Here is a 57,671-nt window from a genome sequence, read left to right on the forward strand (position 1 = left end):
TGGCCCTGGGGCTGGCTCTGCGCGCCGACCCCGACTACACATTCGCCCAGTTGCTCCACCAGGCGTGCAACGCGGGTCTGAATCCGGAGACCTTGCGCCGCTGCCTGCGGGGCGAGCGCGCCGCCGCCGATGGGGGAGAGGACGGTCGTGGCGGCCACGAGGTCCACGGAGGCCGGGAGCAGCGGCATACAGGGAGGCGGCCGGCACCTCGCACGGTTCCCCCGCAGGCGACGAAGCGGCGCGGGAGCGCGCCGGGTGGCGCAGGTCCCGGAGCCGTTGTGGTCCGGCGCCGGGCGCGGGATTCCAAGCGTCAGGGCCGGCGCGGGAGCAGGAGCGGTCGATGACGACCGTGACCGGGTGGCCCATGGAGCCGTTCACGGGGGTGGCGGAGTCGCACGACCCGTGGCGTCGCAGACACAGCTGCTGTCCGGAGCGCACGGACGGCGCAGAAAGACCACCATGGCCCTCACCCTCCCTGCCGGAGCCCCCGAGCCCGAAGTCTCCTCTCCTGCTCCACGCGTCGGACCTCCAGGACTACCCGGACCTCCAGGACTACCCGGACCTCCCGGACCTCCCGGACCCGGGCCGCGTGCGGAGCGCCGCATGCGGGAGCTGCCTTCTGCGCACCTCGCGGTCATCTGCGTGGCGCTGCCGTCGATGGCCGTCTCGGCGGACCACGGCCAGCTCACCGGACAGGGCCTGGACGGCTTCTACCGGTCGGGTCGCAGACTGCTCTCACGGTGCCATCTGCGGGTGGGCGGACGGGAACCCATCGCTGTCCAGGGCGGTCTGGTCTCCTCGGACGGTGCTCGGTTCCTGGGCGTCGTGCGTACGGCGGCCGACACCGGGCCCGACCCCGAGATCACCGTCGAGCGAAGGCGCGGGGCCGAGGGCGTCGAGCGGATCACCCTGCACAGCGCCTCCGCCCGCACCCGCCGGCTTCCCGTCGAGATCTCCCTGGCGACCGATCTGGTGGAGCTGGGCGCCATCGCGATGGGCCGTCCGGGACCCGAGCGGGCCGCCAGCGTGCATGCCTCGGGACTGCGCTGGACAGCCGCCGACGGCCTCGGCTGCGCCGTCACGGCCGACCCGCCGCCCCAGGACGCGGTGGCCGCCGCAGGACTGCTGCGCTGGGAGGTGGTCCTCGCCCCCGGAGCCTCGTACGGCATCGAGCTGAGCATTCGCGCCGAGCGCCGCGGACGGACTCCGGGGCGGCCCGCGAACCGGCTGTCCGCCGACGTGCGGGTGGAAGCGGACGACCCGCGGGTCGAACCGCTCGTGCGGACCGGGCTCGGCGACCTCCGGGCGCTGCTGGTCGGCAGCGAGCGGAACCCGGCCGACGGCTGGCTGGCAGCCGGGGTTCCCTGGCGCTGCGGCCCCGCTCCGGCCGAGGCGCTGTGGGCCGCGCGGATGGTGCTCCCGCTCGGAACGGGACTCGCGGCGTCCACCCTGCGCACGCTCGCCCGCTCCCAGCTACGGGGTTCCGGTTCCGACCACGGGCGTATCCCGGGGCCGCTCCGGGACGCGGGTCCCCGGCTCCCGCCCAGCTGCACGGGCATCGAGGCGACCCTCGCGTATCCGACCGTGCTCGCGGAGGCGCGCCGCTGGGGGCTGCCCGAGCAGGAGGTGGCCGAGCTCCTTCCTGCGGCGGAGCGGTGCCTGCGATGGCTGCGCACCGCGGCGGAGGAAGACGGGCTGGTCCCGGACGGAGGTCCCGAGGGATTCCGGCGCACGGAGATCCAGGCCCATGCCCATCGGGCCGCGATGCTCGGTGCCGAACTGCTCGACGAGTGCGGCCCCGGCGGCGGCGACGCGTGGCGGGAGTGGGCCAGGGGGCTGAGGAGCCGGTTCAGAGCCGAGTTCTGGATCGACGACCGCGCGGGCGGCTGCCCCGCCGCGGCGCGCAGTGGTACGGGGCGGGCCGTGCCGTATCCGGGCGGTGGCCTGGCACATCTGCTGGACACCGGACTGCTGGGCGGAGGGCGGCTCGCCCCCGGCCTGCTGGACGCGGAGCGGACGGGCCGGCTGGCCAGACTCCTCGGCGGACCGGCCCTGGACTCGGGGTGGGGCCTGCGCACGCTCGGGGCGAAGGAGCCCGGCCACAACCCGTTCGGCCACCGCTCCGGTGCGGTGCGGGTGCACGAGACGGCGGTCGCCTGCGCGGGACTGGCCGCCGCCGGATACGAGAAGGAAGCGAGTAGCCTGCTGCGCGGGGTCCTCGGCGCCGCCGAGACCTTCGGCTACCGCCTTCCCGAGATGTACGCGGGGGAGCAGCGCCGTGCGGGCAGCGTTCCCGCGGCCCACCCGACGGCCTGCCGCCCGGCAGGTGCCGCGGCGGCAGCCGGGATCCACCTGGTCACCATGCTCGCGGGCATCCGCCCCGACGTACCGGCCGCGACGGTTTCGCTGAGCCCGGTCCGTTGCGCCCCGCTGGGGGCCGTCCAGCTCTCCGGGCTGCGGCTGGCCGGCGAGCCGTTCGCCCTGCGGGTCAGCCGTCTCGGACTCGGAATGATCGAGGAAGCAGCCGCCGGGCTCCAGCTCGGCGTCTGACGCCGACGGAGTCCGGGACCGGCCCGTGGGGCCCACACGCGAAGGGAGCCGCCACCGAGTGCGGGACGGAGAATCCGGTGACGACGAGCACGCCGAAGGGACTGTTTATCGTCAGGAAGACGACTATGATCACGGCATGCCGCCCTACGACCCGTCGACCTTCCCGCCCTTCGCTGTCACCGTCGATCTGGTCGTGCTCACCGTGCGCCGTCACGCGCTCTGCGCGCTGGTCGTACGCCGTGGTGAGACACCGTTCCAGGGCCGATGGGCGCTGCCCGGCGGATTCGTCCGAGCCGATGAGGATCTCGGTGCGGCGGCAGCCCGTGAGCTCGTCGAGGAGACCGGGCTCTGCGCCCACGATCCGGCGTCCCCGACGGTGGGAAACGGTGCGCATCTCGAGCAGCTCGCGACGTACGGGGATCCCCGGCGCGATCCCCGTATGCGGGTCGTCAGCGTGGCCCATCTCGCGCTGGCGCCGGACCTGCCCGCGCCCCGTGCGGGCGGTGACGCCCACAGCGCCCGCTGGGCGCCCGTCGAGGACCTGCTCGGCCCGGAAGGCGGCTTCGCCGGTGAGGACGAACAGCCCGCGCCGCTGGCCTTCGATCACGCCCAGATCCTCGCGGACGGAGTCGAGCGGGCCCGCTCGAAGATCGAATACTCCTCGCTGGCCACGGCGTTCTGCCCGCCGGAGTTCACGGTCGGCGAGCTGCGCAGGGTCTACGAGGCCGTGTGGGGCGTGGTCCTCGACCCCCGTAACTTCCACCGCAAGGTCACCGGCACCCCCGGCTTCCTGGTCCCGTCCGGGGGTACGACCACGCGACAGGGCGGCCGTCCCGCCCAGTTGTTCAGGGCGGGCGCGGCCACCGTGCTCAATCCGCCGATGCTGAGGCCCGAAGTCTGAGGCCCGAAGTCTGACGCCGCGGACGTCTCGCGGACGTCCGGAGCCCGAAGTTGCGGAACGCCCGTACGTCCAGGCTGCGCAAAAAGTCGGAATTGTCGCGTTATGTTGCTGCGGTACCCACCCAGCCGCCGAGCGGTCTCACCTCCCGCGAGAGAAGCGATGCTCCAGGCCATCGGACTCACCAGCAGCCCCCGCCGCGACCTTCCGCCCGCCGTCGCCGATCTGACCTTCGAAGCCGGTCCCGGCCTTGTCACCGCCCTGCTCGGCGCCCCGGGTTCCGGCAAGACCACCGCCCTGCGCCTGATGCTCGAACTCGAACCGGGGCGCGGCGTCACCTACTTCCGGGGCCGGCCGCTGCACCGCATCGGTCACCCGCCCCGCGAGGTGGGAGTGCTGCTCGGAGACGTACCGGGCCACCCTTCCCGTACGGCCCGCGGTCAGCTCCGGATGCTCTGTGCCGCCGCCGGGGTGCCCGCGTCGCGAGCGGACGAGGTGCTCGAAGTCGTCGGCCTGGCCGGGCTGGGGGACCAGCGCATCGGGACCCTCTCGGTCGGTATGGACCGCAGGCTGGGCCTCGCGTCGGCTCTGCTCGGCGACCCCCACACCCTCATTCTCGACGAGCCCGCGGAAGGACTTTCGCCGCGCGAGATCAGCTGGTTGTACGGGCTGCTGCGCGCGCACGCCGCCCAAGGCGGAACGGTCCTGCACGCCACCAGCGACCCGAAGGAGGCGGCCCGCGCGGCCGACCGTGTCGTCACCATCGACGAGGGGCGCCTCGTCGCGGACCAGGACGTCGCGGACTTCTCCCGTACGCGCCTGCGGCCACGTGTGGCCGTCCGTACCCCGCACGCGGCCCGGCTCGCCGCCGTGGTCACCCGCGAGGCGCGCGCCGCGCAGCGCTCCGTCGAGGTGGTCGCCGAGGAGAGCACCCGGCTTTCGGTGTACGGCAGCAGCTGTGCGGAGATCGGGGACACGGCCTTCCGGCACGGTGTCCCGGTCCACCAACTCGCCGACGAGATCGGTGACGCGGGACCCGCCGCCGTGTCCGAAGCGAAGACCGGGCAGCGGCCGGGTTCGTCCGTGGCCCTCTCCGAACTCCCCCCTCCGATCCCGGCACGTCCGGCCCGCGGCCCGCTCCGTCCGCTCCGCTACGAGCTGCGCCGCCTGCTCGGCGTGCGGACAACGACCGTGATCGTCGCCGCCGTTCTGGTGGTCTCGGCGGGGCTGTCCGTCCTGCTCGCCCGCTCCGGCGGAACGCCGCTGCCGAAGCTGCTGGCGGCCTGGCCGGGCCTGCTGCCGCTCCCGCCCGCCGCTCTCGGCGCCGGCCTGCTCGGCGCGCTCTCCTTCGGGGACGAGTTCCGCTATCCGGCACTCGCCGCCGGCCGGGGGACCGTTCCGCGCCGGATCGGCCTGCTCCTCGCCAAACTCACGGTGTCCGCCGGGGTCGGGATCCTGCTGGCGGTTCTGGTGGTGCTGGCCGACGCTCAGGTCCTTCGACTCGTGTTCGGCGGAGACTTGATCAAGGTCCCGGCGAATGTCATTCCGCTTGCCGCGAGTTGGGCGGGCCTCACCGTCGGCTGCGCCTGGGCGGGGCTGCTGGCCGCAGGAGTCTTCCGCGTGACCGGGGCCGGGATCGCCGCGGTGCTGGCCGTTCCCGTTCTCGTCGTCCCGCTCGTTCAGAAGGTGCTCGCCGGTCCGTCCGCCCGTTCGATCGCCGGACTTCCCGGCAGACTGCGCGAGCTGACCTGGCTGCAGTGGCCGTACGAAGCGGACCGCTGGGTGCTCGGTGTCGTGAGAGTGGTGGCGCAGCCCGTAGGGGCGGCGCTTTCCCTGTCGTTGTCGGCCCTGATCTGCGCGTATGTGATCACGAGCCTTCGAGGAAGGGCCCGTTGGTGATCATGGGCGCTTCGGATGGCGGCGGGCCCTCCGCAACTCCTTGGGAAATGCCCGATTGATGCATATATGGCGTCAATTGTGGGGTAGGCGCCGATCACCCTTTCGTGTGCTTTTCACCAAAGACCTCAAGGGGCGAGCGGACCGCGCCGACAAAGGATGGGTGAGTACCCTTGCGCACACCATGATGACCGCCGCCCGCTCCGTCGAATCCGGCCTCGCCGGTTCGGGCGAACTCGACCGCTACCCCTACGCGGAGGCGCCGGCCGGCGAACGCGCCGCGCTGCGTTCCTGGGGCGGTACCGATTCCGAGTTGGGACGAGCGAGCCGGCGGGGGGCCGCCAGTCGCGGCCGAGGACTCCACGGCCAACTTGTTCAGCAGCTTGGCCAGATGATCGTTTCCGGGGACCTGGGCGCCGATCGCCCGCTCGTTCCGGAGGAGATCGGTCAGCGCTTCGAGGTCTCCCGCACCGTCGTGCGCGAGTCGCTGCGCGTTCTTGAGGCCAAGGGCCTGGTCAGTGCCCGTCCGAATGTGGGTACCAGGGTCCGCCCGGTCAGCGACTGGAACCTCCTGGACCCCGACATCATCGAATGGCGTGCCTTCGGGCCGTCGCGCGACGACCAGCGCAGGGAGCTCGGTGAGCTCCGCTGGACGATCGAGCCGCTCGCCGCGCGGCTCGCCGCGGGCCACGGGCGTGAGGACATCCAGCAGCGCCTCGGCGACATGGTCGAGATCATGGGGCACGCGATGGCGCAGGGTGACGGGATCACCTTCTCGCGTGCCGACGCGGAGTTCCACGCCCTTCTGATCCAGGCCGCGGGCAACCGCATGCTGGAGCACCTCTCCGGCATCGTCTCGGCGGCGCTCCAGGTCTCCGGCGCACCCGTCACCGGCTGTGACCGTCCGACCGAGTCGTCGCTCGGCCATCACGCGCGGATCGTCGAGGCCCTCGCGACAGGTGACTCTGTCGGCGCCGAAGCGGCGATGCGCCAGTTGCTCATGGTTCACCCGGAAGTGGAGCGAGTGGTTCCCGCGCCGCGCGAGCACTGAGCGCGGCACGGCCGGGGTGTACGGACCATGTGTCGCCGGATCCTCGCGATCCGGCGGCACAATTGTGGAGAGATGTCACCTCTGGCACTGTTCGTCGCATATGAGGTGTGACTCGGGCCACGCGGATTGGGCGTAACACTCCTCGAAACAGTGCGATGACTTAAGAGGTGACCGTCGCGGAAGGAATACAGCAGCTATCCAGTGCGCTGTGCAGTTCTGAGGCCAAACCCGCGCCGTCGGCAACATTCCCAGCCGACGGTCGTCGGTTCCAGCCCTCTCAGGGGCCGGGCCGGAAGCCGTTTCCATCGTTCCGAGAGGTTGTTCGTGTCGGCCAGCACATCCCGTACGCTCCCGCCGGAGATCGCCGAGTCCGAGTCTGTGATGGCGCTCATCGAGCGGGGAAAGGCTGATGGGCAGATCGCCGGCGATGACGTGCGTCGGGCCTTCGAGGCTGACCAGATTCCGCCAACCCAGTGGAAGAATGTTCTGCGCAGCCTCAACCAGATCCTCGAGGAAGAGGGTGTGACGCTGATGGTCAGTGCCGCGGAGTCGCCGAAGCGCGCCCGCAAGAGCGTCGCAGCGAAGAGCCCGGTCAAGCGCACCGCCACCAAGACTGTCGCGGCCAAGACGACCGTGACGAGGACCGTCGCGGCCACGGCCGCCCCGGCGGCCGAGAGTGGTGATGCGGCGGCCGACGACGCCACCGCGACCGCTCCCGCGAAGAAGGCGGCAGCCAAGAAGACGGTTGCCAAGAAGACTGCCGTGAAGAAGACGGCAGCCAAGAAGACAGCAGCGAAGAAGTCCGGCAAGCAGGACGACGAGCTCCTCGACGGCGACGAGTCGGCCGAGGACGTCAAGGCCGGCAAGGGCGAGGAAGAGGAGGGCGAGGGCGAGAACAAGGGCTTCGTCCTCTCCGACGACGACGAGGACGACGCACCTGCGCAGCAGGTCGCCGTCGCCGGCGCCACGGCCGACCCCGTCAAGGACTATCTGAAGCAGATCGGCAAGGTCCCGCTCCTCAACGCCGAGCAGGAGGTCGAGCTCGCCAAGCGCATCGAGGCGGGCCTGTTCGCCGAGGACAAGCTGGCGAATTCCGACAAGCTCGCGCCGAAGCTCAAGCGCGAGCTGGAGATCATCGCCGAGGACGGCCGCCGCGCCAAGAACCACCTGCTGGAGGCCAACCTCCGACTCGTGGTCTCCCTGGCCAAGCGCTACACCGGCCGCGGCATGCTCTTCCTGGACCTGATCCAGGAAGGCAACCTGGGTCTGATCCGCGCGGTCGAGAAGTTCGACTACACCAAGGGCTACAAGTTCTCCACGTACGCCACCTGGTGGATCCGTCAGGCGATCACCCGCGCCATGGCCGACCAGGCCCGCACCATCCGTATCCCGGTGCACATGGTCGAGGTCATCAACAAGCTCGCGCGTGTGCAGCGCCAGATGCTCCAGGACCTGGGCCGTGAGCCCACCCCGGAGGAGCTGGCCAAGGAGCTCGACATGACCCCTGAAAAGGTCATCGAGGTCCAGAAGTACGGCCGTGAGCCGATCTCCCTCCACACCCCGCTGGGTGAGGACGGCGACAGCGAGTTCGGAGACCTGATCGAGGACTCCGAGGCGGTCGTGCCGGCCGACGCGGTCAGCTTCACGCTGCTCCAGGAGCAGTTGCACTCGGTGCTCGACACGCTCTCCGAGCGTGAGGCCGGCGTGGTCTCGATGCGCTTCGGTCTCACCGACGGTCAGCCGAAGACGCTCGACGAGATCGGCAAGGTCTACGGCGTGACGCGTGAGCGCATCCGTCAGATCGAGTCGAAGACCATGTCGAAGCTGCGTCACCCGTCGCGTTCGCAGGTGCTGCGCGACTACCTCGACTAGGTCGCAGGCGTACGCAGGCCGAGGGCCCGGACCCCATGGGGGATGCCGGGCCCTCGGCCTTTTTCGCGCGTGCGGCCCGGGGCGGGCTGGATGACTCTGAGTGGACATCGTTCACCCAGAGTCAGGAGTCCCCATGCCCCGTACCGCCCTCCGTGCCGTGACCGGGGCTCTCGCCCTGGCCGCTTCCGCCGCCGTGCTGCCCCTGGGATCGCCCGTCCAGGCGGCTGCGGACAGCATCGTCATCGGTGGGGAACCGGCGCACGTCGCGGACAGTCCCTGGGCCGTGGCACTGTCCAGCCGTGACCGGTTCGGAGGAACCCGGGCCGGTCAGTTCTGCGGCGCCGTGGTGATCGCGCCGTCCAAGGTCCTCACGGCGGCGCACTGCCTCGGGCGCGAGGTCCTCGGCGCCGAGGTGAGCGAGATCCGCGACCTCCGGGTCATCGCCGGACGGGACGAGCTGCTCGGGTCCGGAGGGCGGGAGATCGCCGTGCGTCACGCCTGGATCAATCCCGGTTACGACCCCGACCTGAACGCCGGCGACCTCGCGGTGCTCACCCTCGCCGAGAAGCTGCCCACGAGCAGCGTGATCGGGATGGCGAAGGAGGGCGACGCGGCCTACGAGGCGGGCACGCGCGCGGCGGTCTACGGGTGGGGCGACACGACCGGGAGCGGGACCTACGCCTTCGCCCTGCGTGCGGCCCCGGTGCAGGTGCTGCCGGACGCCAGGTGCGAGCAGGCGTACCCGGGCGGCCTGGACGGCACGTACGACGCCACAACGATGCTCTGTGCGGGCGATCCCGAGGGCGGGCACGATGCGTGCCAGGGGGACAGTGGAGGGCCGCTGGTGGCCCGTGGGCGGCTTGTCGGCCTGGTCTCCTGGGGCAGCGGGTGCGGGCAGGCGGGAAGCCCGGGTGTCTACACGCGGATCTCCGCGGCGATCGGCTGGATGGCCGGCCAGGCCTGACGGGCATCACTCACAGGGCATGAGAACGGGCGGCGTCCCCCTGGCAGGGGAAGCCGCCCGTCGGCCGATTCAGGAACCGGACCCTGGCTCGTCGTGGATGCGAGGTGTCAGTGTTGTTCCTCGTCGGCGGCACTTGCCTGCACGGCAGTGAGCCGATCCGTCTCATCCTGTATTTCCGCGGCGATCTTCTTGAGTTCCGGCTCGAACTTGCGACCGTGGTGGGCGCAGAAGAGCAGTTCACCGCCGCTGATCAGGACGACGCGCAGGTATGCCTGGGCGCCGCAACGGTCACAGCGGTCTGCTGCGGTCAGCGGGCTCGCGGGGGTCAGAACAGTAGTCACGTCGCCTCTTCTCTAGCTCGACGAGCTGTCGTACCAGGGTCAACATCCAACCAGGCCGAAAACGTTCCCGCTCGTGGCTTTTCTTCGAAACTTCTTCTCGAGATGGCTGTCTGTTGCCGGTTGGCGGCGAATGTGCCGTATTGCGTAGCGCTACGGTTTCGCGTTGCTTGTCTTGGTGGGTCCGTCCGCCCGGCCGGCTTGCCGGGTTGTTCATGAGGACGTGCCCGGAGCCTAAATGGTTCATGCCTCGAAGGGAACGTGATGTGCACGTCACTCCAACGAATGATCGAACGTGTATGCGACGCTGCACTAGCATGAGGATTCCCCGTGGGTGGCGTTACAACCGCTCTACCAGGGCTCTGTAGGCTCTCAGCGGCTACCGAAGTCGAGCCCGTTACCCAGTGGGCCCCAAATGAAATTCAGCGAGGAGCGAACCGCGTGACCGCCGATACGTCCGTGCCGTCCACTGCGCTGCTGACCGGAGCAGGCGGCGTCGTAGACAGGGACAGCTCCAACTACACCGCGCGGCACCTTCTGGTCCTTGAGGGGCTTGAGGCGGTTCGCAAGCGCCCGGGGATGTACATCGGGTCCACCGACAGCCGCGGTCTCATGCACTGCGTGTGGGAAATCATCGACAACTCGGTCGACGAGGCCCTCGGTGGCTACTGCGACGCCATCGAGGTCATCCTCCACGACGACGGTTCCGTCGAGGTCCGGGACAACGGCCGCGGCATCCCGGTCGACGTCGAGCCCAAGACGGGGCTCTCCGGCATCGAGGTCGTCATGACCAAGCTGCACGCCGGCGGAAAGTTCGGCGGCGGCTCGTACGCGGCCTCCGGCGGCCTGCACGGCGTGGGCGCCTCCGTGGTCAACGCCCTCTCCGCCCGGCTGGACGTCGAGGTCGACAGGAACAGCTCGACCCACTCGATCAGCTTCCGGCGCGGCGTCCCCGGGATGTTCACCGAGCAGGGCCCGGACAGCCCGTTCGATCCGGCCAACGGGCTGCGCAAGGGGAAGCGGGTCCCGAAGAACCGCACCGGTACCCGGGTGCGGTACTGGGCGGACCGGCAGATCTTCCTCAAGGACGCCAAGCTCAACCTGGAGACGCTCCACCAGCGGGCCCGCCAGACCGCCTTCCTCGTCCCGGGGCTCACCATCGTCGTCCGCGACGAGCGGGGCATCGACGGCGAGGGAAAGACGGAAGAGACGTTCCGCTTCGACGGTGGAATCAGCGAATTCTGTGAGTACCTGGCGCAGGACAAGGCCGTCTGCGACATCCAGCGCCTGACGGGCACCGGCACCTTCAAGGAGACCGTGCCGGTTCTCGACGAGCGCGGTCACATGACGCCCACCGAGGTGACCCGGGAGCTCGGTGTGGACATCGCGCTGCGCTGGGGCACCGGGTACGACACCAACGTCAAGTCCTTCGTCAACATCATCGCCACCCCCAAGGGCGGCACGCACGTGTCCGGATTCGAACGCTCCGTGACCAAGACGGTCAACGAGGTGCTCCGCTCCGCCAAGCTGCTGCGCGTCGCCGAGGACGACATCGTCAAGGACGACGCCCTGGAGGGCCTCACGGCGGTCGTCACCGTACGACTGGCGGAGCCGCAGTTCGAGGGGCAGACCAAGGAGGTGCTCGGCACCTCCGCGGCCAACCGGATCGTCTCCACCGTGGTGGCCAGGGAGCTCAAGGCGTTCCTGACCTCCACCAAGCGTGACGCCAAGGCGCAGGCCAGGGCCGTGCTGGACAAGGCGGTGGCCGCGGCCCGCACCCGCATCGCAGCCCGTCAGCACAAGGACGCGCAGCGTCGCAAGACCGCGCTCGAGTCCTCCTCGCTGCCCGCGAAGCTCGCCGACTGCCGCAGCGACGACGTGGGCCGCAGCGAGCTCTTCATCGTGGAGGGCGACTCGGCGCTCGGTACGGCCAAGCTGGCCCGGAACAGCGAGTTCCAGGCCCTGCTGCCGATCCGGGGCAAGATTCTCAACGTTCAGAAGTCGTCCGTCTCGGACATGCTCAAGAACGCCGAGTGCGGCGCCATCATCCAGGTCATAGGGGCCGGGTCCGGGCGGACCTTCGACATCGACGCCGCCCGCTACGGCAAGATCGTCCTGCTGGTGGACGCCGACGTCGACGGCGCCCACATCCGGTGTCTGCTGCTCACGCTCTTCCAGCGGTACATGCGGCCCATGGTCGAGGCGGGGCGGGTCTTCGCCGCCGTGCCGCCGCTGCACCGGATCGAGCTCGTCCAGCCCAAGAAGGGCCAGGACAAGTACGTCTACACGTACTCCGACGGCGAGCTGCGCCAGACGCTGCTGGAGCTCCAGCGGAAGAACGTCCGGATCAAGGACTCGATCCAGCGCTACAAGGGTCTCGGCGAGATGGACGCGGACCAGCTGGCGGAGACCACGATGGACCCGCGGCACCGCACCCTGCGGCGGATCAACATCGGCGACCTCGAATCCTCCGAGCAGGTGTTCGATCTCCTGATGGGCAACGAGGTGGCGCCCCGCAAGGAGTTCATCACCAGCTCGGCCGCCACGCTCGACCGGTCGCGCATCGACGCCTGACCGCTCACCGCTCACCGCGACAGGGGTCCTCCCGCACCAGGGAGGGCCCCTGACGCATGCGGTACACGCACCATCGGGTCATCGCACAACCGACCAGGCGGTACGTCACCTGAAGAGGTGAAGCCCGGCGAATGAAGTGCCCGGGATCTTCCCGATCTGCCCATTCTTGGCTACGCGGCCGAAAAGGTCCGTGGACAAGGGAGTAGTTCGGTGGAGAAGGAAGCAGGGTTCGAGGCCGCAGCGGTGCGGCTGGACGACCCGTGGTACGACGAGCCGCCCCCGGGCTGGGGCGAGCTGGACGGTACGGGCAGCGGTGTGCCCGAGGGGCCGTCCGGGCCCGCACTGCCGCAGCAGGGCCACAGCGCGGCGGACATCTACCTGGAAGTGCAGCGCAGCGAGGCGTTCCGCGAAGTGCGCCGCAGGTACCGGCGCTTCGTGGTCCCGGCGGCGGTGGCCTTCCTCCTCTGGTACGTCGCCTACGTCGTCGCGGCCACGACGGCACACGAACTGATGGCCCGTCCGGTGGCCGGCGCCGTCAACGTCGCGATGGTCGCCGGGCTCGGGCAGTTCCTCACCACCTTCCTCCTGACCTGGGCGTACGCGCGCCACGCGCGGCTGCGCAGGGACCGGGCGGCGCTCGATCTGCGGTGGGACACCCAGGAGATGACGAGAGGGATCGGGCGTTGAGCGCGGACGAGTGGGGCGGGGACCACCAGACGCTGGCGCTCCTGCTGTTCAGCGCGTTCATCGCGGTGACGCTCGGCATCACCACCTGGGTGGGCCGGAACCGGCAGGGCTCGCCGGAGGAGTTCTACGCGGGCGGGCGGCTGTTCTCGCCCATGGAGAACGGATTCGCCATCGCGGGCGACTACATGTCGGCGGCGTCCTTCCTCGGTATCTCCGGGCTGATCGCCCTCTTCGGCTACGACGGCATGCTCTACTCGGTCGGCTTCCTCGTGGCCTGGCTGGTCGTCCTGCTCCTCGTTGCCGAACTCGTGCGCAACTGCGGCCGGTTCACCCTCGCCGATGTGGTCGCCGCACGCATGGCGGAGCGGCCCGTACGCACGGCGGTGGGTGCCTCGTCCGTCACCGTCTCCGTGCTCTACCTGGTGGCGCAGATGGTGGGCGCCGGCAGTCTCGTGGCGCTGCTCCTCGGCGGTACGAGCGATGCCGCACGCTCCTGGACCGTCGTGGGGGTCGGGGCGCTGATGGTGATCTACGTGTCGCTGGGCGGCATGCGGGCCACCACCTGGATCCAGATCGTCAAGGCCGTCCTGCTCATGGCGGGTGCGGTCGCGCTCACGGTGCTCGTCCTGGTGCACTTCCACGGCAACGTCAACGCGCTGCTCAACTCCGCCGCCGAACGCAGCGGCCACGGCAAGGACTTCCTCGCCCCCGGACTCCGGTACGGCGGCAGCTGGACGGCCCGGTTCGACTTCATCAGCCTGGGCCTGGCCCTGGTGCTGGGTACGGCCGGGCTGCCGCACATCCTCTCGCGCTTCTACACCGTGCCCACGGCCCGGGCAGCCCGCCGCTCCGTCGTCTGGTCCATCGGGCTCATCGGCAGCTTCTATCTGATGACGATCGTGCTCGGGTTCGGCGCGGCGGCGCTGGTCGGCCCGGCGGACGTACGGGCGTCGAACGCCTCGGGGAACACGGCCGTCCCGTTGCTGGCCCTGGTGCTCGGCGGCGGTGAGGGCTCCACCGGCGGAACGGTTCTCTTCGCCGTGGTCGCAGCCATCGCCTTCGCGACCATCCTGGCGGTCGTCGCCGGGATCACGCTGGCCTCGTCGGCGTCCGTGGCGCACGACCTCTACGCCTCGCTCAGGCGTCCCGGCGCCCGGCAGCACAGCGAGGTCGCGGTCGCACGGGTCGCCGCCGCGGGGGTCGGGGTGGTCGCCATCGCGCTGGGGCTCCTCGCCCAGGACCTGAACGTCGCGTTCCTGGTCGGACTCGCCTTCGCCGTGGCGGCTTCGGCCAATCTGCCGGCCCTGCTCTACTCGCTGTTCTGGCGGAACTTCACCACCCGCGGAGCCGTCTGGGCGGTCTACGGCGGGCTGATCCCCGCCATCCTGCTCGTCCTGCTCTCACCGGTCGTCTCGGGCAGCCCCGCCTCGCTGTTCCCGGGCGTGGACTTCCAGCTCTTCCCCCTGGAGAATCCCGGACTCGTCTCCATTCCGCTGGGGTTCCTGGCCGGCTGGCTGGGCACGGTGACCTCGCCGGAACCGCCCGACGAGGCGAAGCACGCGGAGACCGAGGTCCGCTCGCTGACCGGGGCGGGAGCGGTGTGAACGAGAGGCCGGGTCAGCTGCCCGTGGCCCAGGTGTAGCGGTGTTCCGGGCGGCCCGTCTCGCCGTACCGCAGGGACAGGCGGACCCGCCCGGTGCGCTCCAGCAGCTTCAGATAGCGCTGTGCGGTCTGCCTGCTCATCCCGGCGCTCTCCGCGATCTCCTGCGCGGAGAGCGGCCGGTCGGCGGTGCGCAGCGCCTGCCGTACGAGTTCCGCGGTGGTCGGTGAATGTCCCTTGGGGAGGTCGGGCTCGCCGACGGTCCACAGGGCGCCGAAAAGCCGGTCCACCTCGGCCTGTTCGGCCTCGCCGCCGCTTTCCAGCGTGTGGTGCAGGGCCGCGTACGCCTCCAGTTTGGTGCGCAGGCCCGCGTAGGTGAACGGCTTCACCAGGTACTGGAGCGCGCCGTGCCGCATGGCGGCCTGCACGGTGGCCACATCGCGGGCCGCGGTCACCATGATCACGTCCGTGTGGTGGCCGAGCGCGCGGAGTTCCCGGACCACGGAGAGGCCGTTGCGGTCGGGGAGGTAGTGGTCGAGCAGGACGAGGTCGACGGGCGTCTCCGCGAGCCTGGCGAGTGCCTCGGCCGCGGTGTGGGCCTGCGCGGCCACCCGGAAGCCGGGCACCTTGGAGACGTACGCCGCGTTGATCTGCGCGACGCGGACGTCGTCGTCGACGATCAGCACCTCGATCACGGGGCCTCTTCCGTCGCAGCGAGGGGGGTGACCGGAGCGTCCGGGGCCCCGGGCTCGTGCAGGGCCTCGGGGAGGACCACGGTGAACACCGCCCCGCCTTCCGCGGCCGTGGCGACGGCCGCGCTTCCGCCCTGGCGCTCCGCCAGCCGTCGTACCAGCGCGAGCCCGAGTCCGCGTTTTCCGTGCGCCGGGAGCTCCTTGGTGGACCAGCCCTCCGTGAAGATCGATTCACGCTGGTCTGCCGGTACGCCGGCGCCGCTGTCCCGCACCCGGAGAATCACCGTAGGCCCCTCCGCCCACAGCCCCACCTCGACGAGGGCGTCCGCCGACCCGGCCGCCGCGTCCAGCGCGTTGTCGACGAGGTTGCCGACGACCGTGACCAGGCCGCGCGGGTCCACGAGCCGGTCCGGGAGCAGGGTGCCGGGGGCCATGCGCAGCGAGACCCCGCGTTCGGCGGACACCGTGGCCTTGCCGACCAGGAGTGCGGCCAGCAGCGGGTCGTGGACCCGCTCGGTGACCTGTTCCGCGGTCGCGCGGTGGACGCCGACGACCTCGGTGACGAACTCCATCGCGTCGTCGTGCATCTCCAGCTCCAGCAGACCCAGGAGGGTGTGCAGCCGGTTGGCGTGCTCGTGGTCCTGGGCGCGGAGCGCGTCGATCAGACCGCGGGTGGAGTCGAGCTCGCGGCCCAGGTGTTCCAGTTCCGTGCGGTCGCGGAGGGTGGCCACGGCGCCGCCGTCGTCGGTCGGCATCCGGTTGGCCAGCAGGACCCGGTTGCCGCGGACGGTCAGCAGGTCGTCGCCGACCACCCGTCCGGCCAGCACGTCCGCCGTCCGGCCCTCGCCCAGTGCCTCGTCCAGCGGGCGGCCCGCGGCGTCCGGGCCGAGGCCGAGCAGGCGCTGGGCCTCGTCGTTCAGCAGCCGGATGCGTCCGGTCCTGTCGAGGGCGACGACGCCTTCGCGAATGCTGTGGAGCATCGCCTCGCGCTCGGTGAGCAGCGCCGAGATGTCGGAGAAGGCCAGGTCGTGGGTCTGCCGCTGGAGTCGGCGGGAGATCAGATACGCGGCGAGGGCACCGACGGCCAGCGCTCCGCCCGCATAGGCGAGCAGCCCGGGAATCGTCGCCAGCAGCCGGGCGCGGACGCTGTCGTAGGCGATACCGACGGAGACCGCCCCCACGATCCGGTCGGACGCGTCGTGGAGCGGAACCTTGCCGCGGGCCGAGCGGCCGAGCGTACCGCTGTCGATCTCCATCACGTTCCGGCCCGCGAGTGCCTCGCTGGGGTCCGTGGACACGACCCTGCCGATCTGCCGGCTGTCCGTGTGCGACCAGCGCACCCCCCGCCGGTCCATCACCACGACGTACTCCGCGCCGGTGGCCTTCCTGATCCGTTCGGCCGCTGTCTGCACGGGGCCGCCCGGGGTCGGCTCCGTGGCCAGCAGGGACGTGGTGATCCCGGACTGGGCGGCGGTGCTCTGGGCTATGGCGAGGGCGCGGCGCATCGCCTGGTCGTCGAGCTGGGCGCTGAGGGGCGCCAGGAAGAGACCGGTGACCAGCACCGTGACTCCGGTGATGATGGTCAGCTGGATCAGGAGGACCTGGGAGAAGACCCGTTTCGGCCAGCCGAGCCGGCGGGGTCCCCGTGCGGCGTTCGGCGGGGCGTTCACCGTACGAACGGTAAAGGGCCTCCCGGCCCTTTCCGAAATCTCGCCTCTCCGGAATCCCGGCCGGTGGACCGGCTACCCGGCGGGCAGGGGCCGCGGCGGGCGGGGGCCCTCGTACTGCCCGATGGGCCGCAGGCGCAGCGGACGCTCCGCGTACTCCTCCAGGGCGTGGGCGATCCAGCCCGCCGTGCGGGACACCGCGAACACCGTCTCGCCCGCTTCCGCGGGCATGCCGCGCGCGACCGAGAGGACCGCGAGCGCCAGGTCGATGTTGGCGTGCAGGGGGGTGTGGCGGGCGGTGGTGGCGACGACGTCGCGGGCCGCCGCCAGCACGGGGGCCGCTTGCGGCACCTCGGCGAGCAGGGCGAAGAGGGCCGTCGCCCTGGGGTCCTCGCCGGTGTAGAGACGGTGGCCCAGGCCCGGTACCGGGCGGCCGGTACGGAGATGGTCGGCGACCACGGGGGCCGCTCCGCCCCGGTCCACGACCTCGGCCAGCATGCGGTGGGCCAGGCCGCTCGCGGCGCCGTGCAGCGGTCCTTCCAGGACGCCGAGGCCCGCGGAGACCACCGCGTACGGATGGGCGTGGGCGGAGGCGGCGACCCGGGCGGCCAGGGTCGAGGCCGCCAGGTCGTGGTCGGTCAGCAGGGCTAGGGCGGTGTCCAGGACGGTGAGCGAGGCGGCGTCGGCCGGCTGTGCGGTGAGCCTCGGCCACAGCTGACGGGCGATGCCCGCGCCGTTCCCGCTGTCTCCGTCGGCGGGGAGTTCCCGTCCTCCGGCCATCGGCAGTGCGCCCACCAGGGTGGGGATCATGCCGCGCGCGCTGTTGAGGACGCCGCGTGAGCTGAGGTCGAAGCGCAGGGGGTCGGCGGCTGCCGCGGCGACGAGCGCGACCCGCAGGCGGTCCGTGGAGCCGCTGTGCGCGGGCAGCGCGTCGATGGCGCGCCGTGCTGCCGCGAGGGATTCCGGGGGCGCGGTGAAGCGGACGCCCGGCCGGATCTCGCCGGTCCAGACCCACTCGGCGACTTCCTCGTAGCTGTGGTGACGGGCCAGCTCCGTCGCGTCCACACCCCGGAAGTAGTACCGGTCGCGGTCGATGAACGTGATGCCGGTACGGAAGACGAGGTCGCCCTGGGCGGGTGCGGGGTCCCTCCGCCCCGTACGCCTGACCAGCGCCGCGACCTCGGCGGCGTCGAACGTGCTGCCGCGTCCCCCGGGGGCGCGCCTGCTGCTCAGCTGGCCCCGGCTGACGTAGGCGTACACGGTTTCGGGCTTCACGCCCAGCAGCTCCGCCGTCTCCCGCGTCGTGAGCCGTGGGCCCTCCGCCGCGTCTCCCGTGCCGGAGTGCTGCGCTGCTTGATCCGTCATGGTGCCCACCGTATCCATCGAGGCGTGCATTGATTCAATCAATATTGACAGGATTCGAGTCAAGCATGGACAGTCGAATCAATACATGGAATGCGCACGGATCACGGAAGAGGGCCCCGACATGTCTGCCACGACCACTGACACCGCACCGCTCGACGTACCCCGCGGCCTCGCGGGCGTCGTCGTCACCGATACCGCCCTCGGTGACGTCCGGGGGCGCGAGGGCTTCTACCACTACCGGCAGTACTCGGCGATCGAGCTGGCACAGAAGCGCAGCTTCGAGGACGTCTGGTACCTGATGTTCCACGGCGAGCTGCCCGGCCCGGCCGCCCGTGACGGCTTCACGGCCCGTACGGCGGCGCTGCGCCACCTGCCCGACGAGGTCACGCAGGCCCTGCCCGCCATCGCCCGCGCGGGCGCCGTGTCCGGCCCGCTCGCCGGGCTGCGCACGGCCCTCTCGCTGCTCGGAGCCTCAGCCGGATTCCGCCCGGTGTACGACCTCGACGCCGAGCGCCGCCGCGACGACGCCCTCGCGGCCTGCGCCGCCGTCCCGACCGTGCTCACCGCCCTGTACCGGCTCGGCCAGGGACTCGAACCGGTCGAGCCGCGCGACGACCTGCCGTACGCCGCGAACTACCTGTACATGCTCACCGGCTCGGAGCCGGAGGCCGCCCGGGTCAGGGCCGTCGAGCAGTACCTCATCTCCACCATCGACCACGGCTTCAACGCCTCGACGTTCACCGGCCGTGTCGTCGCCTCCACCGGCGCCGACGTGGCCGCCTGCCTCGTCGCCTCGGTCGGCGCGCTCTCCGGACCGCTGCACGGCGGCGCCCCCAGCCGCGCCCTGGACACGCTGGACGCGATCGGTACCCCCGACCGCGTCGACGGCTGGATCCGGGAGCGGGTCCTCGCGGGCGAGCGGATCATGGGCTTCGGGCATCCCGTGTACCGCACGGAGGACCCGCGTTCCCGGATGCTGCGCTCCGTCGCCCGGAGCTTCGGCGGACCGCTCGTCGACTTCGCGGTCGAGGTCGAACGCCAGGTGGAGGCGATCCTCGCCGAACTCAAGCCGGGGCGCGAGCTGCACACCAACGTGGAGTTCTACGCGGGAGTCGTCATGGAGCTCTGCGGACTCCCGCGCGAGATGTTCACCCCCACCTTCTGCGCGGCGCGGGTGATCGGCTGGAGCGCCAATATCCTGGAGCAGGCGGAGGACTCGAAGATCATCCGCCCGGCGGCCCGCTACATCGGCACGCCGCCGCCCCAGCCGGTCCCGGCACCCTGACCGACCACGAGAAAGGCCCTCGTTGACCCCGCCCCGCACCCCGCAGATCCCGGTCATCGTCCTGGCGGGCTTCCTGGGCTCCGGAAAGACGACACTGCTCAACCACCTCCTCCAGCACCGCGCGGGCAACCGGATCGGTGTCGTCGTCAATGACTTCGGTGCCATCGAGATCGACGCCATGACCGTCGCGGGGCAGGTCGGCTCGACGGTCTCGCTGGGCAACGGCTGTCTGTGCTGCGCCGTCGACGCGAGCGAACTCGACACCTACCTGGACACCCTGGCCAGGCCCGCCGCCCGCCTCGATGTGATCGTCATCGAGGCGAGCGGTCTCGCCGAACCCCAGGAGCTCGTCCGCATGCTCCTGGCCAGCGACAACCCGCGCATCCGGTACGGGGGACTGGTCGAGGTCGTCGACGCGGCCGAATTCGACCGCACCCGGGACCGCCATCCGGAGATCGACCGCCATCTCGCGGTCGCCGACCTCGTCGTGCTGAACAAGACGGACCGGGTGGGCGACGCGGAACACGCGAGGCTGCGCGAGGCCGTCGCCGCGGCGGGCAGCCGGGCGGCCGTCGTCTCCGCCGCGTACGGACGGATCGATCCCGGACTGCTCTTCGACCCCGTCCTGCGGCCCGACGAGGACGAGAAGGCCCGTCAGCTCACCTTCGAGGACCTGTTCCTGGAGGAGCGGGAGGCGCAGGCCGGGGAGGAGCACACGGGGCATCTCCACACGGCGTACGAGAGCGTCTCCTTCACCGCCGACGTCCCTCTGGACCCCCGCCGTCTGATGAGCTTTCTCGATTCCAGGCCCGAGGGGCTCTACCGGATCAAGGGCTTCGCCGATTTCGGCGCGGGGGACCCGGACAACCGGTACGCCCTGCACGCGGTCGGCCGCTTCCTGCGCTTCGTTCCGCAGCCGTGGGGGCGGGACGAGGGGCGGCTCAGCCAACTCGTGCTGATCGGTTCGGGTATCGACGCGGAGGCGCTGCACAAGGAACTCTCCGACTGCCGCGCGAGCGACGCGCCCGCAGCGGAGGGGGATGCCGCGCAGGACGCCACCCATGATCCGGAGCGGAGCATGTGGGGCGTCCTGCGGTACGTGCGACAGCCGGACGACGACACTCCCTAGGACCTGCCGTCGTCCGGCCTCCGCCTACACGGGGCCGGCGATCACCGCGACAGGGCTTGCCAGCGGGGTGCCCGAGCCGTCACGGCGCGGGTCCGGTTCGGGCAGCTGCGCCGGTGTTCCGTTCTTCTGCGCCGCCCGGGCCGGGACCGCGCCCGCCCAGGCGAAGACGAGGACGTCCTCGCCCTTGAGGAAGCGCTGGCAGCGCACGCCGCCGGTGGCCCGGCCCTTGCGCGGGTACTGATCGAACGGGGTGAGCTTCGACGTCAGCTCGGAGTCGTCCAGCGTGCCGTGCGAGCCCGCCACCGTGAACACCACCGCGTCCGCCGCCGGGTCCACCGCGGTGAACGAGAGCACCTCGGCCCCCGCCGCGAGCTTGACGCCCGCCATCCCGCCGGCCGGGCGGCCCTGGGGCCGCACCTGAGCCGCCGGATAGCGCAGCAGCTGGGCATCGGACGTGATGAAGACCAGGTCCTCCTCACCCGTACGCAGCTCGGCCGCTCCGACGATCCGGTCACCGTCCTTGAGCGTGATGACCTCCAACTCGTCCTTGTTGGCCGGGTAGTCGGGCACCACGCGTTTCACCACCCCCTGCAGGGTGCCGATCGCCAGACCGGGCGACGCCTCGTCCAGCGTGGTGAGACAGATCAGCTCCTCGTCCGTCTCCAGCGAGAGGAACTCCGAGACCGGCGCCCCTCCCGACAGGTTGGGGGCCGCATGCGTGTCCGGGAGCCGCGGCAGATCGATCACCGCCAGCCGCAGCAGCCGGCCGGTCGAGGTGACCGCGCCCACGTCGCCGCGCGCCGTCGCGGGGACGGCCGACACGATCACGTCGTGCTTGGTGCGCTTCGCGTCCTCGCCGATGACGATCGGGTCGGCGTTGGCCGTACGGGCGAGCAGTCCGGTGGAGGAGAGCAGCACCTGGCACGGGTCGTCCGCGACCTCCAGCGGCACCGAAGCGACCTGCGAACCCGCAGACTCCAGAAGCACCGTGCGGCGGTCCGTGCCGAACTTCTTCGCCACCGCGGCCAGTTCGCCGGAGACGAGCTTGCGCAGCTCCGCGTCCGAGTCGAGGATCGCGGACAGCTGCTCGATCTCGGCGTTGAGCCGGTCGCGCTCGCTCTCCAGCTCGATCCGGTCGAACCGGGTGAGCCTGCGCAGGGGGGTGTCCAGGATGTACTGCGTCTGGATCTCGCTCAGCGAGAAGCGCTCCATGAGCCGCTCCTTCGCCTGCGCCGAGTTGTCACTGTCCCGGATGAGACGGATGACCTCGTCGATGTCGACCAGCGCGACGAGCAGTCCCTCGACCAGGTGAAGCCGGTCGCGGCGCTTGGTGCGGCGGAACTCGCTGCGTCGGCGCACCACCTCGAAGCGGTGGTCGAGGTAGACCTCCAGGAGCTCCTTGAGCCCCAGGGTGAGCGGCTGGCCGTCGACCAGCGCCACGTTGTTGATGCCGAAGGACTCCTCCATCGGCGTCAGCTTGTAGAGCTGTTCGAGCACCGCCTCCGGCACGAAGCCGTTCTTGACCTCGATGACCAGACGCAGGCCGTGCGAGCGGTCGGTGAGGTCCTTGACGTCCGCGATGCCCTGGAGCTTCTTCGCCGAGACCAGGTCCTTGATCTTGGCGATCACCTTCTCCGGGCCGACGGTGAAGGGCAGTTCGGTGACGACGAGGCCCTTGCGGCGGGCCGTCACGTCCTCCACGGCGACCGTGGCGCGGATCTTGAACGTGCCGCGGCCTGCCGCGTAGGCGTCCTTGATCCCGCCGAGGCCGACGATCCGGCCACCGGTCGGCAGGTCCGGACCCGGGACGAACCGCATCAGGGTCTCCAGGTCCGCGCCCGGGTGCCTGATGAGGTGGCGGGCGGCGGCGATGACCTCGCCCAGGTTGTGCGGCGGCATGTTGGTCGCCATGCCGACCGCGATCCCGGTCGTGCCGTTGACCAGGAGGTTCGGGTAGGCCGCGGGGAGAACGACCGGCTCCCGCTCCTGGCCGTCGTAGTTCGACTGGTAGTCGACGGTGTCCTCGTCGATCGACTCCGTCATCAGCGACGTGGCGTCGGCCATCCGGCACTCGGTGTACCGCATGGCGGCCGGCGGGTCGTCGTTGCCGAGCGAGCCGAAGTTGCCGTGTCCGTCGACGAGCGGCAGGCGCATCGAGAACGGCTGCGCCATACGCACCAGCGCGTCGTAGATCGACGCGTCGCCGTGCGGGTGCAGCTTGCCCATGACTTCGCCGACGACACGGGCGCACTTCACGTAGCCGCGGTCGGGGCGCAGCCCCATCTCGTTCATCTGGGACACGATGCGGCGGTGCACCGGCTTCATGCCGTCGCGGGCGTCGGGCAGGGCCCTGGAGTAGATCACCGAGTAGGCGTACTCGAGGAAGGAGCCCTGCATTTCGTCGACGACGTCGATATCGAGGATCCTCTCCTCGAAGTCGTCCGGCGGCGGGGTCTTCGTGCTGCGGCGGGCCATCGCTGCTGCGACTCCTTCACGGATTCTGTTCGGGCAACCTCAGGTTCTGACGCGGACCATTGTGGACCGCCGCACTGACAACGCCGACCTCGACCCGTCCGTAGCGGTCCTGCGGGCCCCGCGGAGGGGTCCGTTTACGGCAGCATCTACGACAACATCCACGGATCGGGAACTTCGCCAGGTGCCGGTGCGCTTGCTTAGAGTGGCAGGTCTGGCAGGAAAACCTGTATCGCGATCGAAGGGACGTACATGCCCATGGGTCACACGGCCACAGCTCAGGCCGGCTCCGGCGGCAGAACAGCGACCGAGCACCGCCTGGCCAACGGCCTGCGTGTGGTGCTCTCCGAGGACCATCTGACCCCGGTCGCCGCGGTCTGTCTCTGGTACGACGTCGGTTCGCGCCACGAGGTCAAGGGGCGTACCGGCCTGGCTCACCTCTTCGAGCACCTGATGTTCCAGGGCTCGGGCCAGGTCAAGGGGAACGGGCACTTCGAGCTCGTACAGGGAGCCGGCGGTTCGCTGAACGGCACGACCAGTTTCGAGCGGACCAACTACTTCGAGGTCATGCCCACGCACCAGCTGGAGCTCGCGCTCTGGCTGGAGGCCGACCGCATGGGCTCGCTCCTCGCCGCGCTCGACGAGGAGTCCATGGAGAACCAGCGCGACGTCGTGAAGAACGAGCGTCGCCAGCGGTACGACAACGTTCCGTACGGCACGGCCTTCGAGAAGCTGACGGCTCTCGCCTACCCGGAGGGCCACCCGTACCACCACACCCCGATCGGCTCGATGGCCGACCTGGACGCCGCGACCCTGGAGGACGCGCGTACGTTCTTCCGTACGTACTACGCGCCCAACAACGCGGTGCTCTCGGTGGTCGGTGACATCGACCCGGAGGAGACCCTCGCCTGGGTCGAGAAGTACTTCGGTTCCATCCCGTCCCACGACGGGAAGCAGCCGCCGCGCGACGGCAGTCTGCCCGGGATCATCGGTGAGCAGCTGCGCGAAGTGGTCCACGCGGAGGTCCCGGCGCGCGCGCTGATGGCCGCCTACCGGCTGCCGCACGACGGCCTGCCGGAGTGCGACGCGGCGGACCTGGCACTGACCGTGCTCGGCGGCGGCGAGTCCTCCCGCCTGCACAACCGGCTGGTCCGCCGCGACCGTACGGCGGTGGCCGCCGGGTTCGGGCTGCTGAGGCTGTCCGGAGCGCCCTCGCTCGGCTGGCTGGACGTCAAGACGTCCGGTGGTGTCGAGGTGCCGCAGATCGAGGCCGCGGTCGACGAGGAGCTGGCCAGGTTCGCCGCCGAGGGCCCCACGCCCGAGGAAATGGAGCGGGCCCAGGCGCAGTTGGAGCGCGAGTGGCTGGACCGGCTCGGCACGGTCGAGGGCCGCGCCGACGAACTGTGCCGGTACGCCGTGCTGTTCGGCGACCCCCAGCTGGCCCTCACGGCCGTGCAGCGGGTGCTGGAGGTCACCCCCGAGCAGGTCCAGGAAGCCGCCAAGGCATGGCTGCGCCCCGACAACCGGGCGGTACTGGTCTACGAACCGCTCGAATCGCCGGACGACGCCGATGCCGACGAGGCCGGCACCGACACGCACGAGGGGGCGGAGCAGTGAGCGACGCCGCTGTGACTGGAGTAGCGATGGAGTACCACCCGCAGCCGACCGCGGGCGTGGCCAGGCCCTGGGCCTTCCCCGCACCCGAGCGGGGCGCCCTGCCCAATGGCCTCACCGTGCTGCGCTGCCACCGCCCCGGCCAGCAGGTCGTCGCGGTGGAGATCTTTCTGGACGCGCCGCTGGACGCGGAGCCCGAGGGCCTCGACGGCGTGGCCACGATCATGGCGCGCGCCCTGTCCGAGGGTACGGACAAGCGGTCCGCCGAGGAGTTCGCCGCCGAGCTGGAGCGCTGCGGCGCGACGCTCGACGCGCACGCCGACCACCCCGGTGTCCGGGTCTCCCTGGAGGTCCCGGTCTCCCGGCTGGCCAAGGCGCTCGGTCTGGTCGCCGAAGCGCTGCGGGCGCCCGCCTTCTCCGAGAGCGAGATCGAGCGGCTCGTGGCCAACCGCCTCGACGAGATCCCGCACGAGCAGGCCAACCCCGCCCGCCGGGCGGCCAAGCAGCTCTCCAAGGAGCTCTTCCCCGCCACGGCACGGATGTCGCGTCCGAGGCAGGGCACCGAGGAGACGGTGGAGCGGATCGACGCGGCGGCCGTGCGCGCCTTCTACGACGCACACCTCCGTCCGTCCACCGCGACGGCGGTCATCGTCGGCGACCTCACGGGGGTCGACGTGGACGCGCTCCTCGCCGACACCGTCGGCGACTGGTCGGGCAACGCGGCGGAGCCCCGCCCGGTCCCGCCCATCACCGCCGACGACCGCGGCCGGGTGGTGATCGTGGACCGTCCCGGCGCGGTGCAGACGCAGCTGCTGATCGGCCGCATCGGCGCCGACCGGCACGACAGCGTCTGGCCGGCGCAGGTCCTCGGCACGTACTGCCTGGGCGGCACCCTCACCTCGCGCCTGGACCGCGTGCTGCGCGAGGAGAAGGGCTACACCTACGGGGTACGCGCCTTCGGTCAGGTGCTGCGTTCCACGGCTCCGGGCTCCTCGTCCGGGCGTACCGGAGCGGCGATGCTCGCCATCAGCGGCTCGGTGGACACGGAGTCCACGGGACCGGCGCTGGAGGACCTGTGGAAGGTCCTGCGGACCCTGGCGGCCGAGGGGCTCACCGACGCCGAGCGCGAGACGGCCGTGCAGAACCTCGTGGGCGTCGCCCCGCTGAAGTTCGAGACGGCGGCGTCCGTGGCGGGCACCCTCGCCGACCAGGTCGAGCAGCACCTTCCGGACGACTACCAGGCCCAGCTGTACGCGCGTCTGGCCGAGACGGGCACCGTCGAGGCGACGGCCGCGGTGGTCAACGCGTTCCCCGTGGACCGGCTGGTCACGGTGCTCGTAGGTGACGCCTCACAGATCGCGGACCCCGTCCGCGCCCTGGACATCGGCGAGGTGTCGGTCGTCAGCGGCTGACGGACGGTCTGTTCACCGCCGTACGCACAAAAGGGCACATAAGGGACTCCGGTGGGCAACTTCCCACCGGAGTCCCTCCTTTTTGTCCGCTTTGAGGGGAAGGCTGCCTGTCTGCCCTGTGGGATGTACTACAAAACGGCCTGTCCGTTTGGTGATTGAAAGTTGTCCCGTTTAGCGTCGGCTCCGCTGTCCGTCACGTGCATGCCGCGTCCGCGGCGCCGGGCAGCCATCGCCGAGTCCCCGTCAGGCGCGAGCCTGGGGAGCCGGGGACCCACGAAGTCCCTGGGGTGAATCGGACGTCTGCGCTCTTCGGGCGCAGAGGCCCGTAGGAGACCTTCCTGCTCCGAACCCGTCAGCTAACCCGGTAGGCGAGAAGGAAGGAAAGGATCAGCCCCTCCATGGCGTTCACCCGTGCCACCGGGAAGCACCGTGCCCCGAGCCGCCTGACGCGCAAGAGCGTCCGGGTCGCCGGCATCGCGGCTCTGGCCACCACCGGCGTCATCGGCGGGATGGCCTCTCCGGCCCTCGCCGCGGACGAGGCCCGTACCGTCAGCGACACCGGCCTCACCCAGGCCGTCGCCATCGACGGAACCCTCGCCGACCAGATAGCCGCCCAGGCGAAGGCCCAGGAGCAGCAGGCCGAGGCCGCCGCCAAGGCAAAGGCCAAGGCGAAGGCGGAAGCCAAGGCGAAGGCGGAGGCCAAGGCCAAGGCGAAGGCCGAGGCGAAGCGCAAGGCCGAGGCCCGCGCCAAGGAGATCCGTGAGGCCGAGGCCCGCGCCGCCCGTGCGGCCGAACGCAAGCGGCTGAACTCGTTCCACCTTCCCGTCGCCGGTTCGTACGTCACCACCGGCTACAAGTCCAGCGGCTCCCTGTGGTCCTCGGGCAGTCACTCGGGTGTGGACTTCCGTGCCGCGTCCGGCTCCTCCGTCGTCGCCGTCGGCGCCGGCACGGTCGTCACGGCCGGCTGGGGCGGCGCGTACGGCAACAACATCGTGCTCCGGATGGCGGACGGCACGTACACCCAGTACGGCCACCTCTCCTCGATCGGCGTCTCCGTCGGCCAGAGCGTCACGTCCGGGCAGCAGATAGGTCTCTCCGGCTCGACCGGCAACTCCACCGGGCCGCACCTGCACTTCGAGGCCCGGACCACTCCGGAGTACGGCTCCGACATGGACCCCGTCGCGTACCTGCGCTCGCACGGTCTGAACGTCTGACCCACGCGTCGCACCACAGCGCTCCCCGAAGGCCCCGGCTCCCCGCCGGGGCCTTCGGCATATCGCCCGGAGCCTGTCCGCCGAAGCCTTCCGTGGCCAAAAGATATCCCTGGATTCCGCCCCGCCGTCGGAAATTCGGGCTCATTGCAATAGAGTCGCGGAACAGGCGTCGATCGGCCGCGTTTCGCGGGGATTAAGGCGGAGGTTCGGACATGCGCATTCCCGCGCATTCGGTATGCACGGCAATCCGTGACGACATCGTCTCCGGTGTCTTCGATCGCGGCAGCCGCCTCACCGAGGAGTTGCTCGCGCGTCGATACGGGGTCTCGCGCGTCCCGGTGCGCGAGGCCCTGCGCACGCTGGAGTCCGAGGGGTTCGTCGTGACGCGCCGGCATGCCGGCGCCTGCGTGGCCGAGCCCACCGAGCGGGAGGCCGCCGATCTCCTGGAGATCCGGATGCTGCTGGAGCCGCTGGGTGCGGCGCGGGCGGCGCAGCGGCGCACCGAGGCGCACCTCAAGGTGCTGCGCGGCCTGGTCAGGCTGGGGCAGGAGCGGGTACGCCGGGGCGAGGGGGAGGACCTGCGCTCGCTGGGCGGGTGGTTCCACGAGACGCTCGCGCAGGCTTCGGGCAGCCCCGGTCTCATCGCGCTGCTCACCCAGCTCCGGCACAAGATCGCCTGGATGTACGCCGTGGAGCAGCCCGCGCGTCCCGCGGAGTCCTGGGCCGAGCACGGCGCGATCGTGGACGCGGTCGCCCGCGGTGACGCGGACCGGGCGAGGGCGCTGGCCGTCCAGCACGCCGAGCGGGCCGCCGCCGCCCACCGGCTGCGCCGTCCGGACGGGCCGGACGGTCAGAAGCGCAGCCCCGCGCCGCCCCGGGTGAGCACTTCGCAACATGCCGTAAACACCGCGGGCGTCCGTCATTAACAATTGCGCCGTATACAAAGAAGGTAATTCAGTAGGGCTTTCTTTGTGCTGCCCGAATTCGAATCCGCTGGGGTCTCGCCGGAAACGAAAAAGTCGCGGCCCCCACTTGGGGGAGCCGCGACTTCGACGCAGAAATAATTCCGGTCCGAATCGGCCGGAATCAGACGGTCTCGGGGAGCTCCTCGAGACCCTCGGCGACCAGCTTGGCCAGGCGGTCCAGGGCGGCTTCGGCGTTGTCCGCCTCGGACGCGAGCACGATCTCCTCGCCGCCGGTGGCGCCCAGGCCGAGCACCGCGAGCATGGAGGCGGCGTTCACCGGGTTGCCGTCGGCCTTGGCGATCGTCACGGGGACGCCGGAGGCCGTGGCGGCACGGACGAAGATGGAAGCGGGGCGGGCGTGCAGGCCCTCGGCCCAACCGACGTTGACGCGGCGCTCAGCCATGGTTCTGCCCTTCACGTATCAATGGTTGTCTAGACCAGTCTCTCATGCAGTGCGCAATGCTGTGCCCGGTCCCGGGCCCGGCCACCCGGCCGGTCGAGCACCCTCAGACTGCCCCGGCCCCGATCCCTCCGCGACCGGTGCGTCGGCCGTAGGCTTTGCCCATGCAGCCCACGCCGGAGCAGAGTCCGCATCACGCGTACCCCGACCACTGGGAAGCGGACGTGGTCCTCCGCGACGGTGGCACCGCGCGCATCAGGCCGATCACCACGGACGATGCCGAGCGGCTGGTCAGCTTCTACGAGCAGGTCTCCGACGAGTCGAAGTACTACCGCTTCTTCGCTCCGTACCCGCGCCTCTCCGCCAAGGACGTGCACCGCTTCACCCATCACGACTACGTCGACCGGGTCGGTCTCGCCGTCACGACCGGAGGCGAGTTCATCGCCACCGTCCGCTACGACCGGATCGACGCCCGGGGCCGCCCCGCCACCGCCCCCGCCGACGAGGCCGAGGTCGCCTTCCTCGTCCAGGACGCCCACCAGGGCCGCGGGGTCGCCTCCGCGCTCCTCGAACACATCGCGGCGGTCGCCAGGGAACGGGGCATCCGCAGATTCGCGGCCGAGGTGCTGCCCGCCAACAACAAGATGATCAAAGTGTTCCGGGACGCCGGCTACACCCAGCAGCGCAGCTTCGAGGACGGCTCCGTCCACCTCACGCTCGACCTCGAACCCACCGCCGAATCCCTCGCCGTGCAGCGCGGCCGTGAACAGCGCGCCGAGTCGCGGTCCGTGCAGCGGCTCCTCGCCCCCGGTTCCGTCGCCGTCGTCGGCACCGGCCGCACCCCCGGCGGGGTCGGCCGCACCGTGCTCCGCAACCTCCTGGCCTCCGGTTACACCGGACGTACGTACGCCGTGAACCGGGCCTTCGACGCCGGTCAGGCCGAGATCGACGGTGTCCCCGCGCACCGTTCGGTCGGCGAGATCGACGAGCGGGTCGACCTCGCGGTCATCGCCGTGCCCGCCGACCGGGTGCCCGAGGCCGTCGCGGACTGCGGTGAGCACGGCGTCCAGGGACTCGTCGTCCTCTCCGCCGGATACGCCGAGCGGGGCGCCGAAGGGCGGGAGCGCCAGCGCGAACTCGTCCGCCAGGCACGCTCGTACGGCATGCGGATCATCGGCCCGAACGCCTTCGGCATCATCAACACCTCCGAAGCCGTCCGGCTCAACGCCTCACTCGCCCCCGAGTCGCCCGCCCCCGGCCGCATCGGGCTCTTCACCCAGTCGGGCGCGATCGGGATCGCGCTGCTCTCCGGACTCCACCGGCGCGGCGCCGGGCTGTCCACGTTCATCTCGGCGGGCAACCGGGCCGATATCTCCGGCAACGACTTCCTCCAGTACTGGTACGAGGACCAGGACACCGACGTGGCCCTTCTCTACCTCGAATCGCTCGGGAACCCGCGCAAGTTCACCCGCCTCGCCCGGCGGACGGCTGCCGTGAAGCCGGTGGTCGTGGTGAAGGGCGCCCGGCACAGCGGCTCCAACCCGCCGGGCCACGCCGTACCGGTCAGCCGGATTCCCGACGCGACGGTCTCCGCGCTGATGCGGCAGGCGGGCGTGATCCGCGTCGACACGGTGACCGAGATGGTCGACGCCGGCCTGCTCCTCGCCGGCCAGCCCCTCCCCGAAGGCCCCCGGGTCGCGATCCTCGGCAACTCCGAGTCGCTCGGACTGCTCACGTACGACGCCTGCCTCGCTGAGGGACTGCGTCCGCGTCCGCCCCGCGACCTGACGACCGCGGCGAGCCCCCAGGACTTCCGCGACGCGCTGGCCGAGGCGCTCGGCGACGGCACCTGCGACGCGGTGATCGTGACCGCGATCCCGTGGGTGGGGGAGAACGGCGAGGCGGAGACGGGTGACGGCGAAACCCTGGCCGCGGCCCTCCGCGAGGCGGCGGCCACGGGTCCCGCCAAGCCCGTCGCGGTGGTCCATGTGGAGATCGGCGGCCTGGCGGAGGCCCTGGCCGCGGCCTCCGGCACGGTCGCCCCCGCCCGCAGGGCGGCGGCTCCCGCGCGGGACACCACGGTCACGCCGCCCCCCGGCGAGGTGGCACCGAGTCCCTCCGCGAGCACCCCCGCCCCCGCCCGTCCGGGGCGCATCCCCGCCTACCCGGCCGCCGAGCGGGCCGTCCGGGCCCTCGCCGAGGCGGTCAAGTACGCGCAGTGGCGCCGCCAGGCGGCCGTCCCCGGCAAGGTGCCCGACTTCGACGACACCGTCGACGAGGCCGGAGCGGCCCGCCTGATCGGCGCGCTGCTCGGCCCCGACCCCGACCCGCGGGGCCGTCCCCTCACCCACGACGAGGCCCGCGAACTGCTCGGCTCCTACGGCATCACCGTGCGGCCCACGCTCCCCGCCCCCCACGCGGAGGCGGCGGTCGCCGCCGCCGGGCAGCTCGGCTACCCCGTGGCGCTCAAGACCACCGCCCCCCACCTGCGCCACCGCGCCGACCTCGGAGGCGTACGCCTCGACCTCGCCAACGAGAACGAGCTGCGGCGCGCGTACGGCGAGCTCACCGAGCTCCTCGGCAAACCGGCCGAGCTCCTGCCGGTCGTGCAGGCCATGGCGCCGCGTGGGGTCGACACCGTCGTCAGGGCCTCGATCGACGCGGCGGCCGGCGCCGTTCTCTCCTTCGGCCTCGCGGGCGCGCCCTCCGAACTGCTCGGCGACACCGCCCACCGGCTCGTGCCGGCCACCGACCGGGACGCCGCCGAGCTGATCCGGTCCATCAAGGCGGCCCCGGTGCTCTTCGGCTGGCGCGGTTCCGCACCCGTCGACACCACGGCGCTCGAAGAGCTGCTGCTGAGGGTGTCGCGGCTGGTCGACGACCACCCGGAGGTGGTCTCCGTCGCCCTCGAACCCGTGGTCGTCGCCACCCTGGGGCTGACCGTTCTCGGAGCGAGCGTCCGGCTCGCCCCGCCCCCCGCCCGTACCGATCTCGGCCCCCGACGGCTCCCCAGCTACTGACCGCCCCCGCTCCCGGCTCCGCCGCTCACCTCCGCGTCCCGCGGGTCCGCCCGCGGGACCTGGCGCACGGCGTGCCCGGGAGGCACCGGGCCCCCGTAGGATGGTCCCTATGGCAAAGACCGGTACGACGACCCAGGGGCTGCGCGCGGCGATCGAGCGCAGCGGCTACTACCCGGCCCTCGTGGCCGAGGCGGTGGAGGCCGCCGTCGGCGGGGAGCCGGTCGCTTCGTACCTGGTGCACCAGGAGACCACCTTCGACTCCAACGAGGTGCGCCGCCATGTCACGGTGCTCGTCCTGACGGACAACCGGTTCATCGTCAGCCACACCGACGAGCAGACCGCCGACACGGATTCCCCCACGCCGTTCGCCACCACCTCCACCGAGTCGGTCAAGCTCGACCGGATCTCCTCCGTCGTGCTCAGCCGCGTCGTGGCCAACCCGGAGAAGTACGTACCGGGGACCCTGCCCCGCGAGGTCGTCCTCACCATCGGCTGGGGCGCCGTCTCTCGTATCGACCTGGAGCCCGCGGCCTGTGGCGACCCCAACTGCGAGGCCGACCACGGCTACACCGGCAGCTCCACCGCCGACGACCTGAGCCTGCGGGTCAGCGAGGCCGGTGACGGCCCGGAGACCGTGCGCGAGACGCTCGCCTTCGCCCAGGCGCTCTCCGAGGCCACGGCCGCGACCGCGGCGACCGGCCGCTGATGGTCCAGCCCGCCTGGCAGGACCCCGTTCTGCTCCCTCTCGACACCGCTCCGGTCCCCGAGTACGGGAGCGGTTCGCTGTCCGACCTGCTGCCGACGCTCGTCGCCGGCCAGGGCGTACCGGGTTTCGAGGCCACGATCCCGGAGCTTGCCCCGGCCGACCGGAACTGCGTCTTCCTGATCGACGGGCTCGGCTGGGAGCAGATCAAGGACCACCCCGACGAGGCTCCCTTCCTGTACTCGCTGCTGCCGTCCTCGCGCGGCGGCACGGGCCGCCCGCTCACGGCGGGCTTCCCGTCCACCACGGCGACCTCCCTCGCCTCGGTCGGTACGGGGCTGCCGCCCGGGGAGCACGGCCTTCCCGGCTACACGGTCCGTAATCCGCAGACCGGCGAGCTGATGAACCAGCTCCGCTGGCGCCCCTGGACCGAGCCGAAGATCTGGCAGCCGAACCCCACCGTCTTCAGGCTCGCCGACGCGGCGGGCGTGCGCACCGCGCAGGTGTCGGCCCCCACCTTCGAGCAGACCCCGCTCACCAAGGTCGCGCTCAGCGGCGGCTCCTTCCTCGGCCGACTCTCCGGCGAGGAACGGATGGACGTCGCCGCCGAACGGCTGGCCGCGGGTGACCGCTCCCTCGTCTACACGTACTACAGCGAGGTCGACGGCAAGGGGCACCGCTTCGGCGTCGACTCCGACGCCTGGCGCGGCCAGCTGATGTACGTCGACGGGCTCGCCCGACGCCTGGCGGAACAGCTCCCGCCCCGCTCGGCGCTGTACATCACGGCCGACCACGGCATGATCGACATCCCCTTCGACGAGCAGTCCCGGATCGACTTCGACGAGGACTGGGAGCTGCGCGCGGGAGTGGCCCTGCTCGGCGGCGAGGGCCGCGCCCGCCATGTGTACGCGGTCCCCGGCGCGCAGGCCGACGTGTTGACCGTCTGGCGCGAGGTGCTCGGCGAGCAGTTCTGGGTGGCGAGCCGGGACGAGGCCATAGCGGCCGGCTGGTTCGGCCCCCGGATCGACGAGCGGGTGTACGGCAGGATCGGCGACGTGGTCGCCGCCGCCCACGACGACGTGGTAATCACCGCCTCCGTCCAGGAGCCGCACGAGTCCGCGATGGTGGGCATGCACGGCTCGATGACCCCCGTCGAACAGCTCGTCCCGCTTCTCGAAGTACGCTCCTGATCCTGCGTCACCCACCACCACGCCCCGCCCGAAAGGTGCTCAACCCCTCATGCCCGAGCTTGTGTTCTTCTCCGGAACGATGGACTGCGGAAAGAGCACCCTGGCGCTGCAGATTGCGCACAACCGGTCCGCGAGGGGACTGCAGGGTCTGAACTTCACCAGGGACGACCGTGCGGGGGAGGGGAAGCTGTCGTCCCGGCTCGGCCTGGTGACGGAGGCGGTCGAGGCGGTGGCGGGGATGAACCTGTACGCCTATGTCGTCGACCGGGTGTCTCAGGGTGGCAGGGTCGACTACCTGATCGTGGACGAGGCGCAGTTCCTGGAGCCGGTCCAGATCGACCAACTGGCGCGGGTCGTGGACGACTTGGACCTGGATGTCTTTGCCTTCGGCATCACCACCGACTTCCGCACGAAGCTCTTCCCCGGCTCGCGGCGGCTGTTCGAGCTGGCGGACCGCGTGGAGACGCTGCAGGTGGAAGCGTTGTGCTGGTGCGGGGCGCGTGCCACGCACAATGCCCGCACGGTGGGCGGCGAGATGGTGATGGAAGGTGAGCAGGTCGTTGTCGGTGATGTGAGCAGCCCCGCTGCGGAGGTCGGCTACGAGGTGCTGTGCCGGCGTCACCATCGTCGCCGTATGACGAGCGGTTCCGTCCGCGCCGGCGCGCTCTCGCCGGACGTCCTGCCGGTGGGCTCCGACTGAGGTCGTCGGCTCAACGGGCCGTGGTTCCGGCCCCGGACCAAGCCGCGCGAGATCACCCGGGATCAAGGCTCGGGGACGGGCCGCCGTCACGAGTTCACCGTCGCCACCGACGTCCCGGTCCGCTGACGCAGAGCGCTCGGCCGGGAACCCCCGGCCGAGCGCCTGTGCGAACTGCTCCCTGATCAACACGAACACGTTGGTGCGGCGACCCCTGGGGACCGCCGTGTGTGCTCGCAGGGTCAGTCCAGGGCGTACGCCCGCTTGATGGTCTGCGTCGTGCGGTTGCCCGCGTCGTCCCACACCTCGACGCGCAGGGCGACGAAGCCGTTGGTCGCCGCACGGCTCGGGTGGCGGACGCTCACGCGGTGGCTCCCGTCGTCGCCGACCCGTACATCGGCGTCACGCCAGGTGGCGCCGTCGTCGTAGGAGACGGAGACCTCGGCCCCGGTGATGTCCTTGTCCCCGGTGTATCCGGCCTGGCGGGAGGTGGTGAGCGTGAATCCGAACCGCTCGCCCGCCTCGGCCCGGTTGAGCGCGTCCACCGGCACGTCGAAGCCGGTGAGGATCACCGGCAGGACCGAGCAGTCCGTCGGGTCCCCGTACGCTGCGCGGCACTCCTCGGACTGGACACCCTTCGGCCCGGCCGAGCGGAACGTCCAGGCCGTCTTCTGCTCCGTGCCGAGCTGGACGCCGGTGCCCAGGGCCCGGGTGACGTCGTACTCCATCCGGTAGGTGGCCTCTTCGGGAACCAGCAGCTCGGCCAGGTTGTTGATCTTCGTGTCGTTGCGGTAGTAGCGGGCGGCCATCGCCGACGCGCCGTACATGCCCCAGTGCGATGACTCGGAGTCTCCGGCCGTCGTGTACGCGAAGGTGATCCGCTCCGGGGTGCGGCAGAACGCGCACGCCGTGAGCTGCGGCGTCGCGGCGTGCACGGGCCCGCGGTACCAGTCCCGCTCGCGCTCCTGACCGGCCGTGAAGGAGGCGACGGACTCCCGCATCTCGGTGCCCGGCCGACCGGAGTGGACGGACTGCTGGTACGTCATGTCGGGGGCGTACACGTATTCCTGCCGGGTGGCGGGGGCGTGGACGTATGCCTTGGTGCGGAAGGCGTAGCCGCCCCAGGGGTGCCAGGCGCTCATCGTCTCGTTGGCGAGGCGCGGTTCGAGGTCGCTGTAGAAGTGGTTCTCCGTGACGGCGTACTGCCTCTTGTAGGTGGTCATGACGGGCTCGGCGGGCAGGGCGCCCTGGAAGGCGAGGGGGACGAGGTAGGTGAAGCGGCTCTCGGCGCGCGTGTCCACCTCCACCGTGACGGGCCCGCCGGTCAGTTCGCGCAGCAGCCGTTGGCTGGAGCCTTGGGTGGTCGCGAAGACGGGGACCCTGCGGCCCTCAATATCCGTGATCGCTCCGGAACCCGCTTCGGGACGGGCGATCAGCACACCGGCCGCACCCTTGGCCACCGCCGTGTCGACGAGCTGCGACACGTCGACGGCCATGGTGGTGATCACGGCCAGCCGGCCGCGCACGTCGCGGCCGGAGTAGTCGGCGTCCGAACCGCCGCCGACCAGCACCGACTTGAGGTGCTGCGACGTGCTCTTCCGCATGCCGAGCGCCGGGGTGACGATGTCGAGGCGGTCCGTGCCCGGCAGGTCTGCCTCGGCGGTGACCAGCGGGTCACGGAGTCCGGTGTCCCTCGCGAAGGTGAGCGTGCCCGTCTCGGCCGTCGACTGCGACGGGATGACGCCCTCGGTGACGACGCGGTCGCCGGCGAGGCCGTAACTGGTCAGCGAGCCGACGTAGTTGCCCGGGCGGGTGCGCGTCAGCGACGTCGCGTACCAGGAGTCGGCCGTCGGCCGCTTCTCGTCGGCCACCTGCGCCCGCACGTCGACGGCCTTGCGGGCGTCGATGCTGACCTCCATGTCCTTGGCCAGGTCGATCTCGGGCTCGGCGTAGAAGTCGGAGGAGGACTCCGTGCCGTTCACGTCCGTGCGGAGCCGGGCGATCACCGAGTAGCGGCCCTTGGGCACGGTGACGGAGTACGAGTCCTGGTTCTGCAGGGTCGCGCTGCGGAACACGACGGCGTCCGTGACCATGTCGAAGACCTGGATCATCGCCAGTGCGGGCGCCTTGCCGTTGCGGTCGGTCAGGTGCACCGTGACATCGGCCTGCGGGGCCCACCTGATGTAGCCGACCGCCGTGACGAGCCGTGCGCCGTCGGCGGTGGCGTGCACGAAGCCGCTGTGGTAGCTGTACGCGCCGAGGTACTGGTCGACGGAGAGGGTCACGTCGGCGCTGCCGTGCGCGGGCACGGTGACGGTGCTGGACGAGAGGCGGACCTCGTCCTCGACCGTGTCGACACCACGGTCCATGTCGAGCGCGAGGGAGAGCGTGACGTCCTTGTCGCCGATGTTGGTGTACGTGATGGTGCGGTTGAGGGGATCCGTCGGAGTGTCGGAGGCGATGAACGTCCCGAAGTCGGCCTTGGCGCTGGCGAAGACCGTGGACTTGATGCCGTTGGTGAGGTCGACGCGGCCCGCGCCCACTTCGAAGGGGGTGACCACGGGCAGGTTCTTCGCGGTGCTGGCCAGGGCGTTCTTGAGCTGCTCGCCGGTCATGTCCGGGTGCATCTGCGCCATGATCGCGGCGGCGCCCGCGACATGCGGAGTCGCCATCGAGGTGCCGCTGAGCGCGGTGTAGTTGTCGTCGACGGGAGTGCCCAGGCCGGTGCCGGCGGCGCGCGCGGCGACGATACCGACGCCCGGCGCGGAGATCTCGGGCTTCAGCGACCCGCCGTTGTTGCCGGGCCCCCGGCTGGAGAACGGCGCCACCTTGTCGTCGCTGTCGACGGCTCCGACGGTCAGCGCCCTGGCAGCGAGGCCGGGCGATCCGACCGTGCCGGCGGCGGGTCCCGCGTTTCCGGCGGCGATGACGAACAGGGTGCCGTACTGCTCACTGAGCCGGTTGACGGCCTGGCTCAGGACGTCGTTGGGGGTGCCCTGGCCGCCGAGGCTCATGCTGATGACGTCGGCGCCCTGCGCGGCGGCCCACTCCATACCGGCGAGCACCCAAGAGGAGTCACCGGAACCGGTGTTGCTGAGGACCTTCCCGACCAGCAGGTCGGCGCCGGGTGCGACACCCTTGCGGAGGCCGCCGGACGCGGCGCCCGAGCCGGCGATGGTCGACGCGACGTGTGTGCCGTGCCCCTGCTTGTCCGTGACCGCCTCGGCCGGCACGAAGCTCTCCGAGGCCGAGATCCTGCCGGCCAGGTCGGGGTGGTTGAGGTCGGCCCCGGTGTCGAGGACGGCGACCTTCACGCCCTTGCCGTCGTATCCGGCCGCCCAGGCGTCGGGTGCGCCGATCTGCGGCACGCTCTTTTCGAGGAGTGGCTCGACCTGCTGGTCGAGCCACACCTTCTTGATCTCGCGGGCGGCCTTCGCGGGCCGGTCGTCGCCGGTACCGAGGGCGTCGAAGAACTCGTCCGTGTCCTTCTTGCCGAGCGAGGTGGCCGCCGCGTCGATGGACGTCAGGGGGCGCGCGCTCGCGTCGGCGAGGGTCTCGGTCCGTGTGTCGAGCGTACGGGCGGAGGGCTCGTCCTTGTAGCTGACGATGACGGGGATGGTGGCGCGGTGGGCGTCGTCGTATCCGGCGGCTATCAGCCCGGTGACGTTGAAGAGTTCACGGTCGAGCATGCCGGAGGCGATGCCGCCGAGCGCGCTGTCCGGGTAGACGTACACGTCGCCGTCCGGCGTCGTCTCGCTCTGGAACGACGTGGCCGGCCGGTCCCCGTGGGTGGCCGTCACCGACGTACGGCCGCCCGCCGTGGTGACGTTGACGGTGTCGCCCGTGAGCAGGGTGACGGCAGCCGTGGTCGACCGGGCGGCAGTGGCGGGCTTTCGGGCCGCGTCGTCGGCACGCCCCGTCGACTCGGCCGCGGCGGGTGTCACCGGGCTGATCGCCGAGACCACGATCGTGGCGGCGACCGCGGCACTGCCGAGCGCCGTGCGCACCGGTCTTCTCCGTGTTGCTTGCATGATGGGTTTCTCTCCGGTTCCGTTGCAGTCGTGACGGATGCTTGCGCATGTCACGGCCACTGGCGACGGATCCGGGTGGCGTGCCTGCGTCAATGGCGCACACACGCCGCGCTGCCTGCGTCAGGGCTCCGGTGCGACCGCGCTCCGGGGCACACCTCACCCCGTCGCGGCCTCGAACAGCCGGCCGGACCGGCTCAGCGCTCGGCGGACCGGACGATCGTGAAGATCGCGCCCTCCGGGTCCGAGACCGTCGCCAGCCGGCCCGTCGTGCTGTCTCTCGGCGGCTGGACGACATGTCCTCCGAGCTCCGACACCCGGGCCGCGGCCTCGTCCGTGTCTTCCACCTCGAAATGGGTCATCCAGTGCGGTCCCCGGTCGCGCGGCAGGGCGTGTCCCACGCCGTGCAGCGAGGCCACGGGGCGGCCGTCCACGTGCAGCGTCTGGTAGTCGAAGTCGGCCGAGACGACCGCCTCGGTCTCGAAGCCGAAGACCGCCTGGTAGAACTTGCCGACCGAGGCGGTCTCCCGGGTCACCAGCTCGTTCCAGACCGGGGTCCCCGGGGCGCCCGCCAGAGCCGTACCGACGTGTGCGGCGGCCTGCCAGATGCCGAAGACCGCTCCGCTCGGGTCGGAGGCGATGGCCAGGCGGCCCGCGTCACCCGCGTCGATGGGCCCGACCGCGACCGTGCCCCCGCAGGAGCGGATCGTCTCCGCCGTGGCGTCGGCGTCGTCGGTGGCGAGATAGGTCGTCCAGGCGACCGGCAGGTGCCGGTCGGGAGCCAGCTGTCCGAGCCCCGCGACCTCCTTGCCGTCGAGCAGCGCGCGGACGTACGGCCCCAGTTGTTCGGGCCCCGGCCGGAACTCCCAGCCGAACAGGGCGGCGTAGAAATCCTGGGTGGCCGTCAGGCCGTGCACGATCAGACTCACCCAGCACGGTGTTCCGGGTGTGCGCCGCTCGGCAGCCTCGGTCATCGTCTTCTCTCTCCTCGGACCGTTGTGGTGGCCGTACGGGGGGACAGGACCGGCGCACCGGCCCAAAGAGTGGAGGGGATGTACGCCCGTGCAGATGCTTGCACCACCTGAGGCGTGACGCGCCACGGCCGCGCCGCCTTTCGACGGCTTCTCGATACAGAGGGTCCGAATTGAGGTGGTATATCCACATCGGTATCGCTACAGGTGAGGTGACTCCTGCGCGAGGATGGCACTCATGAAGCCCATCATCACCGCATCCGAATATGCGAGCGCGTCGGCGGGGCCACGGCCGCCGGTGCTCCTGGACGTCCGCTGGCAGCTGGGTGGTCCGCACGGGCGCCCCGACTACGAGGCCGGGCACATTCCCGGCGCGGTCTTCGTCGATCTCGATGCCGAGCTCGCCGGTCCGGCGGGGAAGGGCGGCCGGCACCCGCTGCCCGACCCGGAGGAGTTCGGTGCGGTGATGCGCCGCGCCGGGGTCTCCCACGACACTCCCGTCGTCGTGTACGACGGCGGCCTGGGCTGGGCTGCGGCGCGTGCCTGGTGGCTGCTGCGCTGGACCGGGCACCGCGACGTCAGGGTGCTCGACGGCGGCCTCGCGGCCTGGACGGGCGAGCTCTCCACCGGGACGCCCGCGCCGGCCGAGGGGGACTTCCGGCCCGCGGCGGGCGCGCTGCCGCTGCTCGACGCGGACGCGGCGGCCGGCCTCGCCCGCTCCGGGCTGCTCCTCGACGCGCGGGCCGCGGAGCGCTACCGGGGCGACGTGGAGCCGATCGACCGGGTCGGCGGCCATGTCCCGGGCGCGGTCTCCGCCCCGACCACGGAGAACGTCGCCGAGGACGGGCGGTTCCTGGCGGCCGAGTTGCTGGCCTCCCGGTTCTCCGGGCTGGGAGCCGACGCGGGCGAGGTGGGCGTCTACTGCGGCTCGGGCGTCTCCGGTGCCCATCAGGTGCTGGCACTGGAAATCGCCGGATACCGCGCGGCTCTGTACGCAGGCTCCTGGTCCGAGTGGTCCTCCGACGCGTCCCGGCCGGTCGCGACGGGCCCGGACCCGCAATAACCCTCCGGGCACAGAGCGAGGGCCCGTACGCGGTCGCGTACGGGCCCTCGTCATGCCTCGGTCACCGGCTCAGTCCTGCTTCTTCCGGCGCGTACCGAAAACGATCTCGTCCCAGCTGGGCACGGCTGCCCGTCGGCCCGGGCGGACGCCGTCCGCCTCGGCCTGCCGGTCCGTCGTCCCGGTCAGCCGGTCGCGGTGACCGGCCACCGCACGTGGCATCAGGACGTCCGCGTACGCCGATCCGGCCCCCGCGGAAGCAGCCGCCGCGGGCGGCTCGTCCGCTTCGGGCTCGTGGACCGCGGGCTCGATGGCGGGCGGCTCGGGCGGCGAGGGCCGTTCCGGTACGACCATGTCGCCCCGGAAGCTCGGCACGGCCTCCAGCAGGCTGGTCAGCGAATCGCGCTCGCCGGCCGACACCCCGCCGATGTGCTCCTCGGGCTCGGGAGGCGGCGGCGGGGAGGGGCGCTCCATCTGACGGTCCAGAGCACGGTCCAGCGGCCGGTCGCGCGGCAGCCGTGCGATCCGGGGCACGAAGGGGAAGCTGGGCTCCGGCGCGGCGACGTCGTCGGTCTCGCCGATCAGCGAGCGCGCCTCGTCGTCCACGGCCTGGACGAGCCGCCGCGGCGGGTCGTACGTCCAGCTCGCCGAGTGGGGCTCGCCCGCGACCCGGTAGACCAGGAGGACTTCCCAGGTGCCGTCGTCGCGGCGCCAGGAGTCCCACTGGACCGTTTCCTTGTCCGCACCCCGCATCAGGAGGCGCTCCTGGACCGCCTCGCCGAGCTGGGGGCCGGTGTTCTCGCCGGGACGGCGCACGGGAGTCTTCCGGGCCCGCTCGGCCATGAAGGCGCGCTCCGCGAGCACGGGGCCCTCGAAGCGGCGTACACGGTCGACGGGGATTCCGGCGAACTGAGCGACCTCCTCCGCGGAGGCACCGGCGCGTATCCGGGCCTGGATGTCGCGGGGGCGGAGGTGGCTCTCCACCTCGATCTCGATCTGGCCGAGCCGGGCGCGGTCGTTGCGCACGGCGGCGCGCAGCCGCTCATCGATCGGAAGCGTGTACTCCGTGCTGTCCGCAGCCTTGAGCACCAGTCGTGTGCCGTCGTTTGAGACGGCCACGACACGCAGTTCGGGCATGGGAACCTCCCGGGTGGTGCCTGCCGACGTCACGTGCGTCGCTGCTTCCGCTAGTCGAGTGTGGCCTGCCCGGGTGCAGCCTGCCACAACCTTGCCAAGTTACCCGGCGTGTCGGGCCTTGGCCCTCAAGCGCCGTTATGGCACGGTTACCTATTTGCGACACACAGTGACCGGGTGGTCGCTCTGTGTAGCAGGCGCCGTGCGATGCCGCGGCGCCGCCGGTTCGAGTGCCGCCTTCGGCCCCCTCCCGAAGGGCCCGGATACCCATGCGGGAGTCCGGCCCCAGGGCTCGCCACAGTACTCCATTCGGGCCATGCGGGTGGACCGGCGCGCCGCCGAAGTTCTCGCGGGGCGCGGGAGTTGACCTGTGCGCCGGCCGGGCAAATGTGCGCATTGGGTGTCCTGCTTCACAGAATCCCCGGAAGTGGAACTATTCACTTCGCCCAAAGGTCCCTTCCTGTTGCATGGTGGGAGAGATGTCAAGCAGAGGCTGGTAATGGTTCATAAGCCGGAAAGCGACATAGAACCCAAGGAAAGGCGCATAGATCTGAGTCTGCCGCAGGTTGCCGGCAGCGCTGTGGCAGCGGTCGCCGCCGCCGTCATGGCCTCGCAACTGGGCGTGTACGGAACGATTGCCGGCGCGGGAGTGATGAGCGTCGTCGCCACCTGCGGGGGCTCCGTCTTCCAGCATTTCTTCCGCCGCACGGGCGAACAGATCCGCGAGGTCACCGTCCATGTGAAGCATCCTGCGGGGCGCCAGGTGACCGTACGGACGAGGGAGACGACTCCTGCGGGGTACGAGCGGCGACCGCTGCCGGAGCCGGTGGACGAGGCGACGACGGTGCTGCGCACCGTGCCGGCCGACACGGACCGTACGCAGCTGCTCGACCTCGACCGTACCCAGCTGCTGCGGCCCGACCCGGACCGTACGCAGCCGCTGACATCCGATCCCGGACGCACGCAGCTGCTCGGCCGGGTGGACGGGACCCCGGTGCCCGCGCCGGGCGGCCCGGACGACGAGTTCTCCGACGCCACCACGCACGGCACGCGCGTCCGGGGCTGGAAGAAGTCGGCGCTCGCGGCCGTCGCGGTGTTCGCGTTGGCGATGGTCGGGATCACCACGTTCGAGCTCGTCTCGGGCAACGACCTGAGCGGCGGCCGGGGAACGACCTTCGGTTCCGTCGTGCGGGGCGGCGACCAGGGCTCGGGACCGGCGCCCGCGCCCTCCGACGGCACCGGTCAGGAGCAGGGCGGGGACCAGGACCCGGAGACCGGCAGCAGCACGGCTCCCGGCACGGACCCGGGTGACGGCGCGAGCGCGAAGCCGGACTCGGGCCGGGAGGACGACGGGCAGACGGCCGAGCCGACGCCCACGCCCTCCGGTTCCGCCGGCGAAACCGCTCCGCCTCCCGCGCCCGACCCGACGGCGTCGGAGGACGACACCACGTCCACCCCGGACCCGACCGGCACGGCCGAGGACCCGGCGCAGCAGGACGCGCCCACGACCGGCACGGGAACCGTCGGCTGACGACGGCGGGCACCGGGCCCCGCGGGGCCCGGTGCCGGTCCGTCAGTCGCCCAGGACGCGGCGCAGGTAGTCGTTGGCGAACATCCGGTCCGGGTCGAGCCGGTCGCGTACGGCGGTGAACTCGCCGAACCGCGGATAGACCCCGGCCAGGTACGCGGCGTCACGGGTGTGGATCTTCCCCCAGTGCGGGCGCCCGCCGTGGGCGGTCATGATCTGTTCCACCGCGGTGAAGTACGCCTGGTGGGGCGTGCCCCGGTACAGATGCACGGCGATGTACGCGCTCTCGCGGCCCGAGGCCGTGGAGAGCGCGATGTCGTCGGCGGGCGCGGTCCTGACCTCGACCGGGAAGCTGATCCGCAGGGACGAGCGGTCGATCATGGCCTTGACCTCACGCAGGGCCTCGACGGCGTTCTCCCGCGGCAGCGCGTACTCCATCTCCATGAAGCGGACCCGGCGCGGGCTGGTGAAGACCTTGTACGGGATGTCGGTGTACGTACGGGCCGAGAGGGCCTTACTGGAGATCCTGGCGATCGACGGGATGGTCGCGGGGACCGCGCGGCCGAGCGAGCAGGCGACCTGGAAGACGCCGTTCGACAGCAGCTCGTCGTCCACCCAGGCGCCGACCCTGCCGGGCGGGGCGGCCGGGCCCGCGCTGCGGTTGTTGCGCTTGGTGTTGCAGTTGCCGGTGTGCGGGAACCAGTAGAACTCGAAGTGCTCGTTCTCCGTGAAGTGCCGGTCGAAGTCCGCGGTGACCCTGTCGAAGGTCATCGGCTCCTCGCGGGCCGTCAGCAGGAAGACCGGCTCCACGGCGAAGGTGATCGCGGTGATCACGCCGAGGGCGCCGAGCCCCAGGCGGGCCACGGCGAAGACATCCGGATTCTCCTGCTCCGAGCAGCGCAGCACCGTGCCGTCGGCGGTGACCAGTTCGAGGGCACGGATCTGCGCGGAGATCGAGGCCGAGTCGCGGCCGGTGCCGTGCGTGCCGGTCGACGTGGCCCCGGCGACCGTCTGCTCCATGATGTCGCCCATGTTGGTGAGGGAGAGCCCCTCGCGGGCGAGCGCCGTGTTGAGCCGCTTCAGCGGGGTGCCGGCCTCGACCGTCACCGTCATCGCCGTACGGTCTATGTCCCGTATCCCGGTCAGCAGATCGGGACGTATCAGAACGCCGTCGGTGGCCGCCGTCGCCGTGAACGAATGGCCCGTGCCGACCGGCTTCACCTTCAGGCCGTCCTCGGCCGCCCTGCGAAGCACCTCGGAGAGCTCGTCCACGGACGCCGGCGTCACCGACCGTACCGGCCGGGCGGTGACGTTTCCCGCCCAGTTACGCCACGCGCTTGTCGTCGTCCGTGCGTAGGTGTCGCTCATCTTCCCCGCGCTCTCCCGTAGGTGCCGGCTTGGCCAGCCGGCGATACCCCAGGAACCCCACCGCGGCCGCGAGCGCTCCCGCCACGGTGGGCACCACGTACCCCGCCTCCGCTCCGGAGGCGTCGACCACCCAGCCGGCGGCCGAGGAGCCGAGCGCCACTCCGACCGCGAGCCCGGTACCGGTCCAGCTCATGCCCTCGGTCAGTTCGGCGCGCGGTACGTGCTGCTCGACGAGGGCCATGGTGGTCACCATCGTCGGTGCGACGGAGAGGCCCGCGACAAAGAGCGCCACGGCCAGAAACGGCAGGTTCCCGGCCAGTTGGAGGGGGATCATACTCACGGCCATCACGCAGACTCCCACCAGCCACCTGGTGGACGGCTTGCCCTTGAGGTGCAGCAGCCCGAACACCACACCGGCGAGGCAGGAACCCAGGGCGTAGACCGCCAGGACGAGACTGGCCGCCGCCTTGTGGCCCTGCTCCTCGGCGAAGGCCACGGTGACCACGTCCACCGCCCCGAAGATCGTTCCGGTCGCCACGAAGGTGAGCACCAGGACCTGGAGCCCGGGGGAGCGGAGCGCGGAGCCGCGGGAGTGATGCGATTTGGGGTGCGGAACGGGCTCGGTGGCCTTCTGCGCGGTCAGCCAGAAGACACCGACCGCCAGGAACACCCCGGCCAGCAGCGGGCCGGCTTCGGGGAACCAGGCCGTGGAGAGCCCGATCGAGATGATCGGTCCGAAGATGAAGCACACCTCGTCGACGATCGACTCCCACGCGTACGCGGTGTGCAGCTTGCGGGCCGAGCCGCGGTAGATCTCCGCCCAGCGGGCCCGGATCATCGAACCCACACTGGGCACGCAGCCGACGCCCACGGCGAAGACGAACAGGGTCCAGTCGGGCCACCGTTGCTGGGCGCAGACGAGCAGCCCCGCGACCGCCGCCACGGAGACCAGCGTGGCCGGGCGCAGCACCCGGCGCTGCCCGTACCGGTCGACCAGCCGGGAGATCTGCGGGCCGAACACCGCCGCCGCCATGGCGAGCGTGGCCGACAGCGCGCCCGCCAGCCCGTACCGGCCGGTGATCTGGGAGATCATGGTCACGACGCCGATCCCCATCATGGACAACGGCATCCGGCCGAAGAATCCGGCCGCCGAGAACCCCTTGGAGCCGGGGGCGGCGAAAATGGCGCGGTAGGGGCTGGGCAAGGGGCACTCCGGTCGAGCCTGTCATGCGTGAAGATGGCCGATACAGCTTACGGGCGGAACCCCGGCGCCCGATACCTGGGCGGATGTCGGTTGCGGCGCCGTCCGGCCCGGGTGGCAGGATCGGGTTCATGTCCGATCTGCGCGATCCCGCTCTCTACGACGCCCTGCTGCTGCTCTCCTTCGGAGGCCCCGAAGGCCCGGACGATGTGGTTCCGTTCCTGGCGAACGTGACCCGTGGCCGCGGCATCCCCGAGGAGCGGCTGAAGGAAGTCGGCAAGCACTACTTCCTGTTCGGCGGCGTCAGCCCCATCAACGGGCAGAACCGGGCCCTGCTCGACGCCCTGCGCAAGGACTTCGCGGACAACGGCCTGGACCTGCCGGTGTACTGGGGCAACCGCAACTGGGCGCCGTACCTGACCGACACCCTGCGCGAGATGACCGTGGCCGGGCACCGCCGTATCGCCGTCCTCGCCACCAGCGCCTACGCCTCGTACTCGGGCTGCCGCCAGTACCGCGAGAACCTCGCCGAGTCCCTCGCCGTCCTGGAGGCCGAGGGACTGCCGGTGCCGCGCGTCGACAAGCTGCGGCACTACTTCAACCACCCCGGTTTCGTGGAGCCCATGACGGACGGCGTGGTGGCCGCCCTGGCCGACCTGCCCGAGGACGTCCGCGCGGGCGCGCGGCTGGCCTTCACCACCCACTCGATCCCCACGTCCGCGGCCGACTCCTCGGGCCCCGAGGAGGCACACGGCGACGGCGGGGCGTACGTCGCGCAGCACCTCGACGTGGCCCGGGTGATCGTCGACGAGGTCCGCGAGCGGACGGGCGTCGCGTACCCGTGGGAGCTCGTCTACCAGTCGCGCAGCGGCGCTCCGCACATCCCGTGGCTGGAGCCCGACATCTGCGACCACCTGGAGGCCGTCCACGGAGCCGGCGCCCCGGCGGTCGTGATGGTCCCCATCGGCTTCGTCTCGGACCACATGGAGGTCCTGTACGACCTCGACACCGAGGCCACCGCGAAGGCGGCCGAGCTCGGTCTGCCGGTCCGCAGGTCCGCGACCGTCGGCGCCGACCCGCGGTTCGCCGCTGCCGTCCGCGAACTGCTCGTGGAACGCACGGCGGCCGAGCGGGGGCGGACGGTGGAACGGTGCGCGCTGGGCGCGCTGGGCCCCGCCCACGACCTGTGCCCGGTCGGCTGCTGCCCCGCGAGGACCCCGAAGCCCGCCGCCGCGGGCGCCGACAGCCCGTACGCCTAGGGCCTCTCGTTTGGGCCTCCCGTCCGGATCGAAACCCTAGGAGCGCTGTGACCGACCCCTTCCTGACCGAACTCCTCGACCTCGCGCTGGAGGCGGCCCGCCGCGCCGGCGCCCTTCTGCGGGACGGCCGTCCCGCGGACCTGGGGGTGGCCGCCACCAAGTCCAGCCCCATCGACGTCGTCACCGAGATGGACATCGCCGCCGAGAAGCTGATCACCGGCTTCCTCTCCGGGCACCGCCCCGGCGACGGCTTCCTCGGCGAGGAGGGCGCGAGCTCCGAGAGCAGCACGGGCATCCGCTGGGTCATCGACCCGCTCGACGGCACGGTGAACTACCTCTACGGCCTGCCCACGTGGGCCGTGTCCATCGCGGCGGAGCGCGACGGCGAGCGGGTCGTCGGTGTGGTCGAGGCGCCGATGCGCCGCGAGACGTACCACGCGGTGCTCGGCGGCGGGGCGTACGCGAACGGCGTCGCCCTGCGCAGCCGGCCCGCGCCCCCGCTCGACCAGGCGCTCGTGTCGACGGGCTTCAACTACGTCACCGATGTCCGCACCCACCAGGCGGCCGTGGCCGCGCAGCTCATCCCGCGCCTGCGCGACATCCGGCGCAGCGGCTCGGCCGCCGTCGACCTGTGCGACGTCGCCGCGGGCCGTCTCGACGGCTACTTCGAGCGCGGGCTGCACTCCTGGGACCTCGCGGCCGGCGATCTCATCGCCCGGGAGGCCGGTGCGCTGACCGGCGGGCGTCCCGGAAGGCCCGCCGACGGAGGACTGACCGTGGCCGCCACCCCGGGGGTCTTCGAGCCGCTCCAGGCGCTTCTGGAGGAGCTGGGCGCCTGGCACGACTGACCAGGGGCCCGCCGACGGCCCTCACGGGCTCCTGCGGGCGCACGGACACAGAAGAGGGCCCCGGCTGCCGGTCATGGCAGCCGGGGCCCTCTCACAGCGGCTCAGACGCTTGTGGTGCTTACTTCGACGCCGTGTTCGGCCGCGAGGCGGCGCAGGTCGTCCAGCTCTCCCTGCTCGACATCCGCGAGGAAGTCGTCACCTGTCTCGCGAGCCCTCGTGAGGTCGGACTCGGTGCTCTTGATGCGTTGCAGCAGACCTGCGGTGAAAGCGTCCATGGAGCGCCCCTTCATCGTGGGTCGGTGGCACGGGGGTGTGCCCGGAATTCCTCCGGCCGGGGACCGGAGGGCGGGTGATCACGCCTTCCCCCTGGGGGACCGAACGGGCTGTGGCACGCCACGCGCAGGGTGTGATCTCGGGTGTGAAGTCGTCCTCCCCAGGCCCGGTCCCACAGAAACCTCAACTGGCCCGTGAATCCGCCGCATTCCCCGGAGCCCCCGGTGGCCCTGCGTCGTCTTACCGCCGGTTTATGCGCGTTGCGGGCAGGATGGACGCGCACAGTCACTCTGCTGACCGTGCGGCCGAACGGCCCGGACCTGGGCCGTTCGCCGTTTCGACGGACCGAAAACTGCGGACCGAAGTATCTAAGGAAGGACAGCGCCGTGCGCGTACTCGTCGTCGAGGACGAGCAGCTGCTCGCCGATGCGGTGGCCACCGGACTCCGCCGGGAGGCCATGGCCGTCGACGTCGTCTACGACGGGGCCGCGGCCCTGGAGCGTGTCGGGGTCAACGACTACGACGTGGTGGTGCTGGACCGGGACCTCCCGCTGGTCCACGGCGACGACGTCTGCCGCAGGATCGTCGAGCTCGGCATGCCCACCCGGGTGCTCATGCTCACCGCCTCCGGTGACGTCAGCGACCGGGTGGAGGGACTGGAGCTCGGCGCGGACGACTACCTTCCCAAGCCCTTCGCCTTCAGCGAGCTGACCGCGCGCGTGCGGGCCCTCGGGCGCCGTACGACGGTCGCGCTGCCGCCGGTCCTGGAGCGCGCCGGGATCAAGCTCGACCCCAACCGCCGCGAGGTCTTCCGGGACGAGCAGGAGATCCAGCTCGCGCCGAAGGAGTTCGCGGTGCTGGAGGTCCTGATGCGCAGCGAGGGCGCGGTCGTCTCGGCCGAGCAGCTGCTGGAGAAGGCGTGGGACGAGAACACCGACCCGTTCACCAACGTGGTGCGCGTGACGGTGATGACCCTGCGCCGCAAGCTCGGTGAACCGCCCGTCATCGTCACGGTGCCCGGTTCCGGATACCGGATCTGAGGACCTCCATGCCCGCCGCCCAGGCGCCCGTGACGGCGCCCCCGAAGCCGACCTGGGAGCCCAAACAGCAGGAGCCCCCGTACCCCTGGCTGCGTCCGACCATCCGCATACGGCTCACGCTGCTCTACGGGGGCATGTTCCTGATCGCGGGCATTCTGCTGCTCTCGATCATCTACATGCTGGCCGCGCAGGCCCTGCACGTGGGAAGTGAGCTGCCGTTCCAGATCGTGAACGGCCAGGTCACCAGTGAGGTGTGCGACCTTCCCAAGAAGGCCACGCCCGACGCCTTCAACGCGGCCATGAACTCCTGCGTCAACCACCAGCGGGAGCAGGCACTCGAATCCCTGCTGAACCGCTCGCTGCTGGCCCTCGTGGGCCTCAGCATCATCGCGTTCGCCTTCGGGTACGCGATGGCGGGACGGGTGCTGTCCCCGCTGGGCCGGATCACCCGCACCGCCCGCAGGGTGGCCGGAACCGATCTGACCCGCCGGATCGAGCTGGACGGCCCCGACGACGAGCTGAAGGAGCTCGCCGACACCTTCGACGACATGCTGGACCGCCTGGAGCGGGCCTTCACGGCTCAGCAGCGGTTCGTCGGCAACGCCTCGCACGAGCTGCGCACCCCGCTCGCCATCAACCGCACGCTGCTGGAGGTGCACCTCTCCGACCCGGAGGCCCCGCCGGAGCTCCAGCAGCTCGGCAAGACCCTGCTGGCCACGAACGAGCGAAGCGAGCAGCTGGTCGAAGGACTCCTGCTGCTCGCCCGCAGCGACAACCAGATCGTCGAACGCAAGCCCGTGGACCTCGCCGAGGTCGCGGAGCGCGCCATCGACCAGGCCCACGCGGAGGCCGTCGCGAAGGGCGTGGTGATCCGGGGCGAGCGGGCTCCCGCCGTCGTCCAGGGCAACGGCGTCCTGCTGGAGCGGATCGCGCTGAACCTCGTACAGAACGCGGTGCGCTACAACGTGGCCGAAAACGGGTGGGTGGAGGTGACCACCGAGCTCCAGCCCGGACAGGCGGTCCTCGTCGTCTCGAATACGGGTCCCGTGGTGCCGGCGTACGAGATCGACAACCTCTTCGAGCCCTTCAGGAGGCTCCGTACGGAGCGGACGGGCAGCGACAAGGGGGTCGGACTCGGCCTGTCGATCGCGCGGTCCGTCGCGCGGGCCCACGGAGGCCGTATCATCGCGGAGCCCCGCGAGGGTGGTGGTCTTGTGATGCGCGTCACCCTGCCGGTCTGAGAGGGTTCGTGGTGTGAGGCCGCAATGGATCGCACTGTTCGCTTTAGGCGGAATTTTCGGGACCCGCTCCCGGTGAGTCCGTGTGTGATCGATCACAAGTGCGAAACGGGGGTCCTCTACTCTCCGTGATCACGTCTCCGCCGGAAAGCCGGGAATCGTCCGGGTTTTCGGGGGGCGATATCACGGGAAGTACACGGGGTGGCGCCCGTTAACGGCAGTATCAGGACCGTGTACGGTCCCCATCGCCACCCAAGCCGACCTCTCCCGAGGGGCCCGGTTGGGTGTCGATTGAGTAACAGACCTTGATGTGAGGCAAAATCTCCGCCTCAGGTCGGGCACAAGTCCGGCCTCTCACGCGTTACGTGCGCTGGAGACACCGCAGACACCCATGAGGGGGAGAGCGACATGGCAACGGATTACGACACCCCACGCAAGACCGACGACGACGTGGACCAGGACAGCCTCGAAGAGCTCAAGGCTCGTCGGAGCGACAAGACCGCGTCCGCCGTCGACGTCGACGAATTCGACGCGGCCGAAGGACTGGAGCTGCCTGGTGCAGACCTGTCCAACGAAGAACTGGCCGTACGGGTCCTGCCCAAGCAGGCCGACGAGTTCACCTGCATGAGCTGCTTCCTGGTACACCACAGGAGCCAGCTGGCCCGCGAGAAGAACGGCCAGCCGATCTGCCGCGACTGCGACTAGGTCGGGTCGGCCGTGGCAGGCGACACACCGTTCCGGAAGCGGCGCTTGCGGCGCAACAAAGCCGCGGAGGCGCATCAGGGCGGCACAGGCCCGGCAGAAGGCGCAAGCCCGTCTGCCGAGCGGTCCGCCGCCCTGCCGCCCTCCGTCGGTGCACCTGACGACGAGCGGGGCCGATCGGCCTCGCTCGAAGCAGTCCGGGCGGAAGGCGTGCCGGACACCACGGAACGGGCCGAAGAGGCCGACAGGACGGAGCCCGTGACCGGGGCAGGCCGTCTGAACACACTGAAACGGGGCGTACGCAAGGGCGGGGAGAGCGCCAGAGTCGTAGTCGGCCAGCTGGCCGACCGGATCATCGACACGGCTCCCCGCGTCCCTGTGCGCGATCTCGCCACCCTGCGCAGGCAGTTCCCGGGGCTCGGTCCCGAAGAGCTCGCCGACAAACTCATCGCGGGCGCGTGCAAGGCCACCGCCGCCGTCGGCGCCGGAATCGGAGCGGCGGCCATGATGCCCGTACCGCCCGCCATGCTCGCCGAGCTGGCGGCGGAGATCACCGGCGTCGCCGCGATCGAACTGAAGCTCGTCGCCGAGCTCCACGAGGTCTACGGCCGGCGACCGCCCGGCAACATCGGCCAGCGAAGCACCGCGTATCTGACGTCCTGGACGGAGGAGCGCGGTATCGACGTCTCACGCCCCACGACGCTCAACGCGGCGCTCGGCGGCCAGATGAAACGCGAGCTGCGCCAGCAGATCACGAAGCGCATGGTGCGCGATCTGCCGAACCTGATCCCGTTCATGATCGGCGCCGCGGTCGGCGCGCTGATGAACCAGCGCGACACCCGCAAGCTCGCCGAGAGGGTAAGGAAGGACCTGCGCAAGAGCCAGGTCACCTGGGACCGCCTCACCGACCTGCCCGCACTGGACCAGCCCATGAACCCCAAGCAGCTGCCGGGCTAGGGCCTGTCGTTTGGATCATGCCGGGCTCGCGTGCCCTGGCGCGCGCTCCCCCGAGCTCTCGGCTTCGCTCGAGCAGGGAGGGGCCCCCTCCGGCGTTGTCGTCGGTCGCCGACGCTCCGCGTCGACTCCCTCCTCCGCCTTGCGGCTGCCCGCACCAGACCCCGCTCCCTGATCCGGCCTGATCCAAACGAAAGACCCTAGGGCCTCTCGTCGCGCGGACCGGGGCCGGAGCAGACGCGGCGCCCCGGGAGGCTCAGGCCGCCGGTACGGCCGTCAGCGCCGCCACCAGGGCCTGCGGCTCGCGGGTCGACAGGAAGACGTACGGAGTCGGGTCGGCCGGGTCCGTGACCTGCACCCGCACCGCCGTCGGGATGTAGCTGCGCAGCAGCATGAACGCGCGCGCGTCCGCCTTGTGCGTGCGCCAGGCGCGCGCCTCCTCCGGGTCCAGCACCTCGGCCTCGCCCAGCGCCGACAGCGGAATCCGCGCGTCGCCCGCGACGAGGGCGCCCGCCACCACACGGATGCGCGCGGAGCCGTACGAACTCACGACCACCGCCGAGGCGGCCGTGCCGCCGACCAGGCCGCAGAGCAGGGGCACGGTGCCGAGCGGCAGGAGCATCAGGGCACAGGCGATGCCGACTCCGAAGGCGATGACCCACCACGAACGGGGTGCGGTGAGACGTTCGTCGAAGGGCGTTGCGGAAGGCTGCATGAATCCAAGCTTGGCACGGCGCGACCCGCGGTCGGCCGCGCGGGTAAGGTCTGCGCCTGTGAGTGGAACATCTAAGGCCCTGAGGCCCCCGGCCGACGCGGTGGCGCCGGTCCGGCACCCCGAAGCCCCGGCGCCGGGAGAACTCCTCGGCGCGCACTACGAACACTGTTTCGGCTGCGGCGGGGGACAGCCGCACGGGCTGCACCTCCAGGCCCGCGCCGGAGAGGGTGTACGCGTCACAGCCGAGTTCACCGTGAAGGCCGCCCACCAGGGTGCCCCGGGTCTCGCGCACGGCGGCGTCCTGGCGACGGCGCTGGACGAGACGCTCGGCTCGCTCAACTGGCTGCTGCGGGTTATCGCGGTGACCGGACGCCTGGAGACCGACTTCGTCCGGCCGGTTCCGGTGGACACCGTCCTCTTCCTGGACGCCGAGATCACCGCGGTCGCCGGCCGCAAGATCTACTCGACGGCGACCGGCCGGATCGGCGGCCCCGACGGGCCCGTCGCGGTCCGGGCCGACGCCCTCTTCATCGAGGTCAAGGTCGACCACTTCATCGAGAACGGCCGTCCGGCCGAGATCCAGGCGGCCATGGCCGACCCGGATCAGGTCAAGCGGGCCCGCGCCTTCGAGGTGAACCCCTGATGCGGCCTCCTCTCGACGTACTGATCCGCCGGATCGACCCCGAGGTGCCGATTCCCTCGTACGGTCACCCGGGCGACGCCGGGGCCGACCTGGTGACCACGGAGGCGGCCGAACTCGGCCCCGGGGAACGGGCGGTGCTGCCCACCGGGGTGTCGATCGCGCTCCCCGACGGGTACGCCGCGTTCGTGCACCCGCGTTCCGGCCTCGCAGCCCGCTGCGGAGTGGCCCTCGTGAATGCCCCAGGGACGGTTGATGCCGGGTACCGTGGGGAGATCAAGGTGATCGTGGTCAACCTCGATCCGCGCGAGACCGTGCGGTTCGAACGTTTCGACCGGATTGCCCAGCTGGTCGTCCAGCAGGTCGAGAAGGTGCGCTTCCACGAGGTGGCGGAACTTCCCGGTTCGGCGCGGGCCGAGGGTGGCTTCGGGTCCACCGGCGGTCATGCCGCTGTGGACGGCGTCAGGGGCGGGATCACCCAGGGTGGGAACAGCTACGCTTCGGTCGTATCCGACCGGGAAGGACAGTGACGTGTTCGGACGTCGCAAGAAGAGTGGTTCCGCCGAGGACGCGGCGGACGAAGCGCGCGAGGCCGAGCAGGTCGCCGACGAGCTCGATGACACCGACGGGACCGCGAGCGGTTCACGCCGGATGAACCTTCCGCCGGCTCCCCGGCCGGACGGGCCGTGGGACTCCGACGAGGTCTCCCAGCCCGGCGAGGGCAGGGTGGACCTGGGCGGCATCTTCGTGCCCGGAGTCGAGGGCATGGAACTGCGGGTCGAGGTCGCCGGTGACGCGATCGTCGCCGCCACCGTGGTCCTGCGCGACAGTGCGGTGCAGCTCCAGGCATTCGCGGCCCCCAAGAAGGAGGGCATCTGGGGCGAGGTCCGCGAGGAGATCGCCACGGGCATCACCCAGCAGGGCGGCATCATCGACGAGGTCGAGGGTCCGCTGGGCTGGGAGCTGCGCGCCCAGGTCCCCGTACAGCTTCCGGACGGGACGAACGGCGTACAGCTCGTGCGTTTCGTCGGTGTCGACGGGCCGCGCTGGTTCCTGCGCGGAGTCATCTCCGGTCAGGGTGCCGTGCAGCCGGAGGCCGCCGGACTGCTGGAGACGATTTTCCGGGACACCGTGGTCGTCCGTGGCGAAGGCCCCATGGCGCCGCGCGACCCGATCGTCCTGAAGCTCCCCAACGACGCCCAGATGGTGCCGGAGGGCGTGCAGCAGGAGGAGCAGGAGGGCTCGAAGTTCTCCGGTGGAATGGGTCAGCTCCAGCGCGGACCCGAGATCACCGAGGTGCGCTGAGGCGCTCCCCGCAGCATCGGCCGGTGGGCCGTACCCGCATGTCCGGGGTACGGCCCACCGGCTTTTCCGTGCCCGCGTACGGCGGGCCGGGCCGAAGTCCGGCATCCGGCCATTGCCCGGCCGTGTGCCTCATGCACATACTGGCCGCGGCGGGGAAGCGTACGTACGGGGAGAGACATGACGGAGAGCATCAGCGCACAGGGCGGCACGGCGGTGGCCCAGGACCGGGGTCCCATGGTGCGGATCGAGGACCTGCACCGCTCGTACGGGACCGGCGCCGCGGCCGTACACGCGCTGCGCGGGGTGTCCTTCGAGATCCCCCGCGGTGAGCTCGTCGCGCTCAAGGGGCGGTCCGGGTCCGGCAAGACGACGCTGCTCAACCTGGTCGGCGGACTGGACGCGCCGGACGGCGGCCGGATCACCGTCGACGGCACGGACCTCTCCGCACTCGGCGAGAGCGGGCTCCTGGAACTGCGCCGCGACCGGATCGGCTTCATCTTCCAGTCCTTCGGACTGATCCCGATCCTGACCGCCGCCGAGAACGTCGGCGTACCGATGCGGCTGCGCAAGGCCGATCCGAAGGAGCGCGAGGAGCGCGTGGCCCTGCTGCTCTCGCTGGTCGGGCTCGGCGACCACGCCCAGCAGCGGCCCGGCGAACTCTCCGGCGGACAGCAGCAGCGCGTCGCCATCGCGCGGGCCCTGGCCAACCGGCCCGCCCTGCTGATCGCCGACGAGCCCACCGGACAGCTCGACGCGGAGACCGGTCTCGCCGTCATGGAGCTGCTGCGCGCGGTGGTGCGCAGCGAGGGCGTCACGGCCCTCGTCGCCACCCACGACGCCCAGCTGCTCGGCCTCGCCGACCGGGTCCTGGAGCTCAGCGACGGGCACATCGTGGAGCACGCGCCGGCGGTCTGATGCCCCCGGGGGCATCAGAATTCCGTCAATACGCCCTCCGTGGCCACCCCTCGTCCGATATGCCCGGAATCCTCGGAGTAGTTTCATCATCGGCTGCCGCATCGGCGGCAGCCGATTCTGGAAGACAATGGGGCCATGGGACGCGGCAAGCTTCGGATCTACCTGGGTGCGGCACCGGGCGTCGGCAAGACGTACGCGATGCTCTCCGAGGCCCACCGCCGGGTGGAGCGGGGCACCGACTGCGTCGTCGCCTTCGTGGAGCACCACGACCGGCCGCGCACCGAAGTGATGCTGCACGGCCTGGAGCAGGTCCGGCGCCGCGACATCGAGTACCGCTCGGCCGTCTTCACCGAGATGGACGTGGACGCGGTCCGCGACCGGGCCCCCGCCGTCGCCCTGGTGGACGAGCTGGCCCACACCAATGTGCCCGGCTCCCGCAATGCCAAGCGCTGGCAGGACGTCGAGGAACTCCTCGCGGCCGGCATCGACGTGATCTCCACCGTCAACATCCAGCACCTGGAGTCCCTGGGCGACGTCGTCGAGACGATCACCGGGGTGCGGCAGCGCGAGACGGTCCCCGACGAAGTCGTACGGCGTGCCGACCAGATCGAGCTGGTCGACATGTCCCCCCAGGCCCTGCGCCGCCGCATGGCCCACGGGAACATCTACAAGCCCGACAAGCTCGACGCGGCCCTCTCCAACTACTTCCGACCCGGCAACCTCACCGCACTGCGCGAGCTGGCCCTCCTCTGGGTCGCCGACCGGGTCGACGAATACCTCCAGCAGTACCGCGGCGAGCACGACATCCGCACCACCTGGCAGGCCCGCGAACGCATCGTGATCGGGCTGACCGGCGGACCGGAGGGCCGTACCCTCATCCGCCGCGCGTCCCGGATGGCGGCCAAGGGCTCGGGCAGCGAGATCCTCGCCGTCTACATCGCACGGAGCGACGGGCTCACCGCCGCCTCGCCCAAGGAACTCGCCGTGCAGCGGACCCTCGTGGAGGACCTGGGCGGCACCTTCCACCACGTCATCGGCGACGACATACCCTCGGCGCTCCTCGAATTCGCCCGCGGGGTCAACGCCACGCAGATCGTCCTCGGCTCCAGCCGCCGCAAGACCTGGCAGTACATCTACGGCCCGGGAGTCGGCGCCACCGTGGCCCGCGACTCCGGGACCGATCTCGACGTCCACATCGTCACGCACGAGGAGGTCGCCAAGGGCCGGGGGCTGCCCCTGGCACGCGGCAACCGGCTCGGCCGGGCCCGGATCCTCTGGGGCTGGGCCGTCGGCGTCGGGGGACCGGTGCTGCTCTCGCTGTTCCTCCGGAGCCTGGAGGACGGTCCGGGGCTCGCCAACGACGTCCTGCTCTTCCTCTTCCTGACCGTCGGCGCCGCGCTGCTCGGGGGACTGCGCCCGGCCCTCGCCTCGGCCGCCGCCGGCTCCCTGCTGCTGAACTACTTCTTCACCCCGCCGACCCACACCCTGACCGTCCAGGACCCGGAGAACCTCGTCGCCATCGTGATCTTCTTCGCGGTGGCGGTCGCGGTCGCCTCGGTGGTGGATCTGGCGGCCCGCCGCACCCACCAGGCCGCCAGGCTGCGCGCCGAGTCGGAGATCCTCTCCTTCCTGGCCGGCAGCGTCCTGCGCGGCGAGACCACCCTGGACGCCCTGCTGGAGCGGGTCCGCGAGACCTTCGCGATGGAGTCCGTCGCCCTCCTGGAGCGGCAGAGCGACGTCGATCCGTGGACCTGCGCCGGGTCCGTCGGCCCGGCCCCGGTCGTCCGCCCGGAGGACGCCGATGTGGACATGCCCGTCGGCGACCACATGGCGCTGGCGCTCTCCGGCCGGGTGCTCCCCGCGGAGGACCGGCGGGTGCTCGGCGCCTTCGCCGCCCAGGCCGCCGTCGTACTCGACCGCCAGCGCCTCGTGGGGGCGGCCGAGGAGGCCAGGCGGCTCGCCGAGGGCAACCGGATCAGGACCGCGCTGCTTGCCGCCGTCAGCCACGACCTGCGTACCCCGCTGGCCGCCATCAAGGCCGCCGTCAGCTCCCTGCGCTCCGACGACGTCTCCTGGTCGGAAGAGGACGAGGCGGAGCTCCTCGAAGGCATCGAGGACGGCGCCGACCGCCTCGACCACCTCGTCGGCAACCTGCTGGACATGTCCCGCCTCCAGACCGGCACCGTCACACCGCTGATCCGCGAGATCGATCTCGACGAGGTCGTCCCCATGGCCCT

At 71.2% G+C, this 57,671-nt stretch carries 46 protein-coding genes and 1 riboswitch (2 of these 47 running past the window's edge); of the genes, 33 read left to right on the forward strand and 13 right to left on the reverse strand.

Annotated features, from left to right (window positions below):
* The 7 genes from OG230_RS26710 to OG230_RS26740 form a co-directional block, all read left to right on the forward strand.
* Nucleotides 1-344, forward strand: partial view of a DUF4192 domain-containing protein gene (locus OG230_RS26710; RefSeq protein WP_328906256.1) — the 3' end only. 997 nt of this gene lie to the left of the window's left edge; the window shows 344 of its 1,341 coding nt (coding positions 998-1,341); the start codon falls outside the window, past its left edge; it ends in the stop codon at nt 342-344.
* Between the two features lie 259 nt (nt 345-603).
* Nucleotides 604-2,550: a glycogen debranching N-terminal domain-containing protein gene (locus OG230_RS26715; RefSeq protein ID WP_328906257.1), complete on the forward strand. Its 1,947-nt coding sequence runs from the start codon at nt 604-606 to the stop codon at nt 2,548-2,550.
* Nucleotides 2,551-2,686: 136 nt separating this feature from the next.
* Entirely contained in the window at nt 2,687-3,451 is a 765-nt protein-coding gene (locus OG230_RS26720) for an NUDIX hydrolase (RefSeq protein WP_328906258.1), read from the forward strand.
* 159 nt (nt 3,452-3,610) lie between these two features.
* Entirely contained in the window at nt 3,611-5,347 is a 1,737-nt protein-coding gene (locus OG230_RS26725) for an ATP-binding cassette domain-containing protein (RefSeq protein WP_328906259.1), read from the forward strand.
* A 160-nt stretch (nt 5,348-5,507) separates the two neighbouring features.
* The gene (locus OG230_RS26730; protein ID WP_328906260.1) at nt 5,508-6,395 is read left to right on the forward strand and encodes a FadR/GntR family transcriptional regulator; all 888 of its coding nucleotides are present in this window, start codon (nt 5,508-5,510) and stop codon (nt 6,393-6,395) included.
* 324 nt (nt 6,396-6,719) lie between these two features.
* On the forward strand, nt 6,720-8,267 hold the full coding sequence (locus OG230_RS26735; protein WP_328906261.1) for an RNA polymerase sigma factor: 1,548 nt from the start codon (nt 6,720-6,722) through the stop codon (nt 8,265-8,267).
* A gap of 133 nt (nt 8,268-8,400) precedes the next feature.
* On the forward strand, nt 8,401-9,231 hold the full coding sequence (locus OG230_RS26740; RefSeq protein WP_328906262.1) for a serine protease: 831 nt from the start codon (nt 8,401-8,403) through the stop codon (nt 9,229-9,231).
* Nucleotides 9,232-9,338: 107 nt separating this feature from the next.
* Here the strand turns inward: OG230_RS26740 and OG230_RS26745 are convergent, their stop codons facing one another.
* Nucleotides 9,339-9,572, reverse strand: a complete 234-nt coding sequence (locus tag OG230_RS26745) for a DUF7455 domain-containing protein (RefSeq protein WP_014153643.1) — start codon at nt 9,570-9,572, stop codon at nt 9,339-9,341.
* 438 nt (nt 9,573-10,010) lie between these two features.
* On the opposite strand from OG230_RS26745, the gene OG230_RS26750 reads away from it, so the two are divergent.
* From OG230_RS26750 to OG230_RS26760, 3 genes are all read left to right on the forward strand, one after another.
* Nucleotides 10,011-12,143 carry a DNA gyrase/topoisomerase IV subunit B gene (locus tag OG230_RS26750; protein ID WP_328906263.1) on the forward strand — a complete coding sequence of 711 codons (2,133 nt, stop codon included), beginning with the start codon at nt 10,011-10,013 and terminating at the stop codon, nt 12,141-12,143.
* Nucleotides 12,144-12,386: 243 nt separating this feature from the next.
* Nucleotides 12,387-12,830: a DUF485 domain-containing protein gene (locus OG230_RS26755; protein ID WP_328911547.1), complete on the forward strand. Its 444-nt coding sequence runs from the start codon at nt 12,387-12,389 to the stop codon at nt 12,828-12,830.
* On the forward strand, nt 12,827-14,434 hold the full coding sequence (locus OG230_RS26760) for a solute symporter family protein (protein ID WP_328906264.1): 1,608 nt from the start codon (nt 12,827-12,829) through the stop codon (nt 14,432-14,434). Before OG230_RS26755 ends, OG230_RS26760 begins: the two co-directional genes overlap by 4 nt.
* A 13-nt stretch (nt 14,435-14,447) precedes the next feature.
* Here OG230_RS26760 and OG230_RS26765 read toward each other — a convergent pair whose 3' ends face one another.
* The 3 genes from OG230_RS26765 to OG230_RS26775 form a co-directional block, all read right to left on the reverse strand.
* Nucleotides 14,448-15,125, reverse strand: a complete 678-nt coding sequence (locus tag OG230_RS26765; protein ID WP_328906265.1) for a DUF7342 family protein — start codon at nt 15,123-15,125, stop codon at nt 14,448-14,450.
* On the reverse strand, nt 15,122-16,792 hold the full coding sequence (locus OG230_RS26770; protein ID WP_328906266.1) for a sensor histidine kinase: 1,671 nt from the start codon (nt 16,790-16,792) through the stop codon (nt 15,122-15,124). Before OG230_RS26770 ends, OG230_RS26765 begins: the two co-directional genes overlap by 4 nt.
* A gap of 72 nt (nt 16,793-16,864) precedes the next feature.
* The gene (locus OG230_RS26775) at nt 16,865-18,154 is read right to left on the reverse strand and encodes a citrate synthase (protein ID WP_328906267.1); all 1,290 of its coding nucleotides are present in this window, start codon (nt 18,152-18,154) and stop codon (nt 16,865-16,867) included.
* A 121-nt stretch (nt 18,155-18,275) separates the two neighbouring features.
* On the opposite strand from OG230_RS26775, the gene OG230_RS26780 reads away from it, so the two are divergent.
* Nucleotides 18,276-19,439, forward strand: a complete 1,164-nt coding sequence (locus tag OG230_RS26780; RefSeq protein WP_328906268.1) for a citrate synthase/methylcitrate synthase — start codon at nt 18,276-18,278, stop codon at nt 19,437-19,439.
* Nucleotides 19,440-19,461: 22 nt separating this feature from the next.
* Nucleotides 19,462-20,568, forward strand: a complete 1,107-nt coding sequence (locus tag OG230_RS26785) for a CobW family GTP-binding protein (RefSeq protein ID WP_328906269.1) — start codon at nt 19,462-19,464, stop codon at nt 20,566-20,568.
* A gap of 24 nt (nt 20,569-20,592) precedes the next feature.
* On the opposite strand, the gene OG230_RS26790 is transcribed toward OG230_RS26785, so the two are convergent.
* Nucleotides 20,593-23,043: a DNA gyrase/topoisomerase IV subunit A gene (locus tag OG230_RS26790; protein WP_328906270.1), complete on the reverse strand. Its 2,451-nt coding sequence runs from the start codon at nt 23,041-23,043 to the stop codon at nt 20,593-20,595.
* A gap of 249 nt (nt 23,044-23,292) precedes the next feature.
* Between OG230_RS26790 and OG230_RS26795 the strand changes: the two genes are divergently transcribed.
* The 4 genes from OG230_RS26795 to OG230_RS26810 all read left to right on the forward strand — a co-directional run bounded on the left by OG230_RS26795 (nt 23,293) and on the right by OG230_RS26810 (nt 28,206).
* Complete coding sequence (locus OG230_RS26795) at nt 23,293-24,657, forward strand: M16 family metallopeptidase (protein WP_328906271.1); 1,365 nt, start codon at nt 23,293-23,295, stop codon at nt 24,655-24,657.
* Nucleotides 24,658-24,683: 26 nt separating this feature from the next.
* Entirely contained in the window at nt 24,684-26,066 is a 1,383-nt protein-coding gene (locus tag OG230_RS26800) for a M16 family metallopeptidase (RefSeq protein ID WP_328911548.1), read from the forward strand.
* A 220-nt stretch (nt 26,067-26,286) separates the two neighbouring features.
* Nucleotides 26,287-26,451, forward strand: a riboswitch (cyclic di-AMP (ydaO/yuaA leader).
* Nucleotides 26,452-26,464: 13 nt separating this feature from the next.
* Nucleotides 26,465-27,280, forward strand: a complete 816-nt coding sequence (locus OG230_RS26805) for a M23 family metallopeptidase (RefSeq protein ID WP_328906272.1) — start codon at nt 26,465-26,467, stop codon at nt 27,278-27,280.
* Between the two features lie 212 nt (nt 27,281-27,492).
* Complete coding sequence (locus tag OG230_RS26810) at nt 27,493-28,206, forward strand: GntR family transcriptional regulator (RefSeq protein ID WP_328906273.1); 714 nt, start codon at nt 27,493-27,495, stop codon at nt 28,204-28,206.
* Between the two features lie 160 nt (nt 28,207-28,366).
* On the opposite strand, the gene OG230_RS26815 is transcribed toward OG230_RS26810, so the two are convergent.
* Nucleotides 28,367-28,648, reverse strand: a complete 282-nt coding sequence (locus OG230_RS26815; protein WP_328906274.1) for an HPr family phosphocarrier protein — start codon at nt 28,646-28,648, stop codon at nt 28,367-28,369.
* A 161-nt stretch (nt 28,649-28,809) separates the two neighbouring features.
* Here OG230_RS26815 and OG230_RS26820 point away from each other — a divergent pair, with 161 nt between their 5' ends.
* The 4 genes from OG230_RS26820 to OG230_RS26835 all read left to right on the forward strand — a co-directional run bounded on the left by OG230_RS26820 (nt 28,810) and on the right by OG230_RS26835 (nt 34,258).
* Entirely contained in the window at nt 28,810-31,665 is a 2,856-nt protein-coding gene (locus OG230_RS26820; protein WP_328906275.1) for a bifunctional acetate--CoA ligase family protein/GNAT family N-acetyltransferase, read from the forward strand.
* Nucleotides 31,666-31,774: 109 nt separating this feature from the next.
* Entirely contained in the window at nt 31,775-32,371 is a 597-nt protein-coding gene (locus OG230_RS26825) for a DUF5998 family protein (protein ID WP_328906276.1), read from the forward strand.
* Nucleotides 32,371-33,558: an alkaline phosphatase family protein gene (locus OG230_RS26830; RefSeq protein ID WP_328906277.1), complete on the forward strand. Its 1,188-nt coding sequence runs from the start codon at nt 32,371-32,373 to the stop codon at nt 33,556-33,558. The genes OG230_RS26825 and OG230_RS26830 overlap by 1 nt, the downstream gene beginning before the upstream one ends.
* A 49-nt stretch (nt 33,559-33,607) precedes the next feature.
* Entirely contained in the window at nt 33,608-34,258 is a 651-nt protein-coding gene (locus tag OG230_RS26835) for a thymidine kinase (RefSeq protein ID WP_328906278.1), read from the forward strand.
* A gap of 239 nt (nt 34,259-34,497) precedes the next feature.
* On the opposite strand, the gene OG230_RS26840 is transcribed toward OG230_RS26835, so the two are convergent.
* Entirely contained in the window at nt 34,498-38,262 is a 3,765-nt protein-coding gene (locus OG230_RS26840) for a S8 family peptidase (RefSeq protein ID WP_328906279.1), read from the reverse strand.
* 218 nt (nt 38,263-38,480) lie between these two features.
* Complete coding sequence (locus OG230_RS26845; protein WP_328906280.1) at nt 38,481-39,257, reverse strand: VOC family protein; 777 nt, start codon at nt 39,255-39,257, stop codon at nt 38,481-38,483.
* 235 nt (nt 39,258-39,492) lie between these two features.
* Here OG230_RS26845 and OG230_RS26850 point away from each other — a divergent pair, with 235 nt between their 5' ends.
* Nucleotides 39,493-40,317: a sulfurtransferase gene (locus OG230_RS26850; RefSeq protein WP_328906281.1), complete on the forward strand. Its 825-nt coding sequence runs from the start codon at nt 39,493-39,495 to the stop codon at nt 40,315-40,317.
* Between the two features lie 69 nt (nt 40,318-40,386).
* Here OG230_RS26850 and sepH read toward each other — a convergent pair whose 3' ends face one another.
* Nucleotides 40,387-41,451, reverse strand: coding sequence for a septation protein SepH (sepH, locus tag OG230_RS26855; protein WP_328906282.1), 1,065 nt, complete (start codon nt 41,449-41,451; stop codon nt 40,387-40,389).
* A gap of 496 nt (nt 41,452-41,947) precedes the next feature.
* On the opposite strand from sepH, the gene OG230_RS26860 reads away from it, so the two are divergent.
* Entirely contained in the window at nt 41,948-42,979 is a 1,032-nt protein-coding gene (locus OG230_RS26860; RefSeq protein ID WP_328906283.1) for a hypothetical protein, read from the forward strand.
* Nucleotides 42,980-43,021: 42 nt separating this feature from the next.
* Here OG230_RS26860 and OG230_RS26865 read toward each other — a convergent pair whose 3' ends face one another.
* Together OG230_RS26865 and OG230_RS26870 are read right to left on the reverse strand one after the other, a co-directional pair.
* Nucleotides 43,022-44,344 (reverse strand): D-arabinono-1,4-lactone oxidase, encoded by a 1,323-nt coding sequence (locus tag OG230_RS26865; RefSeq protein WP_328906284.1) that lies wholly within the window; start codon nt 44,342-44,344, stop codon nt 43,022-43,024.
* Nucleotides 44,301-45,548 (reverse strand): MFS transporter, encoded by a 1,248-nt coding sequence (locus OG230_RS26870; RefSeq protein WP_328906285.1) that lies wholly within the window; start codon nt 45,546-45,548, stop codon nt 44,301-44,303. Before OG230_RS26870 ends, OG230_RS26865 begins: the two co-directional genes overlap by 44 nt.
* A 128-nt stretch (nt 45,549-45,676) precedes the next feature.
* Here OG230_RS26870 and OG230_RS26875 point away from each other — a divergent pair, with 128 nt between their 5' ends.
* Nucleotides 45,677-46,804 carry a ferrochelatase gene (locus OG230_RS26875; RefSeq protein ID WP_328906286.1) on the forward strand — a complete coding sequence of 376 codons (1,128 nt, stop codon included), beginning with the start codon at nt 45,677-45,679 and terminating at the stop codon, nt 46,802-46,804.
* Between the two features lie 47 nt (nt 46,805-46,851).
* Complete coding sequence (locus tag OG230_RS26880; RefSeq protein ID WP_328906287.1) at nt 46,852-47,652, forward strand: inositol monophosphatase family protein; 801 nt, start codon at nt 46,852-46,854, stop codon at nt 47,650-47,652.
* Nucleotides 47,653-47,753: 101 nt separating this feature from the next.
* Here OG230_RS26880 and OG230_RS26885 read toward each other — a convergent pair whose 3' ends face one another.
* Nucleotides 47,754-47,927, reverse strand: coding sequence for a hypothetical protein (locus OG230_RS26885; protein ID WP_328906288.1), 174 nt, complete (start codon nt 47,925-47,927; stop codon nt 47,754-47,756).
* Nucleotides 47,928-48,311: 384 nt separating this feature from the next.
* Between OG230_RS26885 and OG230_RS26890 the strand changes: the two genes are divergently transcribed.
* From OG230_RS26890 to OG230_RS26905, 4 genes are all read left to right on the forward strand, one after another.
* Nucleotides 48,312-48,965 (forward strand): response regulator transcription factor, encoded by a 654-nt coding sequence (locus OG230_RS26890; protein ID WP_073721987.1) that lies wholly within the window; start codon nt 48,312-48,314, stop codon nt 48,963-48,965.
* An 8-nt stretch (nt 48,966-48,973) separates the two neighbouring features.
* Nucleotides 48,974-50,206: a sensor histidine kinase gene (locus tag OG230_RS26895; protein WP_328906289.1), complete on the forward strand. Its 1,233-nt coding sequence runs from the start codon at nt 48,974-48,976 to the stop codon at nt 50,204-50,206.
* A 405-nt stretch (nt 50,207-50,611) separates the two neighbouring features.
* Nucleotides 50,612-50,908 carry a DUF4193 domain-containing protein gene (locus OG230_RS26900; protein WP_003965732.1) on the forward strand — a complete coding sequence of 99 codons (297 nt, stop codon included), beginning with the start codon at nt 50,612-50,614 and terminating at the stop codon, nt 50,906-50,908.
* 12 nt (nt 50,909-50,920) lie between these two features.
* Nucleotides 50,921-51,862 (forward strand): hypothetical protein, encoded by a 942-nt coding sequence (locus tag OG230_RS26905; protein WP_328906290.1) that lies wholly within the window; start codon nt 50,921-50,923, stop codon nt 51,860-51,862.
* A 253-nt stretch (nt 51,863-52,115) separates the two neighbouring features.
* Here the strand turns inward: OG230_RS26905 and OG230_RS26910 are convergent, their stop codons facing one another.
* Nucleotides 52,116-52,574 carry a DUF3093 domain-containing protein gene (locus OG230_RS26910; protein ID WP_328906291.1) on the reverse strand — a complete coding sequence of 153 codons (459 nt, stop codon included), beginning with the start codon at nt 52,572-52,574 and terminating at the stop codon, nt 52,116-52,118.
* A gap of 58 nt (nt 52,575-52,632) precedes the next feature.
* Here OG230_RS26910 and OG230_RS26915 point away from each other — a divergent pair, with 58 nt between their 5' ends.
* The 5 genes from OG230_RS26915 to OG230_RS26935 all read left to right on the forward strand — a co-directional run.
* A complete protein-coding gene (locus OG230_RS26915; RefSeq protein WP_328906292.1) occupies nt 52,633-53,217 on the forward strand; it encodes a PaaI family thioesterase in 585 nt (194 codons plus the stop codon).
* Nucleotides 53,217-53,744, forward strand: a complete 528-nt coding sequence (gene dut / locus OG230_RS26920) for a dUTP diphosphatase (protein ID WP_328906293.1) — start codon at nt 53,217-53,219, stop codon at nt 53,742-53,744. The genes OG230_RS26915 and dut overlap by 1 nt, the downstream gene beginning before the upstream one ends.
* 1 nt (nt 53,745) lies before the next feature.
* Complete coding sequence (locus OG230_RS26925) at nt 53,746-54,519, forward strand: DUF3710 domain-containing protein (protein WP_328906294.1); 774 nt, start codon at nt 53,746-53,748, stop codon at nt 54,517-54,519.
* A 177-nt stretch (nt 54,520-54,696) separates the two neighbouring features.
* Nucleotides 54,697-55,434, forward strand: coding sequence for an ABC transporter ATP-binding protein (locus tag OG230_RS26930; RefSeq protein WP_328906295.1), 738 nt, complete (start codon nt 54,697-54,699; stop codon nt 55,432-55,434).
* 135 nt (nt 55,435-55,569) lie between these two features.
* Nucleotides 55,570-57,671, forward strand: the 5' portion of a protein-coding gene (locus OG230_RS26935; RefSeq protein WP_328906296.1) for a sensor histidine kinase KdpD. It continues 442 nt past the right edge of the window; 2,102 of the gene's 2,544 nt are visible here — the first part of the coding sequence; its start codon is at nt 55,570-55,572; its stop codon lies off the right edge, out of view.

The organism is Streptomyces sp. NBC_00234, from assembly GCF_036195325.1.
In the GTDB taxonomy this organism is placed as follows: Bacteria; Actinomycetota; Actinomycetes; order Streptomycetales; family Streptomycetaceae; genus Streptomyces.

Bases quoted from the DNA above. Each gene is read 5' to 3' on its own strand.
- sepH (WP_328906282.1), bottom strand. From the start codon at position 41,451: ATGCCCGAACTGCGTGTCGTGGCCGTCTCAAACGACGGCACACGACTG.
- OG230_RS26815 (WP_328906274.1), bottom strand. From the start codon at position 28,648: ATGGCTGAGCGCCGCGTCAACGTCGGTTGGGCCGAGGGCCTGCACGCC.
- OG230_RS26860 (WP_328906283.1), top strand. From the start codon at position 41,948: ATGGTTCATAAGCCGGAAAGCGACATAGAACCCAAGGAAAGGCGCATA.
- OG230_RS26715 (WP_328906257.1), top strand. From the start codon at position 604: ATGCGGGAGCTGCCTTCTGCGCACCTCGCGGTCATCTGCGTGGCGCTG.
- OG230_RS26830 (WP_328906277.1), top strand. From the start codon at position 32,371: ATGGTCCAGCCCGCCTGGCAGGACCCCGTTCTGCTCCCTCTCGACACC.
- OG230_RS26885 (WP_328906288.1), bottom strand. From the start codon at position 47,927: ATGGACGCTTTCACCGCAGGTCTGCTGCAACGCATCAAGAGCACCGAG.
- OG230_RS26775 (WP_328906267.1), bottom strand. From the start codon at position 18,154: ATGACGGATCAAGCAGCGCAGCACTCCGGCACGGGAGACGCGGCGGAG.
- OG230_RS26835 (WP_328906278.1), top strand. From the start codon at position 33,608: ATGCCCGAGCTTGTGTTCTTCTCCGGAACGATGGACTGCGGAAAGAGC.
- OG230_RS26790 (WP_328906270.1), bottom strand. From the start codon at position 23,043: ATGGCCCGCCGCAGCACGAAGACCCCGCCGCCGGACGACTTCGAGGAG.
- OG230_RS26930 (WP_328906295.1), top strand. From the start codon at position 54,697: ATGACGGAGAGCATCAGCGCACAGGGCGGCACGGCGGTGGCCCAGGAC.
- OG230_RS26800 (WP_328911548.1), top strand. From the start codon at position 24,684: ATGGAGTACCACCCGCAGCCGACCGCGGGCGTGGCCAGGCCCTGGGCC.
- OG230_RS26725 (WP_328906259.1), top strand. From the start codon at position 3,611: ATGCTCCAGGCCATCGGACTCACCAGCAGCCCCCGCCGCGACCTTCCG.
- OG230_RS26845 (WP_328906280.1), bottom strand. From the start codon at position 39,257: ATGACCGAGGCTGCCGAGCGGCGCACACCCGGAACACCGTGCTGGGTG.
- OG230_RS26910 (WP_328906291.1), bottom strand. From the start codon at position 52,574: ATGCAGCCTTCCGCAACGCCCTTCGACGAACGTCTCACCGCACCCCGT.
- OG230_RS26820 (WP_328906275.1), top strand. From the start codon at position 28,810: ATGCAGCCCACGCCGGAGCAGAGTCCGCATCACGCGTACCCCGACCAC.
- dut (WP_328906293.1), top strand. From the start codon at position 53,217: ATGCGGCCTCCTCTCGACGTACTGATCCGCCGGATCGACCCCGAGGTG.
- OG230_RS26805 (WP_328906272.1), top strand. From the start codon at position 26,465: ATGGCGTTCACCCGTGCCACCGGGAAGCACCGTGCCCCGAGCCGCCTG.
- OG230_RS26795 (WP_328906271.1), top strand. From the start codon at position 23,293: ATGCCCATGGGTCACACGGCCACAGCTCAGGCCGGCTCCGGCGGCAGA.
- OG230_RS26865 (WP_328906284.1), bottom strand. From the start codon at position 44,344: ATGAGCGACACCTACGCACGGACGACGACAAGCGCGTGGCGTAACTGG.
- OG230_RS26740 (WP_328906262.1), top strand. From the start codon at position 8,401: ATGCCCCGTACCGCCCTCCGTGCCGTGACCGGGGCTCTCGCCCTGGCC.
- OG230_RS26810 (WP_328906273.1), top strand. From the start codon at position 27,493: ATGCGCATTCCCGCGCATTCGGTATGCACGGCAATCCGTGACGACATC.
- OG230_RS26895 (WP_328906289.1), top strand. From the start codon at position 48,974: ATGCCCGCCGCCCAGGCGCCCGTGACGGCGCCCCCGAAGCCGACCTGG.
- OG230_RS26850 (WP_328906281.1), top strand. From the start codon at position 39,493: ATGAAGCCCATCATCACCGCATCCGAATATGCGAGCGCGTCGGCGGGG.
- OG230_RS26875 (WP_328906286.1), top strand. From the start codon at position 45,677: ATGTCCGATCTGCGCGATCCCGCTCTCTACGACGCCCTGCTGCTGCTC.
- OG230_RS26720 (WP_328906258.1), top strand. From the start codon at position 2,687: ATGCCGCCCTACGACCCGTCGACCTTCCCGCCCTTCGCTGTCACCGTC.
- OG230_RS26900 (WP_003965732.1), top strand. From the start codon at position 50,612: ATGGCAACGGATTACGACACCCCACGCAAGACCGACGACGACGTGGAC.
- OG230_RS26825 (WP_328906276.1), top strand. From the start codon at position 31,775: ATGGCAAAGACCGGTACGACGACCCAGGGGCTGCGCGCGGCGATCGAG.
- OG230_RS26780 (WP_328906268.1), top strand. From the start codon at position 18,276: ATGTCTGCCACGACCACTGACACCGCACCGCTCGACGTACCCCGCGGC.